57 protein-coding genes and 4 pseudogenes (1 of these 61 only partly in view) are annotated in these 55,638 nt (G+C 58.2%); 32 read left to right on the forward strand and 29 right to left on the reverse strand.

The window, feature by feature from the left end:
- The 4 genes and pseudogenes from KDX37_RS21410 to hopZ1a form a co-directional block, all read left to right on the forward strand.
- The coding region (locus KDX37_RS21410; protein ID WP_231655087.1) for a transposase domain-containing protein at positions 1 to 160 on the forward strand (160 nt) is incomplete at its 5' end.
- Positions 161 to 218: 58 nt separating this feature from the next.
- Positions 219 to 503, forward strand: coding sequence for a hypothetical protein (locus KDX37_RS21415; RefSeq protein WP_231655026.1), 285 nt, complete (start codon positions 219 to 221; stop codon positions 501 to 503).
- Positions 504 to 1,038: 535 nt separating this feature from the next.
- Positions 1,039 to 1,442, forward strand: a pseudogene (locus tag KDX37_RS21420) (IS66 family transposase); the annotation flags it as partial.
- A gap of 128 nt (positions 1,443 to 1,570) precedes the next feature.
- The gene (gene hopZ1a, locus KDX37_RS21425) at positions 1,571 to 2,674 is read left to right on the forward strand and encodes a YopJ family acetyltransferase (RefSeq protein WP_231655088.1); all 1,104 of its coding nucleotides are present in this window, start codon (positions 1,571 to 1,573) and stop codon (positions 2,672 to 2,674) included.
- A gap of 84 nt (positions 2,675 to 2,758) precedes the next feature.
- Here hopZ1a and tnpC read toward each other — a convergent pair.
- Together tnpC and tnpB are read right to left on the reverse strand one after the other, a co-directional pair.
- Positions 2,759 to 4,172 (reverse strand): annotated as a pseudogene (gene tnpC / locus KDX37_RS21430) (IS66 family transposase).
- A 61-nt stretch (positions 4,173 to 4,233) separates the two neighbouring features.
- Positions 4,234 to 4,569, reverse strand: coding sequence for an IS66 family insertion sequence element accessory protein TnpB (gene tnpB, locus KDX37_RS21435; protein ID WP_231655027.1), 336 nt, complete (start codon positions 4,567 to 4,569; stop codon positions 4,234 to 4,236).
- A gap of 439 nt (positions 4,570 to 5,008) precedes the next feature.
- On the opposite strand from tnpB, the pseudogene KDX37_RS21440 reads away from it, so the two are divergent.
- Positions 5,009 to 5,485: pseudogene (locus KDX37_RS21440) on the forward strand (NADAR family protein); the annotation flags it as partial.
- 116 nt (positions 5,486 to 5,601) lie between these two features.
- On the opposite strand, the gene KDX37_RS21445 reads toward KDX37_RS21440, so the two are convergent.
- The 4 genes from KDX37_RS21445 to KDX37_RS21460 all read right to left on the reverse strand — a co-directional run bounded on the left by KDX37_RS21445 (position 5,602) and on the right by KDX37_RS21460 (position 10,613).
- Entirely contained in the window at positions 5,602 to 6,654 is a 1,053-nt protein-coding gene (locus KDX37_RS21445) for a LacI family DNA-binding transcriptional regulator (protein WP_231655028.1), read from the reverse strand.
- Between the two features lie 201 nt (positions 6,655 to 6,855).
- The gene (locus KDX37_RS21450; protein ID WP_231655029.1) at positions 6,856 to 8,016 is read right to left on the reverse strand and encodes an L-talarate/galactarate dehydratase; all 1,161 of its coding nucleotides are present in this window, start codon (positions 8,014 to 8,016) and stop codon (positions 6,856 to 6,858) included.
- A gap of 419 nt (positions 8,017 to 8,435) precedes the next feature.
- Positions 8,436 to 9,713: a ShlB/FhaC/HecB family hemolysin secretion/activation protein gene (locus tag KDX37_RS21455; RefSeq protein ID WP_231655030.1), complete on the reverse strand. Its 1,278-nt coding sequence runs from the start codon at positions 9,711 to 9,713 to the stop codon at positions 8,436 to 8,438.
- A gap of 204 nt (positions 9,714 to 9,917) precedes the next feature.
- Positions 9,918 to 10,613, reverse strand: coding sequence for a tRNA (adenine(22)-N(1))-methyltransferase (locus tag KDX37_RS21460; RefSeq protein ID WP_231655031.1), 696 nt, complete (start codon positions 10,611 to 10,613; stop codon positions 9,918 to 9,920).
- Positions 10,614 to 10,809: 196 nt separating this feature from the next.
- Here KDX37_RS21460 and KDX37_RS21465 point away from each other — a divergent pair, with 196 nt between their 5' ends.
- Both KDX37_RS21465 and KDX37_RS21470 read left to right on the forward strand, forming a co-directional pair.
- Positions 10,810 to 11,037 (forward strand): hypothetical protein, encoded by a 228-nt coding sequence (locus KDX37_RS21465; protein WP_231655032.1) that lies wholly within the window; start codon positions 10,810 to 10,812, stop codon positions 11,035 to 11,037.
- A gap of 68 nt (positions 11,038 to 11,105) precedes the next feature.
- Entirely contained in the window at positions 11,106 to 12,077 is a 972-nt protein-coding gene (locus KDX37_RS21470) for an alpha/beta hydrolase (protein WP_231655033.1), read from the forward strand.
- 3 nt (positions 12,078 to 12,080) lie between these two features.
- Here KDX37_RS21470 and KDX37_RS21475 read toward each other — a convergent pair whose 3' ends face one another.
- On the reverse strand, positions 12,081 to 13,334 hold the full coding sequence (locus KDX37_RS21475) for an MFS transporter (protein ID WP_231655034.1): 1,254 nt from the start codon (positions 13,332 to 13,334) through the stop codon (positions 12,081 to 12,083).
- Between the two features lie 73 nt (positions 13,335 to 13,407).
- Here KDX37_RS21475 and KDX37_RS21480 point away from each other — a divergent pair, with 73 nt between their 5' ends.
- Entirely contained in the window at positions 13,408 to 14,097 is a 690-nt protein-coding gene (locus KDX37_RS21480) for an ArsR/SmtB family transcription factor (protein WP_231655035.1), read from the forward strand.
- Positions 14,098 to 14,213: 116 nt separating this feature from the next.
- Here KDX37_RS21480 and KDX37_RS21485 read toward each other — a convergent pair whose 3' ends face one another.
- On the reverse strand, positions 14,214 to 14,762 hold the full coding sequence (locus KDX37_RS21485) for an AAA family ATPase (RefSeq protein WP_231655036.1): 549 nt from the start codon (positions 14,760 to 14,762) through the stop codon (positions 14,214 to 14,216).
- A 120-nt stretch (positions 14,763 to 14,882) separates the two neighbouring features.
- Positions 14,883 to 15,782 (reverse strand): AraC family transcriptional regulator, encoded by a 900-nt coding sequence (locus KDX37_RS21490; RefSeq protein WP_231655037.1) that lies wholly within the window; start codon positions 15,780 to 15,782, stop codon positions 14,883 to 14,885.
- Between the two features lie 160 nt (positions 15,783 to 15,942).
- Here KDX37_RS21490 and KDX37_RS21495 point away from each other — a divergent pair, with 160 nt between their 5' ends.
- Both KDX37_RS21495 and KDX37_RS21500 read left to right on the forward strand, forming a co-directional pair.
- A complete protein-coding gene (locus KDX37_RS21495) occupies positions 15,943 to 17,013 on the forward strand; it encodes an aldo/keto reductase (protein WP_231655038.1) in 1,071 nt (356 codons plus the stop codon).
- A gap of 67 nt (positions 17,014 to 17,080) precedes the next feature.
- The gene (locus tag KDX37_RS21500; RefSeq protein ID WP_231655039.1) at positions 17,081 to 17,605 is read left to right on the forward strand and encodes a nuclear transport factor 2 family protein; all 525 of its coding nucleotides are present in this window, start codon (positions 17,081 to 17,083) and stop codon (positions 17,603 to 17,605) included.
- Between the two features lie 91 nt (positions 17,606 to 17,696).
- Here KDX37_RS21500 and KDX37_RS21505 read toward each other — a convergent pair whose 3' ends face one another.
- Positions 17,697 to 18,560 (reverse strand): LysR family transcriptional regulator, encoded by an 864-nt coding sequence (locus KDX37_RS21505; protein WP_231655040.1) that lies wholly within the window; start codon positions 18,558 to 18,560, stop codon positions 17,697 to 17,699.
- A 112-nt stretch (positions 18,561 to 18,672) separates the two neighbouring features.
- Here KDX37_RS21505 and KDX37_RS21510 point away from each other — a divergent pair, with 112 nt between their 5' ends.
- A complete protein-coding gene (locus KDX37_RS21510; protein WP_231655089.1) occupies positions 18,673 to 19,281 on the forward strand; it encodes a LysE family translocator in 609 nt (202 codons plus the stop codon).
- A 493-nt stretch (positions 19,282 to 19,774) separates the two neighbouring features.
- Positions 19,775 to 20,815, forward strand: coding sequence for an amino acid ABC transporter substrate-binding protein (locus KDX37_RS21515; protein ID WP_231655090.1), 1,041 nt, complete (start codon positions 19,775 to 19,777; stop codon positions 20,813 to 20,815).
- A gap of 73 nt (positions 20,816 to 20,888) precedes the next feature.
- On the opposite strand, the gene KDX37_RS21520 is transcribed toward KDX37_RS21515, so the two are convergent.
- Complete coding sequence (locus tag KDX37_RS21520) at positions 20,889 to 21,344, reverse strand: VOC family protein (RefSeq protein WP_231655041.1); 456 nt, start codon at positions 21,342 to 21,344, stop codon at positions 20,889 to 20,891.
- A 139-nt stretch (positions 21,345 to 21,483) separates the two neighbouring features.
- Here KDX37_RS21520 and KDX37_RS21525 point away from each other — a divergent pair, with 139 nt between their 5' ends.
- The gene (locus KDX37_RS21525; protein WP_231655042.1) at positions 21,484 to 22,281 is read left to right on the forward strand and encodes a phosphodiesterase; all 798 of its coding nucleotides are present in this window, start codon (positions 21,484 to 21,486) and stop codon (positions 22,279 to 22,281) included.
- A gap of 39 nt (positions 22,282 to 22,320) precedes the next feature.
- Here KDX37_RS21525 and KDX37_RS21530 read toward each other — a convergent pair whose 3' ends face one another.
- From KDX37_RS21530 to kaiC, 4 genes are read right to left on the reverse strand one after another with little or no spacing between them, the layout of a single operon-like run.
- Entirely contained in the window at positions 22,321 to 23,973 is a 1,653-nt protein-coding gene (locus KDX37_RS21530; protein ID WP_231655043.1) for a PAS domain-containing sensor histidine kinase, read from the reverse strand.
- Entirely contained in the window at positions 23,970 to 24,311 is a 342-nt protein-coding gene (locus tag KDX37_RS21535) for a circadian clock KaiB family protein (RefSeq protein ID WP_231655044.1), read from the reverse strand. The genes KDX37_RS21530 and KDX37_RS21535 overlap by 4 nt, the downstream gene beginning before the upstream one ends.
- Positions 24,308 to 24,640, reverse strand: coding sequence for a circadian clock KaiB family protein (locus KDX37_RS21540; RefSeq protein WP_231655045.1), 333 nt, complete (start codon positions 24,638 to 24,640; stop codon positions 24,308 to 24,310). Before KDX37_RS21540 ends, KDX37_RS21535 begins: the two co-directional genes overlap by 4 nt.
- Positions 24,637 to 26,316 carry a circadian clock protein KaiC gene (gene kaiC / locus KDX37_RS21545; RefSeq protein WP_231655046.1) on the reverse strand — a complete coding sequence of 560 codons (1,680 nt, stop codon included), beginning with the start codon at positions 26,314 to 26,316 and terminating at the stop codon, positions 24,637 to 24,639. Before kaiC ends, KDX37_RS21540 begins: the two co-directional genes overlap by 4 nt.
- Before the next feature lie 450 nt (positions 26,317 to 26,766).
- On the opposite strand from kaiC, the gene KDX37_RS21550 reads away from it, so the two are divergent.
- The 3 genes from KDX37_RS21550 (at position 26,767) to KDX37_RS21560 (ending at position 28,940) form a co-directional block, all read left to right on the forward strand.
- Entirely contained in the window at positions 26,767 to 27,588 is an 822-nt protein-coding gene (locus KDX37_RS21550) for a hypothetical protein (RefSeq protein ID WP_231655047.1), read from the forward strand.
- Positions 27,589 to 27,704: 116 nt separating this feature from the next.
- Positions 27,705 to 28,526 carry a suppressor of fused domain protein gene (locus KDX37_RS21555; protein WP_231655048.1) on the forward strand — a complete coding sequence of 274 codons (822 nt, stop codon included), beginning with the start codon at positions 27,705 to 27,707 and terminating at the stop codon, positions 28,524 to 28,526.
- A gap of 45 nt (positions 28,527 to 28,571) precedes the next feature.
- Positions 28,572 to 28,940, forward strand: coding sequence for an SMI1/KNR4 family protein (locus tag KDX37_RS21560; RefSeq protein WP_231655049.1), 369 nt, complete (start codon positions 28,572 to 28,574; stop codon positions 28,938 to 28,940).
- Between the two features lie 86 nt (positions 28,941 to 29,026).
- Here the strand turns inward: KDX37_RS21560 and KDX37_RS21565 are convergent, their stop codons facing one another.
- Positions 29,027 to 29,269 (reverse strand): hypothetical protein, encoded by a 243-nt coding sequence (locus KDX37_RS21565; protein WP_231655050.1) that lies wholly within the window; start codon positions 29,267 to 29,269, stop codon positions 29,027 to 29,029.
- Positions 29,270 to 29,972: 703 nt separating this feature from the next.
- On the opposite strand from KDX37_RS21565, the gene KDX37_RS21570 reads away from it, so the two are divergent.
- Positions 29,973 to 30,212: a hypothetical protein gene (locus KDX37_RS21570; RefSeq protein WP_231655051.1), complete on the forward strand. Its 240-nt coding sequence runs from the start codon at positions 29,973 to 29,975 to the stop codon at positions 30,210 to 30,212.
- A complete protein-coding gene (locus KDX37_RS21575) occupies positions 30,209 to 32,914 on the forward strand; it encodes a beta-glucosidase (protein WP_231655052.1) in 2,706 nt (901 codons plus the stop codon). Before KDX37_RS21570 ends, KDX37_RS21575 begins: the two co-directional genes overlap by 4 nt.
- A 15-nt stretch (positions 32,915 to 32,929) precedes the next feature.
- Here the strand turns inward: KDX37_RS21575 and KDX37_RS21580 are convergent, their stop codons facing one another.
- Positions 32,930 to 33,580, reverse strand: coding sequence for a TetR/AcrR family transcriptional regulator (locus KDX37_RS21580; protein WP_231655053.1), 651 nt, complete (start codon positions 33,578 to 33,580; stop codon positions 32,930 to 32,932).
- Between the two features lie 20 nt (positions 33,581 to 33,600).
- Entirely contained in the window at positions 33,601 to 34,962 is a 1,362-nt protein-coding gene (locus KDX37_RS21585) for an MATE family efflux transporter (RefSeq protein WP_231655091.1), read from the reverse strand.
- 380 nt (positions 34,963 to 35,342) lie between these two features.
- Here KDX37_RS21585 and KDX37_RS21590 point away from each other — a divergent pair, with 380 nt between their 5' ends.
- From KDX37_RS21590 to KDX37_RS21635, 10 genes are all read left to right on the forward strand, one after another.
- Positions 35,343 to 36,452, forward strand: coding sequence for a BMP family ABC transporter substrate-binding protein (locus tag KDX37_RS21590; protein WP_231655054.1), 1,110 nt, complete (start codon positions 35,343 to 35,345; stop codon positions 36,450 to 36,452).
- A 9-nt stretch (positions 36,453 to 36,461) separates the two neighbouring features.
- Positions 36,462 to 37,571: an ABC transporter permease gene (locus KDX37_RS21595; protein ID WP_231655055.1), complete on the forward strand. Its 1,110-nt coding sequence runs from the start codon at positions 36,462 to 36,464 to the stop codon at positions 37,569 to 37,571.
- On the forward strand, positions 37,564 to 38,484 hold the full coding sequence (locus KDX37_RS21600) for an ABC transporter permease (protein ID WP_231655056.1): 921 nt from the start codon (positions 37,564 to 37,566) through the stop codon (positions 38,482 to 38,484). The genes KDX37_RS21595 and KDX37_RS21600 overlap by 8 nt, the downstream gene beginning before the upstream one ends.
- Before the next feature lie 24 nt (positions 38,485 to 38,508).
- Complete coding sequence (locus tag KDX37_RS21605; RefSeq protein ID WP_231655057.1) at positions 38,509 to 39,525, forward strand: formamidase; 1,017 nt, start codon at positions 38,509 to 38,511, stop codon at positions 39,523 to 39,525.
- A 4-nt stretch (positions 39,526 to 39,529) separates the two neighbouring features.
- Complete coding sequence (gene biuH / locus KDX37_RS21610; RefSeq protein ID WP_231655058.1) at positions 39,530 to 40,216, forward strand: biuret amidohydrolase; 687 nt, start codon at positions 39,530 to 39,532, stop codon at positions 40,214 to 40,216.
- 2 nt (positions 40,217 to 40,218) lie between these two features.
- Positions 40,219 to 41,754: an ABC transporter ATP-binding protein gene (locus KDX37_RS21615; RefSeq protein WP_231655059.1), complete on the forward strand. Its 1,536-nt coding sequence runs from the start codon at positions 40,219 to 40,221 to the stop codon at positions 41,752 to 41,754.
- Complete coding sequence (locus KDX37_RS21620) at positions 41,751 to 42,428, forward strand: cysteine hydrolase family protein (protein WP_231655060.1); 678 nt, start codon at positions 41,751 to 41,753, stop codon at positions 42,426 to 42,428. Before KDX37_RS21615 ends, KDX37_RS21620 begins: the two co-directional genes overlap by 4 nt.
- Positions 42,428 to 42,823 (forward strand): oxalurate catabolism protein HpxZ, encoded by a 396-nt coding sequence (hpxZ, locus tag KDX37_RS21625; protein WP_231655061.1) that lies wholly within the window; start codon positions 42,428 to 42,430, stop codon positions 42,821 to 42,823. The genes KDX37_RS21620 and hpxZ overlap by 1 nt, the downstream gene beginning before the upstream one ends.
- A complete protein-coding gene (locus tag KDX37_RS21630; RefSeq protein WP_231655062.1) occupies positions 42,820 to 43,506 on the forward strand; it encodes a GntR family transcriptional regulator in 687 nt (228 codons plus the stop codon). The genes hpxZ and KDX37_RS21630 overlap by 4 nt, the downstream gene beginning before the upstream one ends.
- A 125-nt stretch (positions 43,507 to 43,631) precedes the next feature.
- The gene (locus tag KDX37_RS21635; protein ID WP_231655063.1) at positions 43,632 to 44,252 is read left to right on the forward strand and encodes a LysE family translocator; all 621 of its coding nucleotides are present in this window, start codon (positions 43,632 to 43,634) and stop codon (positions 44,250 to 44,252) included.
- Positions 44,253 to 44,277: 25 nt separating this feature from the next.
- On the opposite strand, the gene KDX37_RS21640 is transcribed toward KDX37_RS21635, so the two are convergent.
- The 4 genes from KDX37_RS21640 to KDX37_RS21655 form a co-directional block, all read right to left on the reverse strand.
- Entirely contained in the window at positions 44,278 to 44,643 is a 366-nt protein-coding gene (locus KDX37_RS21640) for a hypothetical protein (protein ID WP_231655064.1), read from the reverse strand.
- 100 nt (positions 44,644 to 44,743) lie between these two features.
- The gene (locus tag KDX37_RS21645) at positions 44,744 to 45,637 is read right to left on the reverse strand and encodes a hypothetical protein (RefSeq protein WP_231655065.1); all 894 of its coding nucleotides are present in this window, start codon (positions 45,635 to 45,637) and stop codon (positions 44,744 to 44,746) included.
- A 132-nt stretch (positions 45,638 to 45,769) separates the two neighbouring features.
- Entirely contained in the window at positions 45,770 to 46,216 is a 447-nt protein-coding gene (gene tspO, locus KDX37_RS21650; RefSeq protein WP_231655066.1) for a tryptophan-rich sensory protein TspO, read from the reverse strand.
- Between the two features lie 188 nt (positions 46,217 to 46,404).
- Entirely contained in the window at positions 46,405 to 47,577 is a 1,173-nt protein-coding gene (locus KDX37_RS21655) for a TDT family transporter (protein WP_231655067.1), read from the reverse strand.
- A gap of 108 nt (positions 47,578 to 47,685) precedes the next feature.
- Between KDX37_RS21655 and KDX37_RS21660 the strand changes: the two genes are divergently transcribed.
- Positions 47,686 to 48,597, forward strand: a complete 912-nt coding sequence (locus KDX37_RS21660) for a LysR family transcriptional regulator (RefSeq protein ID WP_231655068.1) — start codon at positions 47,686 to 47,688, stop codon at positions 48,595 to 48,597.
- Between the two features lie 92 nt (positions 48,598 to 48,689).
- Here the strand turns inward: KDX37_RS21660 and KDX37_RS21665 are convergent, their stop codons facing one another.
- Complete coding sequence (locus KDX37_RS21665) at positions 48,690 to 48,998, reverse strand: AzlD family protein (RefSeq protein ID WP_231655069.1); 309 nt, start codon at positions 48,996 to 48,998, stop codon at positions 48,690 to 48,692.
- Positions 48,995 to 49,705, reverse strand: coding sequence for an AzlC family ABC transporter permease (locus tag KDX37_RS21670; protein ID WP_231655070.1), 711 nt, complete (start codon positions 49,703 to 49,705; stop codon positions 48,995 to 48,997). Before KDX37_RS21670 ends, KDX37_RS21665 begins: the two co-directional genes overlap by 4 nt.
- Positions 49,706 to 49,986: 281 nt before the next feature.
- Between KDX37_RS21670 and KDX37_RS21675 the strand changes: the two genes are divergently transcribed.
- Entirely contained in the window at positions 49,987 to 51,168 is a 1,182-nt protein-coding gene (locus KDX37_RS21675) for an HPP family protein (protein ID WP_231655071.1), read from the forward strand.
- Between the two features lie 34 nt (positions 51,169 to 51,202).
- On the opposite strand, the gene KDX37_RS21680 is transcribed toward KDX37_RS21675, so the two are convergent.
- Positions 51,203 to 51,616 carry a YybH family protein gene (locus tag KDX37_RS21680; protein WP_231655072.1) on the reverse strand — a complete coding sequence of 138 codons (414 nt, stop codon included), beginning with the start codon at positions 51,614 to 51,616 and terminating at the stop codon, positions 51,203 to 51,205.
- Positions 51,617 to 51,852: 236 nt separating this feature from the next.
- Between KDX37_RS21680 and KDX37_RS21685 the strand changes: the two genes are divergently transcribed.
- On the forward strand, positions 51,853 to 52,299 hold the full coding sequence (locus tag KDX37_RS21685) for a thiol-disulfide oxidoreductase DCC family protein (RefSeq protein WP_231655073.1): 447 nt from the start codon (positions 51,853 to 51,855) through the stop codon (positions 52,297 to 52,299).
- 200 nt (positions 52,300 to 52,499) lie between these two features.
- On the opposite strand, the gene KDX37_RS21690 is transcribed toward KDX37_RS21685, so the two are convergent.
- Both KDX37_RS21690 and KDX37_RS21695 read right to left on the reverse strand, forming a co-directional pair.
- Positions 52,500 to 52,862 (reverse strand): response regulator, encoded by a 363-nt coding sequence (locus tag KDX37_RS21690; RefSeq protein WP_231655074.1) that lies wholly within the window; start codon positions 52,860 to 52,862, stop codon positions 52,500 to 52,502.
- Positions 52,863 to 52,885: 23 nt separating this feature from the next.
- Positions 52,886 to 54,325, reverse strand: a complete 1,440-nt coding sequence (locus tag KDX37_RS21695; protein ID WP_231655075.1) for an ATPase domain-containing protein — start codon at positions 54,323 to 54,325, stop codon at positions 52,886 to 52,888.
- Positions 54,326 to 54,564: 239 nt separating this feature from the next.
- Between KDX37_RS21695 and KDX37_RS21700 the strand changes: the two genes are divergently transcribed.
- Positions 54,565 to 54,759, forward strand: coding sequence for a hypothetical protein (locus tag KDX37_RS21700; RefSeq protein ID WP_231655076.1), 195 nt, complete (start codon positions 54,565 to 54,567; stop codon positions 54,757 to 54,759).
- A gap of 90 nt (positions 54,760 to 54,849) precedes the next feature.
- On the opposite strand, the gene KDX37_RS29825 is transcribed toward KDX37_RS21700, so the two are convergent.
- Positions 54,850 to 55,443 carry a methyl-accepting chemotaxis protein gene (locus tag KDX37_RS29825; protein WP_406646047.1) on the reverse strand — a complete coding sequence of 198 codons (594 nt, stop codon included), beginning with the start codon at positions 55,441 to 55,443 and terminating at the stop codon, positions 54,850 to 54,852.
- A pseudogene (locus KDX37_RS29830) lies at positions 55,417 to 55,638 on the reverse strand (PAS domain-containing protein); its annotated part runs 567 nt beyond the window's last position; the annotation flags it as partial. The pseudogene KDX37_RS29830 and the gene KDX37_RS29825, both read right to left, overlap by 27 nt.

Raw genomic sequence — 55,638 nt, forward strand, 5'->3', positions numbered from 1 at the left:
CAGCGGCAAGCGGGCGGCGGCGATCATGAGTTTGATCCAATCGGCGCGCATGAATGGGCACGATCCGTATGCCTATCTTAAAGATGTGCTGGCGCGGTTGCCGACGCAGCGAGCGAGTGAGATTGAGCAACTGCTGCCGCATCAGTGGGTATCTGCCTAAGTCGTGCAAGGTGACTTCGGCGGACGCTTACCATGCATCGACGTGGCAAGTTTGCAGGATGGAACTGCGCGTCACTGACGTGCTGAAACATCCTTATCTGCAACTGCAGGCTCAGGTTTTGAAGGTAAACCCGGCATCGCCCACTGTGGAATGTCCTGAAGAAGGCGCCAGCCTCACCTTCACACCGGAGACTGCTGACTATCAAAATCAGCTTCCGCGTCGAAAATGGCCCATAAAAGGCCAGTCTGTACGTGTCAAGTACCGGTATCTGGATGGCCTGTGCAAAGGCGACGGGAACAGTTACGAGTGCCGGATAAAGCACTACCCGGTGGTCAGTCCTTGATCGGCGTGCGTACGGATGTCTGTTGGTGTTCTGGTGCGACGTGTTGTAATCAGTGATCGAAAATCAAGTGACACCGGGTGCACCACTCTTCTGCGTCGCTCCTGTTCATCGGAAAGCGGAGGACGGGGTTTCTTTCATCAGCAACCGCCAGAACCAACGCGTATTTTATATATCGATGTTTGATGTCGAAGGGGGGAAAGCAGGTGCCTGAGGCATCGTATATGCGAGAAAAGCCGCCCGACACCCTCCTCACCTATAGCTGTACCCACTCAGTGTTCGTGGAAAACAGGTCCGCTCTTACGCTTTCACCGAGGACATATCATTGAACGACTCAATACACTTGGAAAACCTGCGCGGCCGCTTCAACTCTGGAGAACGATGGAGTTTGCTTTCTTCTGGGGTAAGCGTCTGCCAAACACATCTTGTTTGATCACCACTTTCTGCCTGGCTTCAGGGAATTTTCACCGCAGATACCCCGAGCCCTATGAATGGTTATTATGCCTGTGATTACGCTTCGCTGATCAACGTCCTTTTACGGCGCCGCATACGACAAGAAAAAGTCCCAGTGATGAATATGCTGCATGTCTGGATGATCGCCCAGCGTGACCTCGTGTCCGCAGGCTGGGCCATCAGCGGAGCACTCGACTATTTCCTGAAACGCTGGGCAGCCCTGTCGCGCTATCTTGATGACGGGGCCGTACCCATAGATAACAATTGGGCCGAAAACCAAATCAGACCATGGGCTCTTGGTCGCAAGAACTGGCTCCTTGCATGCTCGCTACGCAGTGGGAAACGGGCGGCGGCAATCATGAGTCTGATCCAGACTGCTCGGCTGAATGGCCATGATCCGTATGTTTATCTGAAGGAGATTCTCACGCGCCTGCCGACGCAGCGAGCTAGTGAGATCAGTTGCTACCGCATAATTGGCAACCGGTTTAATCACGCAAGGCGTGATGGCCGAATGCATACATTTCTGCAGCGCTTCCTTAAGGTTTTCACAATGGAACCAGTCAATGATGATGCGCCACACATTGCTTCGAAACGTTTACCTTTATGAGGAGTTCAAGATGGGAAATGTATGCGTCGGCGGATCTCGAATGTCGCACCAGGTCCATTCGCCTGACCGTGCGGACACACCTCCTCGAAGCGAGCGCAACACTCCGGATCGCAGGCAGAGAGCGGCAGGCGACGCAGAGAGAACTCAAAGCATGCGACTGCAGCAGAAAATAAACGATTTGAAACCTTACGTACGGCACGCACGAGGTCCAATTAAAGCTTATGGCCAAGCAGCCCTTGACCGTGCATCAGGAAAGAAGACAAGTGTAAGTTTTGCACAACTGGACGCGACCCATCTCGACGCAATGGTCGACATCGAGAATCAACGTAATCCGGGCCTTAACCTCAGTCACTTCAGAGACCACAAGGAGCTCATTAAGGCAATCCAAAGCGGTGGCCCCAACTCGTTTCGGGCAATATTCCCACAAACCAGCCCGGAAACAGGACAGACAGTCAAGCATCACGTCATGGCTGATGTACGCCTGCACCAAGGTGGCGCTCCAACCATAATAATTACAGAGCCAGCCGTTATTGTCGGTCCACGCTATCAACAACTTCAACGGCACAATCTGACCCTGGAAGATTTAAGCGAGAGCGGAGTACCCCTCTCGCAGGTCGCCATTATCGAGACACAGGCGCAAAAAACGAACGACGATTGCGTTATGTACTCACTGAATTACGCGATCAAAGCCCATAAAAATGCAGCTCAATTTGACGACATTCATCATGGTCTTCAGCACGGCACTTTATCGACCGAATCCGAGTCCAGGGCGCGGACCACTCTTGGCGCCCTTGAAGCAAAAAGCTCAATGATGCATGAAGGTGCTCATGCAGCATTTGGCGCTGATGTTCTGCCGGTGGATTTTTATAAGCATGGCGCTTCGCTGACGCAAGCAAAACAGCTGATGAAGCGGCCAGATGGACGTATGGCTGGAAGAGTCAACAGCGAAGGTCACAGTGAAGCTGAAAACCTAGTTCAACGCAACCAGGCATTCCGCGTGAAGCGCAGAGAGCTACTCGACGATAAGACGCCGTCGAATACCCAGTTCAGCGCGTCCATCGACGGCTTTAGACTACAGGAAATCAAACGAGTACTTGCCGAAGAACAGCGCTAACGACAAAAAATCGTGGGCCCGGGTCAATATAGAGAACGGCGTTAAGGGGTGGATAGAGATAACAGAAAAGTAAGCGAACTCGCATTACAGGTTGGGTAACGGCAACCAGTTATGCGGCAATAACTCGGAGATCTTACTGGCGCGCTGCGTCGGCAGCCGCGTCAGTACATCTTTGAGATACGCATAAGGATCGTGCCCATTCAGACGTGCAGACCGGATCAAACTCATGATAGCTGCCGCACGTTTTCCGCTGCGTAGCGACCCTGCGAAGAGCCAATTTTTACGTCCAAGAGCCCAAGGTCTGATTTGGTTCTCACACCAGTTGTTATCTATGGGTACCGCCCCGTCATCTAGGTAACGCGATAGCGCTGCCCAGCGTTTCAGGCTGTAATCAAGTGCTCTGCTGATGGCCGAGCGTTCGGGCACCAGGTCACCCTGGGCGATCATCCAAGCATGCAGCATCTTCATCACTGGGGCAGCTTTTTCTTGCTTTATTCGGCGCCGTAAATTCGGCTCTAGGTCGCGGACTTCTCTTTCAATTTCGTACAACAACTGGATATGGCGCAGGGCCTGCTCACCAGCGTGGCTGGGGCTGAAGTCAAAAACCACCGCTGTCACGTCCGAGAACTGGCTGGTGGCGTAGGCCCAGACATAGGAGCGGTGAGTTTTCTTTGTTCCCGGCATGAGCATCTGTACCGGTGTTTCATCGGCGTGGATAACCTGCTGCCCGAGTACAACTTCGCGTAGCGCATCGACCAGCGGCTGCAACTGCACGCCCGTCACGCCAACCCATTGAGCTAATGGTTGAGCGTGGAATCGCCAGGCCCGCTCGACCGAAGATCGATTCCTGACGGTAAAGCGGAAGATGGTCAGCAAACTTGGCAATCATGACCTGGGCCAGCAGCCCGGCGGTCGGGATACCTTTATCGATGGTCTGCGCCGGAATCGGTGCTTGGATGAGCGTTTCGCAGTCATTGCAGGCCCATTTGCCACGCACATGACGTTCAACGCTAAACACGCCGGGCACGTAGTCCAGCTTCTCGCTGACGTCCTCGCCGATGCGCTTAAGGGCTCAGCCGCATGGGCAGTGAGTGTTGTCTGGCTCGTGATTGATCAGGGTGCGTGGAAACTCAGCCGGTAATGCCGTGCGCTTGGGCTTCTGCTTTTTCTCGGTCGGCGTTATCACTGCCTGCAAGCTTTGAAGCTCTGCTTCAATTGCCGCGATATCGGTGTCAATCAGGTCATCGAGCAAACTGGCCTGCTCAGAATTCATTTGCTCGCTACGCTTGGCAAACTTCAAGCGCTTGAGCTGTGCGATCTCGAAGGTCAGCTTTTCGATCAACGTTTGGTCGCGGTGGAGCTTCTTTCCCAGGGTTTCGACTGTCTTGCCAAGAGTATCGACCTGACGGTCGAGCGTCTAGACACGCAGTATCAACTGCGCCGCCAAGGCGCGCAGCTGTTCAGGAGTCAGATGATCGATAATTGGGAGCGAAGTCATGGTGCCGATTTTGCCAGAGCCGACCATTCACAACGATAGACCGATAGGCTAATAGCCGGCATTAAAGCAGTATGATCGAGCCTCCAGAACCTGCGTGTTGCCATGGCAGACCAAGCACTAATGCCTGAAGTTGCTCAGTATCCAGTTCCATCTGAGAACCGTGGCGAATGCCAGGCCAGTGGAACTTGCCTTGGTTCAACCGACGTGCCGCCAGCCATATTCCGAAGCCGTCATGCACCAGCACTTTCATGCGATTGGCGCGGCAGTTGGCGAACAGATAAGTACAGTGCGGCTGCGCCGCACCGAACACCGCTATCAGCTTGGCCAATGCCGTCTCGGTACCGGCGCGCATATCCATCGGTTCGGTGGCGAGCCAGATGGCGTCGATGCGGATCATCGCAAACGGTCGCGAAGAAAGGTCACGCAGACAGCAGCACTTTCATTTGGCCAGTTCACTTTAACGGTGCCCCGAGGGTGCTGGATCTCAACATATATATTCGATGACGCTGCGTGCGAACTTGCTCCGGCCACCGGCATGGGCGATGGAATAAATGCATGTTGCAGCGCCGTGCTGTTCTGCGTTTGCAGGCGAATCCATTTGTGGACGAGGTTTGCATTGAGGCTATGGCTGAGCGCGATGCTTGCAATCGAAGCGCTGGGCTGGGCTGGGCACACTCTTGAATGACCTGGGCTTTGAAGGACTTGGAATAGGAACGGCGTGTTGGCTGCATGAAATACCCGCTTAAAAGGCTAGAACTGGTGCCCACTTAAAATTTAAGTGCACACCATGTCCTGGCTTTGCGGGGCTGGGCAGATGACTTGGCCGGACGGTTACTTTCTGGGGGCACCAGCGCAGCAAAGCCGCCGTCAAGGCCTCTTGCTTCAGCCAGTGGTACGAGGCCGGGTTCATTGTCGAGGGGCAGCATTATCCGACCGCCGAGCACTTCATGATGGCCGAGAAAGCGGCCTTGTTCGACGATCAGGACATCCGTGCGCAAGTACTCGAGGCACCTACGCCCAACGCCGCCAAAGCACTTGGCCGCAGCGTGCGCGGCTTCAACGACAAGATCTGGCTGCAACACCGATACGACATCGTCGTCCGGGCGAACCAGGCCAAGTTCTCTCAGAATCCAGAACTGAAGGAATATCTTCTGCAAACGGGCTCGTGCGTTATCGTCGAAGCCAGTCCGGTCGATACCATCTGGGGCATAGGGCTCGCGCAGGACAACGTGGATGCCAATGATCCAAACCTGTGGAAAGGGCTGAATCTACTGGGGTTTGCGCTGATGCAGGTGCGGGACGGAACGCACTGAATCCGTCCCCCTGAGGACGATCAATTCGACCCTGAGCCGGTCAGAAACGCTGATTGATAGCGCAGATGCAGGGCCTGCGAATGCCTGCTCTGCAGATTCCATCAGGATCAACCGCATCAAGTACTGGCGCGATCAACAAGAGTAAAACCGGTGTCGATACGAACTGGACTGATACCGGGCGTTTGCTCTAGAAACCGGTCAAGCAAGGCCTGGGCTACTTGCAGACCAATGCGATTGCCGTCGACGCGAACCGTGGACAGCGCTGGATAAACATGAGCCGCGCTGCTGAGATCGCCGAAACCCATGACCGCCAGGTCATCAGGGACTCGCAGCCCTCGACTGGCTGCCTCGGCCAGGACACCCTGCGCGACAGTGTCCGAACTGCAGACCACCACGTCGCTGCTGACGCCGCGGTCGAGCAGAGCCGCCAGCCCGTCGCGCCCCACTTGCAATGTCGCGGGAGGCGACAGCAGTTCTATTGGAACATCAGTGATGCCGTGCTTCTTGAGTTCGGCGATCAGACTGTCGCAACGGCGCAGCCCGCGAGGGTCACTGATAGCTACTACAGAGAAGCGCTTATAGCCTTTGCGCAGCAGATGCCGAGCGATTTCTTCACCCACGTGTTCATGGGAAAACCCTACCAGCATGTCGATAGGGTCTTCACTCAAATCCCACGCCTCGACAACCGGAATCCCCGCCTGGGCCAAACGGATACGACTGGATTCAGTGTGCAATGTGCCGGTCAGCACGATGCCATCCGGCCGTCGTCCCAATACCGCTTCCAGCAGTTTTTCTTCCTGCTCGGCGTCGTACCCGGTCAAGCCCAGAAGCGTTTGATACCCGGCCCGAGTCAAGCGATCCATCAGGGCCTGAACCGTATCCGCGAAAATGCTGTTGGCGATGGTTGGCAAAAAGATCGCTACCAGCCGACTTCTGTTACTCGCCAGCCCACCGGCCAGCATGTTGGAAACGTACCCGGTCTTGCGTACCGCTTCACGGACCTTTTCGCGGGTGTCCTCACTTACCAGGTCAGGCCGATGCAATGCGCGCGAAACGGTCATGGGCGACACGCCAGCCACTTTGGCGACATCGATCAGCGTGAGACTGGAGGCCTTTTTCGGCACGGACGACAGCGTCTGCCTGGCAGGCCTGACTGGTTTTTTCGGCATGACGGATTCCGGATTCGGCACTGAAGAGCTGATACAGCCCTGATGCGATTGCGCGAGAGGAATTTAACAAAGCCTGGGCAGACACGCACCCTGTTAAATCCCGAGGCGCTCAGGCAGCGAGCAGCACATGCGTCGTAATCGCATTGAGCGCCCTTGTAACCGGCGCTCCCTTTCATGCTTCAGACAAACTGGAAATGCCGATCAGGCACGCGACCCAACCTCCGCAACTTGAGCAGTCCAGGCCTGGACCTGCCCGCTCAGCGACAGCCCCAGCCCCGGACGGGTTGGCACCAGCATGCGACCGTCGCGGGTTTCCAGGCGTTCGTTGAACAGCGGTTCCAGCCACTCGAAATGTTCGACCCACGGCTCGGTCGGATATGCAGCGGCCAGGTGCACATGCAGTTCCATGGCAAAGTGCGGCGCAAGCATCACACCTGCGTGTTCGGCCATGGCGGCGACTTTCAGATACGGTGTGATGCCGCCAACCCGTGGTGCATCGGGCATGAGAAAATCGGCGCCACGCAGTCTGATGAACTCGGCATGTTCGGCCACACTGGTGAGCATTTCTCCGGTCGCGATCGGGGTATCGAATTGCTGCGCAAGGGCGGCGTGACCTTCGGCGTCGTAACAATCCAGCGGCTCTTCGATCCAGACCAGATTGAACTCCTCGAAGCGCCGGCACATGCGCTGCGCGGTCGGACGATCCCACTGTTGATTGGCGTCCACCATCAACGGAAAGTCGTCTCCCAGATGTTTGCGCACCGTCGCCACACGATGCAGATCCAGGGCGCAATCAGGCTGTCCGACCTTGAGTTTGATACCGCCAATACCCTTTTCCCGTGACAGGTCGGTGTTGCGCAGCAACTGATCCAGCGGCGTATGCAAAAAGCCGCCAGACGTGTTGTAGCAACGCACCGAGTCGCGATGCGCGCCCAAAAGACGAGCCAGTGACAGATTGGCGCGCTTGGCTTTCAGGTCCCACAGTGCCACGTCAAACGCGCCGATCGCCTGGGTCGACAATCCGCTGCGCCCCACTGAAGCCCCGGCCCAGCACAGCTTGGTCCACAGTTTGGAGATGTCGCTGGGGTTTTCGCCGATCAACGCTGGCGCAATTTCTCTGGCGTGAGCGAACTGACCCGGACCACCTGCGCGTTTGGAGTAACTGAAACCGAGGCCGCGATGACCATCGCGAGTTTCGATCTCGGCCACCAGAATGGCGATTTCGGTCATCGGTTTCTGCCGCCCGGTGAGAACCTTTGCGTCGCTGATCGGGTTAGCCAGTGGCAGGAAAACCGAAGACACTTTGACCCAGGCAATCTGGTCATTGTCAGAGGATGCGTGATTTTGTTGTTGTACGGACATAGTGCTCTCCTGAGGTTTGAATGAAAGAGTGGCGCATGCATCAGGCTCTGTAATCCGCCAGGTCAGATTTTGCAGACTTGTCAGTGGCAAGCATCTTCGGGCTGTCATCGAGATCGTCGACTTCAAGACGCTCCAGCACAAAGCAAAATGATTGCGCAATCATACGAGATCAAAAAAAGGGGATGCTAGTATTCAAGGCCCCGGGAATACTATACTGATTGCGCAATCATACAGCCAGCCGCTCATCGCTCAGTGAGGGTTTCCGATGGTTGAGGTTTAAAGGCTTCATGAGCACATAACGGAAAATACTGCTGACAGAACAGCACAAGGTTGACGCTATTCACACGGCTGCCCGCGGTGATCCAGCCTGCGAATACTTGAGCAGCAGGGGTACCTGGCCACTGTCAGTGGGCCGCGCATCAAGCTAGCCGTTGCACCGACATTGCACCGCCCGCGCCGAACTGCTCGCCCGGTATCAAGGCATCGTTGCTGTACTGACCGTTGACCACGCCGCGCAGCTGCCAGTCAGCCGGCAAGGCCTGGGTGATGCTGGCCGCCAGACGCAACGCGGTGTAGTCATCCCGGGCATCGCTGCGCGCCAGATTGAAATCGCTCTGCTTGCCGCGCGAGCCGCCGGGAATGTTATGCACCAGCGTGACCCCGAAGTTGGCGTCGCCATCGAGTCGCACCCACGTACCTTGATACCCGACGCTGAACGGATGCACCGTGATGTCGTTGCCGAGCTGAACATCCTCCATCTCGAGGTTGTTCTTGTAGGCCTTATAATCGAGGCCATACACGATCTTCGACTGGTAGTTACCGTCTGTTGCAAGATTATGGTTATACCGCCCGCCGAAAATCGTACCTTTGCCGCTGACCGCAAGATCAAAGATACCGGCCGTGACGAGGCCGTTGTCCACATCCGAATAACTGGTGAAAAAATCCAGCGAATCACCCAGTTCGTACAACGGCAGATGGTAGCCAAGCCCATAGACACTGACCCGCTCGGGTTTTTCGAGCGTGGTGGTGTATTGCAGACTCATGACCTGGTCACGCCCGAACAGGTTGGCGTTTTGCAGCACCGCACCCATGTATGTCTTGCCGGTTTCCTTGGTGCCGCTGTTGTCCATGTTGAGCGACGCACTCCACGCCGACTCATCGGTCACCTGCAGTTGCGCATCGACGGTGTCTTGCCCATCGCTGTTCTTGAGTTTCATCACGGTCTGTTTGGCAGGGTTTTCATTCGCCAGTTTCAGGCTTTTGGAAATCGCCGTCAGATCAGGCGTTTGCCCCTCTTGCAGTCCCGGCAAGGAATACCGGACGTTGTCATTGCTGAAGTGCTGGTTGCCAGCGATCTTTACCTGGCCCAGGCGAATTTCCACAACCTGAAAAACAACGACCCCGCCGTTCAATTCCTGCTCGGGAAGGTCGACACGTACCAGTTGATAGCCGTGCCGGTGGTAAGCGGCCTCCAAAGCTTCCTGAGCCTTGACCACATCACCGAAATCGCGCTGACCGCCCACAAAGGCCGCAACACTTTGATCGAGCTCTTTGGCTGGCAGCAACGTATTGCCGCGAACGTCAAACCTGTTGATATCGAATCGGGGGGAAGTGGGCGCGACTTCATTGGCAACGGCAACGCTGGCGAAGGCAGCCAGAGAAGCGGGCACCAGATATAGCAACGAGCGGTAAGTCATTGTGTGGCCCTTGGGCAGCAATTAGATACGCAAATACTCAAATACGCACTGCATGCCGAGCCTGCAGGGTTTTCGCCTGCTCAGTCTAGCTGTCGTGATATCAAAACGAAATCACTGGACCGATAGAATGTCGATTGACACGTAAAAGGGTCGTTTTTGGAGCAGTTGACCACAGTGGGGGGGAAGCTGGTACGCCTTCACAGCTTAAACCAGCAGTTCGGTAATCCACTGAATCTGTGTTTTCAGATCGCATACCGTAGGCTCGGGCATTGCCTGTTTTGCACGGGCGAAGTGAGCCAGGGTTTTCTGCTTGAGGCGCAGCCTGCGCTGCCATTTGGCTAAAAACGCCGGGCTACGGACCTGCATCTGCAAAGGGCCGAAATACAACTGCTGCGCTGTGTAGGTAACCGGGCCGGTTCGGTCGGCAACGATGATCTCGTAGTCGAAACGGTTTTCCCGCAGCACTTCTTCGTGACGGATGCAGTAGTCATGCTTCATCAACCATTCGCGCAAGGGTTGCTCGCCGCCGTTGGGTTGCATGATCAGGCGTTCCTGACCGCTGAGCCGTGACTTGCCGCCTTCAAGGATGTCTCGAATCGTCTCGCCGCCCATCCCACAAAGGCTGATGGCAGTGATCTCGTCTTGCGGCTCGATGGCATTCAAGCCTTCGGCATGGCGCACGGTGATCTGCGCCTCCAGACCGCTGTCTCTAACGCTGCGCTGCGCCGAGTGAAAAGGCGTCAATGCGACCTCACCTGCGACCGCTGCCGTAATCGCGCCCCGGCGCACCAACGCCACAGGCAAGTAGCCGTGGTCGGAGCCAATGTCAGCCAGGCGCGCCCGGGCTGGGACACAGGCCGCAACACGCTCCAGACGCTGTGACAATGTCTGTTCGTTCAACTGCTTTTCCTTTTCACCATGAATGCCCGACGCCCGCCGCAGGGTGACGGGCAGCACATGATGCGTGGTGAGCGATACAGGGTAAAGCGTCTGTGCGAGCAAGCACTCGTTGCGTGAAAGAAACCTATCCACCGCTGGTGATGTCTGGATTCATGTGGCTGCAGGTCGCGGCACATCGACGTTCACGAGGCCCACCATGCACACGTACACCCTGGAATACCTGTTCAACGACGAGCAGCGCTCACACGTCTTCGAACTCAAGCAGCCCACCCTGCCCGTTCATGAGGCCGCGATGCATCTGCTGCAACTACATTTTGGCGATGGCGAGAGCAGCTTGATGATGCCGACAGCGGACGCGACGCCAGAGGAGATTCTGATGCAGGCGCAACAGCTGGGTTTGACGCAAATATGTGTTATCGATTGAGCACGTCGGCCCAGGTCTGAACGCAACCGACTCAGCCTGAATGATCATCCATCCAAGAGAACATCGTATTGCACACCCAAGCCCCCTGGCCAACTGATGAACGTGAGCTGGCCGAAGTTCAGCGTTACAACCAAAAGCTCGCGGCATGGCCACGCTTCAAAATCCGCAATCGTTTCACGCCCCGGCTGATCCAGTCCCTGTTGCGCATGAGTCAACTTCGCGGCGCCGCCAAGCTGGTCAGGCAAGGGCTCAAGGCCGAACGAAGAGTCGTCAGCCATGAAGGTGCACGCGTTCCCGTGCGGATCATACGTCCCAAGGGCCAGGCAAGCGGCGTGGTGCTGGACATCCACGGCGGCGGCTGGGTGATTGGCAATGCGCAGATGAATGACGATCTGAACATCGGTATTGTCAATGCCTGCAACATGACGGTGGTCTCGGTCGACTATCGACTGGCAGTGTCGACACCGGTCGAGGGCGTGATGGATGACTGCCTGTGCGCCGCGCGCTGGCTGCTCACTGAAGCCGGCGAGTTCGCGGGCCTGCCGGTCATTGTGGTGGGCGAATCCGCTGGCGGGCACCTCGCCGCCGCCACCCTGTTGCGGCTCAAGCAATGGCCCGACCTGCTCAAGCGGGTCATCGGCACCGTGCTGTATTACGGCGTCTATGATCTGACAGGTACACCCAGCGTACGCAAGGCGGGTCCCGAAACGCTGGTGCTGGACGGACCAGGCATGGTTGAGGCTCTTCGCCTGCTAACGCCAGGCTTGACTGATCAGCAACGCCAGCAACCACCGCTGTCACCGCTGCACGGCGATTTCACCGATTTGCCACCCGCACTGATGTTAGCCGGCGAGCTGGACCCGTTGCTGGATGACACCGTCGAAATCGCCGATCGCTGGTCGAAATACGCGCCTGTCGACGTGCATGTCCTGCCGTTTACAGCGCACGGGTTCATCCACTTTCCGACGGCCATGACCGGCAGGGTTCTGGCGCACAGCCATGCCTGGATAAACCGTCGAATCGAGACTTTCAACGGCTGACGCTCATGGGCTTGCCGGGTGCGACTCAAGCCCCTGCCGCGCTTTTTTGCTGCCGGCCAGCAACGCAACAATCGCAAGCCCCTGAATGCCTCCCGCCAGACACAGGATGACCCACTCACCCTCCTCGCCCGCAAGCAATGACCTGGCTGCGCCGAATGCCAACGGCGCAAACGCATAACAGCCCTGTGCCGTTGCAACGATCAGGGTCACCACCCGTTGAATCTGCTGGCGCGAGAACTCTGACTGGGCGATCAACGGTGGCAAGGACGTTGCGTTACCAATGCCCAGGCCGAACAGGATCATGCCGACCCAAAGCATTTCGGGAATTGTACTGATGCCCATCAGGCAGAGGCACCCTGCAAGCTGACAGGCATAGCTAAGGCAGGCAAGCAGGCGGCGATCAGTACCAGGCGAAATCAACGCGCCGGACAACAGCCTGCCGACGATGGCGCTGGCGGTGGCCAACCCCATCGCCAGACCTGCCGTTGCTGCCGAGACATGACCAGCCAACAACAGAAACAGCTGGCTGATCAATCCAATCTGCGCAAACAACCCGAGCGACATGGCGGTCGCCAATGTGAGGAACTGCTTATTGCCGCGCAAAGATGTCATTGGCATATCAGGCAATTGGGTCGTTGCAGGCGGCGCGTCAGGCGCGCCATCCGCATGCTGACCGATCTGCCCAGGCTGGACCCTGCATACCTTGATACACAGGGCCGCGATAACTGCCGTCGAAACAATCCCTACTCCGATCGCAGTCGCTGAGAACCCGAACCGGCCAATCAGATAGACCCACGCCGACGAGAACACGACGCCGCCGATACTTGCGCCGTTGTAAGCCATGGCCAACGCAGCAGGACGCTTGTTCACGAACCAGGGCGCGATAATCGCATTGACCGCTGCGGCGCCCATCGTCACCCACCCGAAACCGCTGAGCATTGCAGCAATGAACAGATGATACGGCTGAGTTGCAATCGACCATCCATATACACCCAGAGAAAGAACCATCGCACCTGACAGGGTCGTCAGTGGCAGACCAATCCGCTGGTACAAAACCGGGAGTTTCACGACTACCAGCGTGCCTGCCAGAAAGTGCACCGTCACCGCCGCAGAGCACAGCGCCACAGACCATCCGGTCTTCTGAATCACGGCGTACATAAAGATAGGGGGACCATAAAAACCAATGCCCCAGCCGAAAACGGCCATCAAAAACGTCGCAGCAACGACCTTGCTGCCAAAAAAGCCCACAGACCTCATTACCGTATTCCTTCACCTGTTTTTGCGTCAGTATGACGAGGACTCACGCTGACACTTCGGGAATGGCTGAACCATGGATGCAGAATCTGCTGAGCTTTCTCTCGCTGCGGTGGCAGGTGCAATTGCGGATCCCGCACGGGCGCGCATGTTGTGCGCCTTGCTGGACGGCTGCGCGCGCACCGCGACTGAGCTGGCCGCGCTGGCCGATATCGGCGCATCGACGGCGAGCGCCCATTTTTCCCGCCTGCGTGAACAGGGTCTGGTGGTGATGCATGTTCAGGGCCGTCATCGCTATTACCGTCTGACCAATGCACAGGTGGCCACTGCTTTGGAAGCATTGCTGTCGATTACCGATCGCTCGCTGACTGCGTTCAAACCGAGCACACCTTCGGCCTTGAAACATGCCAGGACCTGCTACGACCACTGCGCTGGCGAAGTGGCCGTCAGGCTGCATGACGTGCTGATGAACGAGGGTTGGATTCAGTTGCGCGGCAACGACTATGTGCTTGGTGAATCCGGCGCAGAAAAGCTGGCGAAAACAGGTATTGACGTAAACACCCTCTCGAATCAACGCCGACGTCTGGCGTATCCCTGCATGGACTGGAGCGAGCGCTCTCCTCACATCGGTGGAGCGTTGGGCGCTGCGCTGCTTGAACTCATGCTCAAGCAAGGCTGGATGACGCGGCACCTTGACTCCAGAGCACTCAACGTGACAGCGAGAGGCACTGTCAGACTGAGCAAAACATTTGGCGTTGAAGGCTGAAGACACGGCCTCACAGCTGGCTTGTCGAACAGCCCGGCATTGGCGCTACCATCATGCCGGACCCTTCGGAGCACGCACTGAGAAGTCGCGCACGTCCCGATAACCAGACGGCAGGATCACCGCGTATCGGGTGCGTTCAACGCTGGCGGCGGCCGGTATTGCTTCATGCACGACAGGTGCCGGACGATCTTCTCGACGGCCTGCTCGGGGGACATCGAGGCAGTATCCAGCGGAAACGGGGCTTGCGCCCATACTTCAAAGTCATGATCCAGCACAGACTGCCAGGTCGGCGGCGTCAGGCCTGGGATGTCGCTCACTCTGGTTTCAACCCTCTTACGGTGTTCGAGCACATCGGAACAGACCACTAAAACGTTGAGCAAGGAAACACTGGCACGACTGGCGATATCAGCCCATGCATTGCGGCTCTCCGCGACAGGGTTCACACAATCAATGACGACGGTATTGCCGAAACAAAGGTTGCTCAACGCAATCTCGTTGGCGACGTCATAGCCGCTACGCCCTACCTCATTCGCCAGCACGCGAGCATTACGAATCGCCTGTTCGATCGTATCGATCCGCACATAAAACGCACGTGTACGGTCTGCCAGCGCCTTGGCGATAGTTGTTTTACCGGTGCCTGGAAGGCCACTGAAGACAATGAGCATGCTGGACCTTCAACAATAGAAGCAGTGGTATCAAGGTTAGCAGCCCTGCAACCGCCATTCGCACAGTCACCTGCCCCACCTGTTGAACGGGCCCGAAAAGTGCCGGCCAGCAAGGCCTGCTTACTGCGCCGACACCTCAGACTCCCGGCGCAATCGGCTGGCATCCTTCGCGGGTGACTGGCCGAACAGACGCGCGTAGTCACGGCTGAACTGCGAGGGGCTTTCGTAGCCTACCCGGTATCCGGCACCTGCCGCATCAAGCGCTTCGGCCACCATTAGCCGGCGGGCTTCCTGCAGTCGCAACTGGCTGCGAAATTCCAGCGGGCTCATGGCGGTGACAGCCTTGAAATGCGCGTGAAACGTGGACCGGCTCATCCCGGCAACATCAGCGATGTCGTCGATGCGGCAGGGTTCACGATAATGACTGCGCAACCAGACAATGGCCTTGGCGATCTGACTCAAGCGGCTGTCGACCTGAACCATTTGTCGAACTGCGCCGTGGCCGCTGCCCGTCAGCAGGCGGTAAAGCATTTCTCTGACCGTCAACGGCGCCAGCGCCTCAGTGTCGGCCGGGGTATCCAGCAGCCCGGCAAGCCTGACTGCTGCGTCCAGCAACTCGGGTGTAGTCTGGTTGAGTTCGATGCCTGCACCGGAGGTTTGTTTGCCGCCATCGGGAACCGGATATCGCAACGCGAGATCACTCAGCGCGGACATGTCCAGATCGAGCACAAGGCACAGATACGGTGCGTCTTCGCTCGCCTCTATCACTGACCCCATCACCGGAATGTCCACCGACGCAACCAGGTAGGTGGCTGCGTCATAAACATAGGTCATGGTTCCGGCCATGACTTTTTTGCGGCCTTGCACGATGAGGCACAGCGTCGGCTCGTACACCACTGGCATGGGCACCGTAGGCTCACCCGAACGAACCAGGCTGACCCCGGCAATCGCTGTGCGATACGTACCGTCAGCCGGTGCATGACGGCTGATGAGATCAACAAGTTTTTCCAGAGAACCCATATCTGCTCCGCTTCGGGTATTCACGACCGTGCCCTGGGGACTCAACTCCCTGACCGGATAATCGTGCAAGAACGCCGGACGATCCGGCTACAGGCAAGTGCCCTTCAAAGGCCAGAATCACCCTTACACATCTGGAATACATTTCTGTAAGGAGATCATCATGCCCGCTATGACCGCACTCGACAATTATCGCCTGCTCGGACGATCAGGTATGCGCGTTTCCCCCCTTGCTCTCGGCACCATGACGTTCGGCGCAGACTGGGGCTGGGGTTCGGAGGAGGATCAGGCACGCCAGATCTTCGATACCTATGTTGATAACGGCGGCAACTTCATCGACACCGCCGTCAACTACACCAATGGTGCGTCGGAACGTATTCTGGGGCAGTTCCTCAAGGGCAAACGCGAGCGCCTCGTGGTTTCAACCAAGTACACCATGGCCCGCGATCCTGGCGACCCCAATTCGGGCGGCAACCATCGCATGAACCTGATGCGCTCGGTGGAAACCAGTCTCCGGCAGCTCGACACTGATCGCATTGAACTGTTGTACCTGCATGCGTGGGACTTCACGACCTCGGCCGACGAGGTGATGCGTGCTCTGGACGATCTGGTGCGCTCGGGCAAGGTGCTTTATCTCGGCATCTGCAACACCCCGGCGTGGAAGGTCGCCGAACTGCAGACCCTCGCCCTGCTGCGCGGCTGGACGCCCTTTGTCGCCATGCAGATCGAATACAGCCTGGTCGAACGCAGCGTCGAGCACGAACTGATCCCGATGGCAGAAGCCATGGGGCTCGGCGTGCTGCCATGGTCACCTTTGGGCGGCGGCATTCTGACCGGCAAATACAACCGCGATGACCTGCAGCAGGCCAGCGAAACCAACGTCTCGGTAACACGCAAAGGGGTGATCAGCTCATCAGGCCATATGACCGAACGTTCATTGAACATCGCCAGCGTCGTCAGCGCCATCGCCGGGGAAATCGGCGCGACGCCCTCTCAGGTCGCCCTCGCCTGGACACTGCTCAACCCGGCGGTTGTCGCCCCCGTCATGGGCGCCCGAACCCTTGCCCAGGCCCAGGACAACCTGGGAGCACTCAGGCTGCCGCTGGAGGACGAGCACATCGTCCGCTTGAATCAGGCCAGTGCGCCAGAGGCGATCTTTCCACAACGTTTCGTCTCACGTCCGATGGTTCAGCAGTTGATCTTTGGCGGCGCTCGCCTGCAGCGTCCGGCCTGAATGCTCAACCGGAAAATAGTCACCGACCAACGATGGGGCAGCAGTCATACCCATTGAGGAGCTTTACATGGACCTATCTATCTTGCGTACCACCCGCTCTGCAATTCTGACAGTCGCGACTCTGATCGGTGTCGGGTTGTTCTCAGGCACAGTCGCTGCCGGAGCAGAGACGGATCTCGAAGCACACAACACACAACGAGTCACCGACGCGTTCGACCGCTGGGCGGCCGGTGGTACTGAATTTTTCAGCGACATGCTGACGTCAGACATTACCTGGACGATCAAGGGTTCAGGCCCAAGCGCAGGCGTCTACCGTGGTATGGACCCGTTCATCGAGCGCGCCATCAAGCCCTTCGTGTCTCGCCTGTCCAGCCCGGTAAGACCGCTCAGCAAGCATGTCTGGGCCGACGGCGATCACGTGATCGTTCAGTGGGAAGGCGCAGGTGTTGCGCGGGACGGGCGAGCCTACAACAACAGCTATGTCTGGATCTTTCACATGCGGGACGGCAAGGCCTTCGAGGTGACGGCCTACCTCGACCTTGTGCCCTACGATGATGTACTGCGGCGCATTCCAGCGCCTTCAGCGGAGTGAACCTGGTTGGCCGGTTGCGGCTCTGCGGGACCGCCATCGGCCACTGTCGACGTTCTATTCTTCATCCAGCGAGCGACCAGAACGAAGATGATTACGCCTGGAGTCTCAGCGCACTGATGATGAAAGCATGAAGGCTGTTGACCGCCCTGGACCCGCGAGAAGCTCGGCTGCGCAGAATCGACACTTCCATGGGTTCAATGTGTCCCAGGCCATGTTCGCCACTGAGTACCTGAAGCGATGCCGGTACACAGCACTGCGTGATTACGGCAACAGCCAGGCCGCCCTCGACGGCGGCCACTTGGCCCGCGAGACTCGAACTGTTGTAGACCACCTTGAACTGGCGCCCCTGTCGGGTCAGCGAGTTCACCGCGTTACGCCGTGCCAGGCTTTCACTTTCGTAAACAGCAATGGGCAGCGGATCTCGTCGCCACAGCTCAAACTGCGGTGAACCGACCCAGACCATCGGTTCCTTGAAAAGAAAGGTGCCGCCTTGCGGTGAATCTCTGGAAACCAGCGCAAGATCAAGATCGCCGCTTCGCAAACGCGGAATAAGCGTGGTCGACTGCTCACAGGTCAGTTCTATCTCCACACCTGCGTAACGCGGTGCAAAACGTTTCAGGACAGGCGTGAGGTAACTGGCCGCGTAGTCCTCTGCAACCCCAAGACGGATACGTCCGGTCAGTTCTTCGCCGTGAAAAGCCGCCTGTGTTTCGGCATGCAGGGCGACCATGCGACGGGCATAGCTCAACAACGTCTGGCCGTCAGCGGTCAGCTGCAAATGCCTGGGGCCCCGATTCATCAACTGGCGCCCCAGTGCGGCCTCCAGTTTCTTCATCTGCATGCTGACGGCGGACTGCGAGCGATTGACCTCGTGCGCAGCACCGGACAGCGAACCTGCATCCACCACCGCCACGAAACTCTTGAGCCAATCGATCTGTAAATCGCTCGCAGGCATCGCGGTCACCTCTATTCGTTATTCGAATGTCAACGAGGTGAATAATGCGCTTTTCATGACCATAGTTCACCCCCAGGATACTGGCTTGAATCCGTTCATACTGGATCTGATCATGCCATTCGAGACCTGGTTGCTTTACCTTTTCACATGCTGCGGCATCGCGGTAGTGCCAGGGCCCAATGCATTGTTGGTGCTGACCCACGGCGCCATTCATGGGAGCCGCAAGACGCTGTTCACGATCAGCGGCGGCGTGCTTGGTTTCGCCGTCGTGCTGACGCTGTGCGCGCTGGGCCTGGGCGCACTGATTCAGGCCTCGGCCTCTTGGTTCACAGCGTTGAAGGTTGCCGGTGGGCTCTACCTGATCTGGCTGGGCTTCGGGCTGTGGCGGTCTGCACCGGTCAGTCTTGATGCTACCGACACAACGCGCTTGCGAGCCTGGTCGATGTTCCGACAAGGCCTGATATCGGCCCTTTCAAACCCCAAGGCACTGCTGCTGTTTACCGCGTTTATCCCGCCCTTCCTTGACCCTCAGCAGAGCCTCATCGCGCAGACCATTGCCATCGCGCTGACCTACGCCGTCGTGGAGTTCATCGTTGAATACACCGTGGCCAGCGCAGCACACCAGGTAAGGCCCTGGCTGGCTCGAACCGGGCGCCGGTTCAATAAAGTCTGCGGCGGTTTTTTCATTATCTTCGGGCTGGCTTTACCGGCCCATGCCTGAGGGCGCCCCGCCCCTGCCAGCCTGACAGGCCCGCTTTGGAGATTGAACGGCGGGCATGCGCTCAACCATTAACAACGCGATGACCGTTGCCTTGAGCAACCTGACCTTTCCACGGCTGTACTGGCCTGCGTACTTTTCTGCGTTGCGATAAAGGCAACAGAGTTACGAATCTGGAAATATTGTTGAAGTCTCTGCCGCGTGCCCATACTCGACCCATCAGCAACAGGCGATACATACCGGCAACTTTTTTGATGCAGCGGCGCTAATAAATGAGCGCTCACTGATTGAAGTCTGGTATTCGAGCCAACATAAAAACAAGAAGACGACCATGCCAAATAATAAAAAACAGTACAGCTCCCGCTGGGTTCCCTGACAGCCCGTTCCTGTTTCTGCCCTCCCGTTTTTGATGTTGAACACGACGCCAGTAAATCCGGCAAAAGCCCGGCTGCGCGTTGATTTGTCTCCAACTCGCCACCCACAAGAGAGCAACGTAATGAAACGAGAAAGAAAGCTGTTGAAACTGGCTTCAACCGTAGCGTGCCTGACCCTCGGGGCTGCGTTCACACTCAGTGCCCACGCAGGCGCTACGCTTGATAACGTCAAAAAGAAAGGGTTCGTGCAATGCGGCATCAGCGACGGCCTTCCTGGTTTTTCGTACGCCGATGCCAAGGGGGAATTCCGTGGCTTTGATGTCGACGTTTGTCGTGCCGTGGCCGCTGCAGTGTTCGGTGACGCACAGAAGGTCAAGTACACGCAGCTGACGGCCAAGGAGCGTTTTACCGCTCTCCAGTCAGGTGAAGTCGACATGTTGTCGCGAAGCACGACGTGGACTTCGTCTCGAGACGGCGCCATGGGCATTCAATTCACGAATGTCGCTTACTACGATGGACAGGGTTTCCTGGTCAACAAAAAGCTAGGCGTGAAAAGTGCGAAAGAATTGGACGGCGCCACTTTTTGTATCCAGGCGGGCACGGTAACCGAACTCAATCTTTCGGATTACGCCCGCAGCAACAACATCAAATACACCCCTATTACGTTTGATACCTCTGATGAGAGTTTCAAGGCGCTTGAGTCGGGACGCTGTGATGTGCTGACCACCGATCAATCGCAGCTTTACGGCCAGCGCCTGAAACTTGCAACGCCTGATGACTTCGTTGTACTCCCTGACGTTATTTCGAAAGAACCCTTGAGCCCTGCTGTACGCAGAGGCGACGAGGATTGGTTCACAGTGGTGCGCTGGTCACTCTCCGCAATGCTCAATGCCGAAGAGCTTGGCATTACCTCCAGAAATGTCGCCGAACTGATCAAGTCATCAAAAAATCCCGACATCGCCCGGCTACTCGGAACGGAAGGGGCGCTCGGCAAAGACTTGAATCTCCCTGATGACTGGGCGTCCAGGATCATTGCCCAGGTTGGTAACTACGGCGAGTCCTTTGACCGCAACCTGGGCGCGGGCAGCGACATGAAGATAAAACGTGGCCTGAACGCGTTGTGGAATCAGGGCGGTCTTCAATACGGTCCACCCGTACGCTGAACCTGACTTGCCCAGCAGCCATCTGCCGGGCATTGTTTTTCGGCTGTTTGCGCAAGGCGCTTCATACAAACCCTCACGCAAACGCCGACGTAATAAATGCCTCCAGTGCCTGTTCTTCAAGGATTTCGATGGAAAAGTGCCCGAAACGCTTGGGCAACCAGATAATGCGTGCACCGGACGGCGATTGCAGGTTCTCGCGGGCCAGCGGCTGGCCGTTTTCATCTTCCGGCTGAACGCCTGATGCGATCAGTTCGTCATACGCCGTCTCGATGTCAGGCGTCGAGTAGCAGTGACGGTAAATCATCCCCTCGCCCGAGGTGTCCAGCAACTCTCTGAGGTTGCCGGCAAAAGGCTGGACCAGCATGAAGCGCTCCTGCCCCATCAGCACAACTGCATATTGCACATGCAAACCGCCGCGTTCCCAGACCAGTGTTCGGGAGATTTTTGCGTTCAATGTCTGCGCATAATACGCACAGGCTTCTTCGAGATTCTTGACCAGTATGTCGACGTGACTGAACTTCAATTCCATGGCGCGCACTCCCTTGAGCTTGCATGCATCGTACCTGCCGCGCGCTCGAAACTCGATGTTTCAGGGATGTTTTTCGAGGGTACTCACAGCGCGAAAATCATCTTAGACTCACCCGACAGCTCACCACGGAGGATGCGATGTGCTGATCGCTCATCTATCAGACCTGCACATCAGACCCAACGGCGTTCTGTATCAGGGGCTGGTCGATTCAAACGCCATGTGCCGCCAGGCCATCGCGCACCTGAACGCCATTCGTCCACGCCCTGATGTGGTGGTCATCACGGGGGACGTGGTGGATGAGGGGCTGCCTGCAGAATACGAGATGGCCAGTGCTCTGCTGGCGGATATCGAACAGCCGCTGTTGATGATCCCCGGCAACCATGATGACCGGACGCGGTTCAGGGCTGCGTTTGCTCAGGCTGGTCAGGAACACGGCGACGGACCGTTGCATTTCATTGCGTCGGGGCTTGGCCCGGTGCGGATCATCGGCCTGGACATCACTGTGCCTGGCGAGCACCACGGCGACATGACCGAAGCAGCGCAGACCTGGCTTGACGCAGCGCTGGCGCAAGAGCCCATGCGCCCTACGCTGATCATGCTGCACCAGCCGCCATTCCTGAGCGGGATTCCCTACATCGATCTGTATGCCTGCCACCATGCCGATCGGCTCGTTCAAGTGGTGGAACGATACCCGGCTATCGAACGGATCGTGTGTGGCCACATTCATCGTTCCATGCAATTGCGCTTTGGTGGCTCCTTGCTGTGTACCGCCCCGAGCACCACCACCGCCATCGCGCTGGCGCTGGATGAAGAGGCAACAGAGGCGTCGTATATCGAGCCACCCGCCTTGCTGCTCCATCACTGGAAGCCTGACACCGGCCTGATTACCCACTGGGTGCCCATTGGAGATTTTCCGGGGCCGATGCCTTTTGCCTGATGGAATACACGGGCTGAACATGCAGAAGCAAAAGCGTTTTCAGATGCCTGCAGCAGCGCCTGAGTGCCGACGCATAGCCTCGATGGCAGCATTCAGATCGGCAATGGTGAAGGGCTTTTGTAACAATGCCGTCTGAGCGTTCATCACTGCGCGCAGTTGGTCGGTGTTTGAGTAGCCGCTGACGAACACGATGGGCATCCGCCCGTTCACACGGTGTATCTCTCGGGCCACCTCGGCCCCGTTCATGACCGGCATGGCGTAGTCCAGGAGCACCATGTCAAACCGTTGCTGCCCAATGGCATCTATGCCTTCCGGACCATTCTGGGCTTCGACCGCTGCATGCCCCAGCGCCTCAAGCATGTCCACCAGTGTACGGCGTACTTCGACATCATCGTCAATCACCAGCACCTGCAGACCAGTCGCAAAGCCTTCACCTGTCACTTCCACGCTGTCCTCGCGTGAAACAGAGCCATGGACACAGGGGAACGTGAGGAAGATCGATGTGCCTTGCCCTAAAGCCGAGAGCAATCTCACCGCACCGTTTGACTGCTGAATGATGCTCTCGACCTGCGACAACCCCAACCCCGTTCCCTGCCCCACATCCTTGGTGGTAAAGAAGGGGTTGAACGCGTGCTGGCGAGTCTCCTCACTCATGCCTGCACCATTGTCAGATACCCGAACCTCCAGGAATCCGACTGGTGAACTGAGGTATTCGTGACGCTCGACAAACGAAGTTGCCAGCGTCAATCGCCCGGCTCCGCTCATCGCGTCCCGGCCGTTGATGGCAAGGTTCAGAATAGCCAGCTCAAGCTGGACGGGATCGGTCATGACTTTGCGGTCGTCCGGATCCAGTTGCACATCAAGCTGAACGTCCGCGCCCAGCGTAGCGTTGAGAAGGTCGGACATTCCGGTAATGACCTGGTTGACCGAACAGACCCGCAGCTCAAGTTTTTGCGAACGTGAAAACGCCAGCAACTGTGAAGTCAGTTTCGCCCCACGGTCGGCAACTCGCAGTCCGCTCTCGGCCCATCGGCCGATTTTCTCGGACGTGGGGCGGCGTATGATCAGGTCAAAACTGCCCTGAATCGCTTGTAGCAGGTTGTTGAAATCGTGCGCCAGACCGCCAGTCAACTGGCCCAGTGCTTCCATTTTTTCCGCCTGATGCAACCGTGACTCCAGTGACTTCTGCTGGGTCAGATCGGTGATCACACCGCAGTAGATCGGCTCTCCCGAGAAGTCTGCGGGCAGTTTGCTGAAAGACAGATAGCCCGGCAGCACTCGGTCGTTGGCAGAACGCAGCGTCGCCTCGATTCTCAGTGCCTCGGTCGAGTCACTGGCGAGGTAGGTTTCGAAGGTGTGCGCATCGGCGGGCATGATGTAGCGCTGGAACTGTTCGCCGAAGATCTGCTCCAGTGGATAGCCCACGATCTCGCCGAACCGCTGGTTCGCGTAGAGAACAATACCGTTTGCCGTGATGGTGACAGCGCCCTCTTGCATCTGCTCGACCAGCAGACGGTAGGGTTTGTCTGCATTGTCGAGCGTGTAGACGCTCTCGCCCTGCTCGTTCTGTATGAGCAGTGCATCGACGCTGCCGGTTCTGATGGCCTGTATGACGTCGTCTGCTTCCTGCAATTGACGCGACAGGTAATCGATAAACTGGGCGTCCGTCAGGCCAGGGGGGCGCGTATTCAAGACTGGGCCTCGGCGGCTGGATCAATGCCCAGAAACAGTTTCAGCTTGCTCAGGTCCGACAGGTCACCAATCAGCCTTCTGGTGAAGTCTGGCGCCACTTTCACGAGGGTCGGTACAGCCACGATACGGTCATCGCGCGCCTCGCGGGGGTTCTGGTAGATATCAATGATCTCCAGCAGATAAGCGCCTGGCAGATACGCTTCGCACACCGCTTTCAACTGCTGAACGGCGAGCGAAGAACGGGCTGTGTTGCCCGATATATAAAGTTTGAGGTGCGTCTGACTCACGTCGTCTGTCACCACTGGTTGCGCGGCGCTGGCCGCAACGACCTCTGTCACGCGACTGTCGCTCGCGGAAGAATGTCGAGACCTACCAGCACCTTCTCGGTGTTGGAAAGATCGCCAATGATCTTCACCAATGGCGTGGGCAGATGCCTGACCAGTGTTGGCAGCGCAAGAATCTGATCCCCCGCTGCCAATTGCGGATGCTCACGCAGGTCGATCACTTCAATGCTGTAGATACCTGCGAGATAGGTCTCGCAAATCTTTTTCAGGTTGTTCAGGGCAAGCATCGATTTGGGGGTATGACCGGCCACGTACAGGCGCAGCGAATAGTGTTCGGAGTCACCCACTTGGGTCGGGTCTACTGCTTGAGGAGTATCACTCATTCTGTCAGGCCCCTTGCACTTGCCAGCTCTTGTCGAGTAATGCTGACAGCCACATCCTGTTCTGCTTCATCGTAGGTCAGGAATTGCTCATCCAGCTGAAGACCGTCGAGCTCGGCACGCATTGACGCGATCTGTCGCTCGACTTCCAGCCTGCGTTTTTCCAGCTCCCGCTTCCTGCGCTCGACCAATTCCTTGCGAGTCTGCTCGCTGCGTCGCTCGCGGGCCTCCTGCATCAAACGCGAGGTGCCTGTCAGCACGCCATTCGGGCCAATGTAAGGCTGGATCAGCGTGATGCCCTGTTCACTCATGTGGTATTCGCGCACCTGGTTTGAATGCCCCATGCCACGCGATTTCAATACGAACAACAACCGATTGTGCTCACCATCCGCTTCGACGTTGGTCAGCGAAACCCAAGCGTCCATCAACGAGGAAATCTCGCGCTCAAGGCCCAACGAACGATCCGCAACATCTTCCAGGCTGCAAAATATCGCCGTAACGCCTCGGGACTTCAACAGGTCGATCAAGCGCAGAAGAATCGCGTGCACTTCAGAATCCGGGCCGCGAAACGCAGAGATCGGGTCTATGACCACAGCATCTGGCTGGAACAGCTCGATTTCGCGATGCATTCTCGCCAGGTGCACCTCCAGGCCATACAGGCTTGGCCGTGCCGACTCAACCTTCAGCAGGCCGGAGTCGCGGTACTTGCTGAGGTTGATGCCCACCGACTCCATGTTGCGCATCAACTGGTTTTCGGCCTCTTCAAACGAGAAAAACAGGCAGCGTTCGCCGCGTGAGCAGCATGCGTCAACGAAGCTCGCAGCAAAGGTCGTCTTGCCCGTACCCGCCAAGCCGGAAACCAGCACGCTCGAACCCTGGTAGTAGCCACCTTTGGAAAGCATGGCGTCAAGCCCGCGGATGCCAGTGGGCACGATTCGCATGGACGCCTGATGATTGAGGCCAGCCGCCGTAATAGGCAGAACACTGATGCCATGTTCGTCAATGAAAAACGGGTATTCGTTGGTGCCGTGAGACGAGCCCCGGTACTTGACCACTCGCAAACGGCGCGTGGTGATCTGTTCCACCACTCGGTTGTCGAGCAGAATCACGCAATCAGAGACGTACTCTTCGATGCCGTAGCGCGTCAGGCTTCCATCACCACGCTCGCCGGTGATGATAGTTGTCACGCCACGATCCTTCAGCCAGTAGAACAGGCGTCGCAGCTCTGAACGCAGGATGGCGGTGTCTTTGAAACTGGAGAACAACGCTTCAATGGTGTCGAGCACCACGCGCTTAGCACCGACCGTATCGATGGCGTATCCGAGTCTCACGAACAACCCTTCCAGGTCGTAGTCACCGGCCTCTTCGATCTCGCTTCGATCCACATGCACGTGATCGATCACAATCTTCTGCTCGTCGACCAGCCGTTGCAGGTCAAAACCCAGCGAACCAACGTTCTGCACCAAGTCCCCGGCACGCTCTTCAAAGCTCATGAACACGCCGGTTTCGCCATATTCCATTACACCCTTCACCAGAAACGTCATGCCAAACAGCGTCTTGCCGCAACCGGCAGACCCGCATACCAGAGACGGCCGTCCCTCAGGTAATCCCCCCAGAAGGATGTCATCCAGGCCATTTATGCCCGTTGGCGCTTTCTGCAGCTGAATTGCATGGGACATCGGCGAAGTCGGTTCTGTGGTCAAGAGCTACTACTCGTATTAACAGGTTCTGGAGAAACGGCTGATGCGCCGAAGAGTTCGCCACTCGAATGCTGGCAACGTTCAGTTTGTTCAGGTCGGTCAGACTGCCTGTGTTGCAGACTGATCATGTCAGTTATGCCCCACGCCAAGGCGCCCAGCGCGGTTGGAGTATGCACTGGAGCGTAACACACCGGCTGCATCGTCGATTTTATTAATGGTGGCACAATTTCCGGGAAGTGAGGCGTCAGTCTGACCGGTCTCTGCGATGCTGAAAGGCTTGACGCTGTAACTGTTTAAACGAGTAATCTCGTACGCCGGAAATCCCCGTCTTCTGGCGCACATCTGCACATGACCGAAAACCCTTACGCTTCATCCCCGCGTTTCCGAAAAACAGCGCCTCCTGAAAAGACCTTGCGGGAAACGGTACCCATGCTTGAAAACGAACGGGCATGGGCGGCACGTTACGCCGCAACCCACCGTTTCAGCTGGATGCCGGTGCTGTTTGCGCCACTTTGCATCAGTCCTTTTCTATTCCCTCTGCTGTATGTAACAGGGCTCGGGTCTTATCAAAAACTGTTCGACCCACGCCTGGATGTCGACCACTTGGTGGTCGAGTACGCTGACTGGGTGATGTTTTCTTCGTTGTTGCTCTTCGTGGTCTGGGCCGCACGCAATGTCTGGCGGGCCAAAAATGATCCGAACATACGCTATTGGCAGTCCATGCCGAGTGAAGGGCTGGTCGAGATTGAGCGCCACACCTTGGTTGCCGCTACCAGCCTCTGGTCTGATGATTACACCGATGACTGCATTACTCAGGATAACTGGGCCGACGGCAGCTTCAATCAAGTGCGCCTCAATGGCATGACTCAGTGGGTCGTTGCACGTACCGCTGCCGGTCACTGGTTGATGCTGAAAAAGAAATACGTGGGCGACCGCCACGTCAATCATTACAACCGTGAAAAACAGATGCGAGACGAGGAAAAACGGCTGAAACCTGCCGAAGAAATAGTCTTCGCCTTTGCCCCTGGCACCCATGTTCTTTTAGGACAGCGCGACAGCGGCGCGCCGGTGCCAGTGGTCCACACGCCATATTGGGTCACCGATGAGGAGTATCGACGCCTGCTCACAATTTCAAACCATTACGACTGCCTTCCCCCTGACCGCTACGCAGTGGTCAAAGAACAGGACGTCGAATGGCTGGAGCGACTGCTTGACAAGGCGACTGAGCTTTTGAAAGTGCCTGCGCGCTGAAAATATCAGACGAGTAAACGGGTTGTCGCCAGCGACAGCAACGGTTCTACTGTCGTCACATCGGTGAGTGAATACTGCTTACGGTCGTCGGGTCGGATTGTCCACAAGGAGTCGGCATGAGTTTTATAAAAAAGTTCTTCGGATCGTTCAAAAAACCGGAAAGCGAAACCGCTCACTCACGCGAACAGTCAGAACACGTCAGCACATCCGCTGACAACGCCCCTTCAGCAGAAGCTGAGGCGGCACGTCTGGCCAGCGCTGAATGCCTGGACCGTCACTGGGAATCTGTTGGCACCGTTGAGCGCGACGTTCTTTCGTACCTCATCAGCCCAAGCTTCACCGGAGGCCCTCACTGGCCTTCGACCCGCCAGGCCTACCGCGTGGTTCGTCGTGGCGACAGTATTATTCTCGCGACCGAGGGTCTGTCTGATCCGTTCGACGATGTCGATGCGTCGGGCAATGGGTTCGAGATGGAGCTGTTTCTGGAAACGCGCGACATCCCCGAGCATGCCAAGGGGCGTCTGGGCGAGGTGGCTCCATTCAAAGAGAGCTGGGCATTCGAGCTGATCGAGCACATCGCAAAAACCGTGGCCGACGCTGGCGGCATCACGCATCAGCTTGAACAATATGGCGTGCTCTCTCTGGACCTGCCTGGGTTCAGTCAGTCACATCACATGAGCGACCAACTGCCACAAATCTTTGTTACTGATGATGATTGCGTAGGCGTGCTGCTGGGCGGTCCTGCACCGGACTTCTCGACTCGCCTGGAAGACATGCCGCTCTCGCCGGTCATGCTGGTGCCCATCGTGCTCATTACCGCATCAGAGCTCGAATACGTCAGATCGGGCGGGCGGGCAGCGCGAGAAGACCTGGTCAGCCGGTTGCAAACGGCAGGCATCGGGCACACCAGCGACCTCGGTCGCGCCAGTGTAGCCTGAGTATCAAGACGCCAGTTCCCAATAACGGTCCTGAGGTTTTTCTCGATGATGACAGACCCTTTCCGTATCCCCACAGATGCCGAAATCAGCCACGCCCAGCGCAAGCTCAACTTCCCCTTCCCTTCGGCCTATGTCGAGTTCCTCAAGGGCGGAAGTGAAGTCGCGAATGCCAGCTTCGAACCGGCCGTAATTCTGCCCGGCTCAACCCATCTCGACCTGTTTGAAATCGCTGACAGTGCATGGAATCAATCCGGCGTACCACGGGTGTGGCTGCCTTTTATCGAAGACAACGGCGACTACTTCTGTGTGGCGCAAACGGGTGAGGTCAGGTACTGGTCGCACAATGGCCCGACACCCGAGCGATGGCCGACGTTTGCGGCGTGGTTTGAACAGGTGTGCGTGAACGGCGGTTAGTGCGCCGGCCTTGAGCCCGGCTGCTGAGGGGTTGATGCGCGCGAAGATGGCCACGGGCACAGGCAACACCTCCCGGCCGAAATCACTCACGCCAACGTTTCTCGAACCTTCTGCCATTCGTTCCAGCAGTCTTCCGCGACGATATCTGGATAACCGCGTTTTGACTCCATCTCAAAAGCGACGCTGACAGTAAGGGCGATACAGATAGCCTTATCCCGGATATCGGTGACCTCGGCCTCCGTGAGAGCAGATCCCTTGTTGCTTTCTGCAGCATGAAGAACGCAGACCAGGGCGGGAACAAACACGAGACAGAGTGGCTCGGCGGACATCAATCACCTCGTTGACATGGACCTGAAACGTTACAGGCGGCTGCATCAGCCAACTGCCCAGTGCAGTGTCATGGCAAATCGGTGCCGAGTAAACCTGCGTGACGGCAAACGCGAAGCTGTCCGTTCGGCCCGATCAAAGAGTATGGGTTTCAAGAACCGGCATCAGGCAATCAGTCTGTTCATGTGTTCTGAACACGCTCTACGACGCCACCTCAAAACCTATATAACCCGCCTTTTAAGCGCCGATAAAACAGTCTGTTCAAATACACTAAACTCGAACAATTTTTTCGAACTTGCGTATGTGAACATCAGAACACAACACCCTTTAACGCGCCCTCGGATCCGCTGGCGGTGAATCTTAACAGTATTCTAAACCTAACATCAATTAGGTTTAGTTAAATGCAATATATAGCCATATTTTTCCAATAAATTGAGATATATACGACTATTTTCCGATTTAAAAGCAATTTATCACTCAAAAACGCCCAAAAACCTCGCAGCACTCCATAAAAAATTCCTTTATGCCATCATGCTTTTCGCGCTGTTTTCGCTATTTTCAACGTCTTTTATAAATATATTTCTCAATGTTGAACTTACGCTCTTTTTGTCACACTTAAGCATCAGCCTGACTTGCCCACTGCCTGTTTGGGCGCACTCATTTCCTACACCGCTCCTGATCGAGATTCAATCGATGAACAGACCCATGCTGTCTTTTTTCTGCGCCTTATTGATGGGTGCTTACAGCGTATCGACGCTGGCAGCCGATTCCAGATCGGCCGACGCAACTCCCTATGGGCAGGAAGTCCGTACGCAGGTAGATGCAAAACGCGATCAGATTTCCGGTGCGGCTCAGATTGCAGCTCCGGCCAAAAAGGGCCCGTCCGCGATGCTTGATGCGCCTGTCGATACCGACGACGCCCCGGCCCAGGTGCAGAAGCCATGAGCACACGTACGCACGCTTCGTTCAAACACACCATGGCACTCAGCTTGCTGGCGATCAGCGTCTCGCAGGCCGGCCTTTCTCAGGCGGCAACGCCCATGACCGGCAATGATGTCGAAGCTCGCGTCGGCGCGGTGCTGGACAACATGAACACGTCGGAAAAGATCAACTTCACCCGCGTCGATGACGGCCGCATGATCCCCAGGCTCGCCAAATGGGGCATGGAGGGCGCCGTCGCCTACGATTCATCCATGGGCGTACACGTCAACGGTGCCACCTTCGGTGCTCAGTACCCGGCTCAGTCCGCTTTGGCGGCGACCTGGAGCGTCAACCGCGCCAAGGAGTTCGGGCTCGCCATCGGCTACGAAACCCGTATCTCGGGCGGACAGCAAATGCTGTCACCGGGCGTCAACCTGTACCGCACGCCTTTCGGTGGGCGCTCTGCTGAATACGTGAGCGGTGAAGACCCGTTTTTGGGCGCGGTTCTCGGTCCGGCCATCGCCAACGGTATCCAGGCCCAAGGCATTCAGGCAGCGGGCAAGCACTACCTGGCGAACGAACAGGAGGCCAACCGCCACAACCTCGACATACGCGTGGACGAACGCACGCTTCGCGAGCTGTATCTGCCGGGCTTCGAATCGCTGGTCAAGAACGCCAACGTTGCCTCGATCATGTGCGGCTACAATAAGATCAACGGCGATTACGCCTGTGAAAACCATCACCTGCTGACCGACGTCCTGAAAGGCGAATGGGGCTTTCAGGGCTTTGTGATGAGCGATTTCAACTCCGTTCAGGATGCCTTCAAGGGCGCGTGGGCGGGCACTGACATCGACATGCCTTCGGGCCTGCAATTCACCGAAGCCAAGCTGCTGCCCTATCTGTGGAGCGGACAGCTGACGCAAAACGTCATTGATGACAAGGTACGGCGCAACCTCCGTGGCCTTGTGAGCTACGGCTTCGACACCAGGATCAACAAGGCCCAGCCACTGGAGCACCCTGAGTACGGCATGCGCGCGTCGCTGAACATGGCCCGTGAATCAATCGTGCTGCTGCGTAACGAAAACGCCGCCAACGGCAAACCATTGCTGCCCCTGTCGCGGGACGCAAAAATCGCTGTGATCGGCGACATGGCCTACCAGCCGCCGACCTCGCCATTCGGTACCGCCAATTCGCCACCCAATACCTACGTGACCGAACTGAGCGGGCTTCAGCAACTGGCCTCGAAAAGCACCAACGTCGAGTTTCTGCACGAGATGAGCCTGAACCCGAGCGCCGCTGTGTGGTATCAGCCAGCGACCGGTCAGAGCAACGTGAGCAACAGTGGCGTCAAGGCTGAATACTTCAACAACACCGAGTTGTCTGGCTCACCTACCCTTACGCGCGTTGAGCCAGGGGTCAACCTGAACTGGGCCACCAGTACCAATGTCACAGATAACGGTGTCACGGCGGTGTCCGGTTTCAGCCCGACACCGGGTGCGTTCTCTGCCCGATTCACCTCCACCATCAAACCGACCATTTCCGGCGAGCAGGTGTTCAAGGTGCGTGCCGACGGCGCGTTCAAGCTCTGGGTCAATGACGAGCTGATACTGGAGAGCGACGGCACTCCAAAATCGTCCGACCTGGTCATTGCGTTGGTCGCTTCGGGTAAAACGGCACGCCTGCAGGCCGGCAAATCCTACAATGTCAAACTGGAATACCGCCGTCTGCAAGGCAACTTCATGCCGGTGCTCGGTGGCTTGACCGGCGTGCAGATGAGCTGGGCATCGTTGCGTCCGCCTGCCGATCTGGCCAAGTACGACGCTGTGGTGATTGCCGCAGGGGAAAACTTTGAAAACGAAGGTGAAGCAACGGATCACGACTTCAAGCTGCCTGAATATCAGTCGGACATGATCACTTACGCAGCCAAAGCCAACCCCAATACCGTCGTGGTCATGCACAGCGGTGGCGGCATGGACATGCAGCCCTGGGCCAACAAGGTCGCGGCCAGCCTGCACGCCTGGTATCCAGGGCAACAAGGCGGTCAGGCCATTGCCGAGATTCTCTTCGGCAAGGTCAATCCGTCAGGCAAATTGCCGATAACCCTCGACAAGAAGATCGAGGACAACCCGAGCTACCCGAGCTACTCCGATCCCAAGCAGTACCTGGGTAACAACGCGTTGACCGTGATGGACTACAGCGAAGGCCTGTACCTGGGCTACCGTGGGTACGACAAGAAGCATGCGAAGCCGCTTTACCCATTCGGGTTCGGTCTTTCGTACACCACGTTTGGCTACAGCGATCTGAAACTGTCGAGCAATGTGCTCGCGCCGGGCAGCACCATCGACGTCAAGTTCACGGTGACCAACACCGGCACCAAGGCGGGCTTTGAAGTCGCCCAGTTGTACGTTCACCCGGTGGCCGCTGCGGTTGATCGCCCGGAGAAAGAACTCAAGGGCTTCACCAAGGTGTATCTGCAACCTGGTGAAAGCAAGACTGTGAGCATTCCTGTCGACTCTCGCTCGCTGGCTTACTACGTGGACAAGACCGACAGTTGGGATGTGGACGCTGGCAAGTTCAAAATCCTGGTCGGCCCTGACTCGGAGAACCTGCCCCTTGATCGCACGCTGATCACATTGTTCCCCGAGCACCTTACGACTCGCGACAGCAACCCGTTACCTCTGCCACTGCGTAAAGCGGTGCAAGTGACTGCCGCACAGACCTACTGAGGCAAGGTTTCAAGCTCACGGACGAGCTTGAATATCGGTCCTCAAGCGGCGCACATAATTGCCAAACACGGCTTTGACGTCCACGTCCTCAGGGCTTCTCAGCCACTGAATCTGCAAACCGTCCATGACCGAGAAAATCTCCTGAGCCAGCGCTTTGACGTCGATGTCTGCCCGGATCTCCCCTACGTCTAACAGCGCCTTCAGATGCCCTTGCGCATGCCCATGGGTCAGGTGAAACCGCTCCTTGTGCCATAACCAGGCAGGATGCGCCGGCGAAAGGCTTTCGGTGTTGAGCAACATTGATGCCTGACATTCCGCCGCATTTTCCACGCTGAAGCCCATGCTCATCTCGAGAAACCTGATGAAACCATCAAGGGTCATCTCGGTGGTCAGGTCAGCGAATCTGGACGTGACCCGGCTGTCTCTGCGCTCCAGCAGCGCACTCAGCAGTGCGCCCTTGTTGGGGAAGTGATGCAACAAGCCCACGGTAGTGATACCCGCCAGAACCGCCACGTCCTTCATCGATGCGTTGGAAAAGCCATCGCGCGCGAAAACCAGCGTCGCAGCGTCCAGCAAGGCTGCTCTGCGCATTTCACCCTTGGGTGCCCGCCGACGCTTGGGCCCTGTTGCCTGGCCTGATTCATTCCCTTGTTCGTCGATCGACATAAACTCGTCCGTGCTCTGGTTCAAGGTGTCCTGCCGCTGTCCGGCCGAGCCCTGCGTTCGAAAAAGCGCCTCGCGGTCAACGCGGCGATGGAAATGGACGTCACGGCGATCAGCGCATTGCCAGCGAACATGCCCAGCGGAGCACCACTGCCGCCCAGCAGGTGCACACCCGCCATGACAAAAGGCACGGTGCCCAGCGTGGCCCTGAGCCAGGCGAAGACTGCGACCAGCCATGGCTGCTCCATCGTCACGAATACGGCGATGGACATGAAGTCCAGCCCGATCAGGACCCACAGACCGCCCCCAACTCTGCAGAAGTCGAGAAAAAGCTCGCGCCCCACGCCGTCCAGTTCGTACAGGTCAGCGATGGAGGTGGCCAACAGTATCAATAAAACCCAGATCACTGAACCGTAGACCACGATCAACCGGCGACCAAAAACGATAGCGGACCGGACCCGGTCGTCCAGCCGCGCACCGATGTTTTGCCCCAGCACCGGCGCCAGGGCCGTCGGCAAGGCAAAAAACGCGCAGTAGGCAAACTGCAACACCCGATCCAGCACCGCCATCGCTGCCAATGCCGAGGTGCCATAAACAGCAACCGAAGAAACAAAGTAGGCCAGCCCGACCGGCGTCGCCAGATTGCCCACTATCGCAGGCAGAGCCACCTTGAGTGTTCGTCGCGTCTGCAGGCGCAAGAGCCTGGGACGAAGCCGCAGCGCGAGCCCGACTCGCCTGCGCACCCCATACACACCGACAGCCAGAGACACGCACGCTGACAAGGCATACGCCAGCCCTGCCCCCCTGAGCCCCAGATCACACACAAAGATCAACAAGGGATCGGCGAGCGCCAGGGTGACCGCACCCGACAGCACCACGCTCAACGCCCTGCGGCTGTCGCCCGCCGTGCGCAGGATCTGCGCGGACATCTGCATGGCCGATTGCAGCACACAAAAAGGCAAGGTCAGCCAGATAAAGTCATGGGCCGCAACATAGATTGCCGCGTCAGCACCCAACCATTCGGTTATCTGCACCACCATCGCCAGTTGCAGGGCCGCCGTCACGCCGCACGCAATCATCACCATCAGCATCAGGTGGGTCGTCAAATGCGCGGTGACTGCGCTGGCCCGCTTACCCATGCGCTGCGAGAGCACCGTCGCGCCGGCAATGATGAAACCTGAGCCCACTGCACCGTTGAAAAAGATCAGGACTTTGGCGATACCAACTGCCGCCAGCAGCAGAGGCGTGTGGAGCATGGAGACATAGACCAGCGTCAGGATGTCCACCAGAAAAACCGCCAGAAGGCTCAATGCACTGGTACTGCTCATGACCAGCACATGGCGCACTACCGAACCTTCGGTAAACGTCGCGCGGGCATCTGCCATTTTGAATCCCCATACAACCGTGGCCGTGCCCGAATGGGTGACGAAGCGCTGGCAAGCGCGAGAGTCTAGCGTTGTCGCCAAGGCGAAACCATGAAGATCCTTCATTGATTGCCTCCGATGCGGCAATTCGCACCCCCCTCGTGCAAGACCCCATTGTCATGCGCAGCGACGGCGCGCAAAAGTCCACAGACCTGCACAAAAAATCCCGCGCAGAGCCTCTGGAACGGCTCTCTTACGTCTTCGGCACGGAATGTGCTGTCGCACAAATCATCTTGTATACATGAATGAACACTGCCGGCATCACCGATTCCAACAGCGGGTCTGCCCGCCGCGCCGTGCACACCACATCGTCCAGAAGTCATTGATCAGGGGTAGCAGCAATGTCGAATGTTGATCGTCGCAGTTTCATCAAGTTGGCGGGCATTATCGGCCTCAGCGCGGCGCTGCCGTTCAGCCGTGCCTACGCGGCTGACGCACCGCTGGTAGTCGGCTTCATCTATGTCGGCGCGCGGGATGACTTCGGCTATAACCAGGCCCATGCGCAGGCCGCCGCCATCATCAAAACGCTGCCTAACGTCAAAGTGATCGAAGAAGAGAATGTGCCGGAAACCGTGGCCGTGCAGAAAACCATGGAGGCCATGATTCGACAGGACGGCGCGACGCTGATCTTCCCGACCTCGTTCGGCTACTTCGACCCGCATGTGGTCAAGGTCGCCAAAAAATACCCTGACGTGCGTTTCGCGCATTGCGGCGGGCTGTGGCAGAAGGATCGTGATCCGGTCAACGCCGGCAGCTTTTTCGGTTACATCGACGAAGCCCAATACCTGAACGGTGTGGTCGCCGGGCACATGAGCAAGTCGAAGAAGCTGGGTTTCGTCGCAGCCAAGCCGGTGCCCCAGGTGCTGCGCAACCTGAATGCCTTTGCTCTGGGCGCGCGCTCGGTAGACCCCAGTATCGTCACTACAGTGATTTTCACCGGTGACTGGTCGCTGCCCGTCAAGGAGGCCGAAGCCGCCAACAGCCTGATCGACCAGGGCTGCGACGTGCTCACTTGCCACGTTGACGGGCCAAAGGTCATCGTCGAAACCGCTGAAAAACGTGGCGCCATGACCTGCGGCTACCATGCCAGCCAGGCGGCATTGGCGCCCAAAGGCTACCTGACCGGGGCCGAGTGGAACTGGGAAACGCCTTACCGAGCGCACGTCGCAGCCATCCAGAGCGGCGCGCCAATGATCAATTTCCTGCGCGGCGGCCTCAAGGAAGGTTTCGTCAAGACCTCCGCCTACGGCCCGGCCGTGAGCGCTGCGGCCAAACAACAGGCCGACGCGATCAAGGCGCAGATGATGGCGGGCAGTTTTGTCATTTTCAAAGGCCCGCTCAAGAACAACAAAGGCGCCGTGGTGATCGCCGACGGTGTCTCCCAGAACCAGACCGACATCGCGCTGGAAAGCATGAACTACCTCGTCGACGGTGTCTTGGGTCAGATCTGAGGAGCCCGCATGAACACCCCTTACGCGATACGCCGCCTGATCTGTGGGTTGTTGCCCGGACTGCCGACGCTGTTGGCGGTGCTGTCTTCCTGTGTGTTGTTTCTGTTGTTCCTGGCGGTACAGGGCAAGCCCGCCTGGCAGGCTTTACAGTTGGTGGGCGAAGGCGCATTCGGTTCATGGTTCGCGCTGGAAAACACCTTGCAACGTGCGGCGCCGTTGATGCTCACGGCACTGTGCGTGGCGCTGCCGGCACGGGCCGGACTGATCGTCATCGGCGGCGAAGGCGCGCTGGTGCTGGGCGGTCTGGCGGCTGCGGTGACGCCACTGTGGTTGCCGCCTGTAGCGCCTTGGCTGATGCTCGGCTGCATGGCGATAGCGGCGATGCTGGTCGGTGCGCTGTGGATCGGACTCAGCGGGCTGATGCGCCAGCGTCGGGGCGTCAATGAGACCATCAGCAGCCTGTTGCTGTCCTATATCGCCCTCGCGCTGTTCCGGCAGTTGGTGGAGGGGCCGCTGCGCGATCCGGCGAGCCTGAACAAACCCTCTACTCCACCCCTGGATGATGCCTATCTGGTGGGCACCATCAGCGACAGCCTCGAGGTGCATTGGGGCCTGGTGGCAGGCGTTGTCGCCTGCGTGCTCGCTTACGTGCTGGTTCGTCACAGCGTCAAAGGCTTTGCTCTGGCGGTGGTCGGCGGCAATGTCCGCACCGCATTGATGATCGGCCTGCCGGTGGACCGACTGATTTTGCTGAGCTGCCTGCTGGGCGGCGCTGCGGCGGGGCTGGCTGGTATGTTCGAAGTCACGGCGGTGCAAGGCAGTGCCAACGCCGCACTGATTGCAGGCTACGGCACCAGCGGAATTCTGGTCGCCTTCGCTGCACGGCACCATCCCATTGCGATCATTTTCTGCGCCATTCTGCTCGGTGGTCTGGAAGCCAGCGGCGGGCTGCTGCAACGGCGTCTGGGCTTGCCGGATGCGACCACACTGATCCTCGAAGGGCTGCTGTTCACCAACCTTTTGCTCTGGGAAGCCATGAACGGACGTCTTGCGGCGTATCGGACCAGGCTCGCGCAACCGCGTGTGAGCGCTGATACAGGAGCGCTGCAGCATGGCTGACATCGACATCGGCACCTTTCTGCTGGCCCTGTTGGCGGGCTCGATTCGGGTCGGCACCCCCTTTCTGTTCGTCAGCCTGGGCGAATGCCTGACGGAAAAAAGCGGCCGCATCAATCTGGGTCTGGAAGGCATTCTGGTCGCAGGCGCGATGTCCGGCTATGCCGTGGCATGCCTCAGTGGTTCAGCCTGGCTTGGGGTACTGTCTGCCGCAGGCGTCGGTCTGCTGCTGGGCCTGTTGCACGGTATCGCCTGCTCGCTGCCGAGGGTCAACGACATTGCCTTCGGCATTGCACTGATTCTGTTGGGCACCGGCCTGGCGTTCTTTCTCGGCAAGGCGTTCATCCAGCCGCAGGCACCGATGCTGCCGTCTCTCGCACTGGGCGCCTGGAGCAGCGAAGAACGCGTGCGTTCGGCGCTGAATATCAATGTGCTGTTTTTCATCGGCGTAGCGTTGGCGTGGGCGCTGCACTGGGGCCTGCGCAGTACGCGCTGGGGCCTGATGCTGCGTTTGGTGGGCGACCATGCCGAAACCGCGCAGGCCCTGAGCTACCGACCGATCAAGGTGCGGATCATTGCCACGGCAGTCGGCGGCGCGCTGGCCGGCATCGGCGGCGCTTACCTGTCGCTTTACTACCCCGGCAGCTGGAACGAAGGGCTGTCCAGCGGTCAGGGCCTGATGGCGGTGGCGCTGGTGATTTTCGCACGCTGGCGACCGCTGTCATGCCTGTGGGCGTCCCTGCTGTTCGGCGCCGCCGGTGCCATCGGCCCGGCGCTGCAGGCCGTGGGGATCAGCAGCGGTTATTACCTGTTTGCGGCAGCGCCTTATGCATTGACGCTGGTGGTGATGTACGCCACTTGCCGACGCGGCCGCACCTTGAACGGTGCTCCCGGCGAATTGAGCCTGACCCGTTGAACTCATTCTTGAAGGAGGCATGACATGGCCAGTGGTCTTGGTGGTTTGAACAAGTCGCCCAACGGCGTGGTGATCGGTCTGGCGCAACTGGCGCTGCCCGATCCGCATACCCGCGAAGCCTTGTGGGCGCAGACGCAAAAAGTCGTGTCGATGGTGGCAAAGGCGCGGCGCAGCAACCCCGGCATGGACCTGATTGTCTTTCCGGAATATTCGCTGCATGGTCTGTCGATGAGCACCGCGCCAGAGATCATGTGCAGCCTGGACGGTCCGGAAGTCGCCGCGTTGCGCCAGGCCTGCCGCGACCACCGCATCTGGGGCTGCTTTTCGATCATGGAAGCCAACGCACACGGCAACCCGTTCAATAGCGGCCTGATCGTCGATGACCTCGGCGAGATCCGTCTTTACTACCGCAAGCTGCACCCGTGGGTGCCTGTCGAGCCCTGGGAGCCGGGTGACCTGGGCATTCCGGTGTGCGAAGGCCCACGCGGCAGCACGCTGGCGCTGATCATCTGCCATGACGGCATGTTTCCGGAAATGGCCCGCGAGTGCGCCTACAAAGGTGCCGACATCATGTTGCGCACAGCAGGCTATACCGCGCCGATTCGGCACTCATGGAAGATCACCAACCAGAGCAACGCCTTTACCAACCTGATGCAGACCGCCAGCGTTTGCATGTGCGGCTCCGACGGCACGTTCGATTCGATGGGCGAAGCCATGTTCGTCGACTTCGACGGCACCGTGATGGCTGAGGGCGGGGGTCGCGCCGATGAAATCGTCTGCTGCGAACTGCGTCCGGACCTGGTCCGCGAAGCGCGCCTGCACTGGGGCGTGGAGAACAACCCCTATCAGTTCGGCCACCGCGGCTATGTCGCCGTCAAAGGCGGCGCGCAGGATTGCCCCTACACCTACATGCACGACCCGACGGCAGGTCAGTACCGTCTGCCGTGGGAAAACGAGGTGGTGCACACCGATGGCAGTGCCTGCGGTTTCGATGCACCCGAGCGCGTTTTCACGCCCACCCCGACCACCTGGAAGGAATGACGCCATGAGCCAACGCTACGTCGCATCGGCGCCCTACCCCTGGCCGTGGAATGGCCAGTTGCACGCGCACAACACCGCGCTGATCGTGATCGATATGCAGACCGATTTCTGCGGCGTCGGCGGCTACGTCGACAGCATGGGCTATGACCTGGCGCTGACACGGGCACCCATCGAGCCGCTGAAAGACCTGCTCGCACTGATGCGTCCGCTGGGTTTCACCATCATTCATACCCGCGAAGGCCATCGTCCGGACCTCAGCGACCTGCCCGCCAACAAACGCTGGCGCTCCCAACGCATCGGCGCAGGGATCGGTGATCCAGGCCCGTGCGGCAAGATTCTGGTGCGCGGCGAACCGGGTTGGGAAATCATTGATGAGCTGGCGCCCTTGCCGGGCGAAATCATCATCGACAAGCCAGGCAAAGGCTCGTTCTACGCCACCGATCTGGAGCTGGTGCTGCGCACGCGAGGTATCGAAAACCTGATCCTCACCGGCATTACCACCGACGTGTGCGTGCACACCACGATGCGCGACGCCAATGATCGCGGCTTTGAATGCCTGCTGCTCGAAGACTGCTGCGGTGCCACCGACCCGGCCAACCATGCCGCGGCGCTGAGCATGATCAAGATGCAGGGCGGCGTGTTCGGTGCAGTCGGACATTCCTCGATCCTCCGCGACCTGCTGGAGGCGTAACCATGCGCGCCCCGAGTCTGGAAACAATCGGTGCCAGCAAAAGCTTCGGCGCGTTCCGCGCACTGGACGAGGTCTCGTTCAAGGTGCGCGCTGGCACAGTACACGCGTTGCTGGGCGAGAACGGCGCCGGCAAAAGCACGCTGGTCAAAGGCATCATCGGTTACAGCCCGCTGCAGTCGGGCAGCATCCTGGTCGATAACCGCGAACACGCCATTCGCAACCCCCGTGACTCTCATCAGTTGCAGATCGGCATGGTGTACCAGCATTTCACGGTCGCTCCGGGCCTGAGCGTTGCAGAAAACCTGGTGCTGTCGCGCGGCGACCTGCCGTGGCGCATCAACTGGGCCGCCGAACATGAGCGCCTTGAGGCGTTCATGGCCCGCATGCCGTTTCGTCTGGATATTCGACGCCCTGTCAGCAGTCTGGCGGCGGGCGAAAAACAGAAGCTGGAAATCCTCAAGCAACTGTATCTGGAGCGGCGCCTGATCATCCTCGACGAGCCGACCTCGGTGCTGACGCCTCAGGAAGCCGACGAGGTGTTGGGGTTGATGCAGCAGATGGCGCATCGCGGCGAGCTGACCGTGCTGATGATCACCCACAAATTTCGCGAGGTGAGCACCTACGCCGACGACGTCACCGTGCTGCGCAAAGGCCGATGGGTGGCAAGCAGTACCGTGGCAGACACCACGACTCAGGAAATGGCCACATGGATGATGGGCCATGCTCAAAGCGGCACGCTCAGCAGCGAACGCCCGGTTTCAGCAGAGCATGCGCCGCATTTGCAGATTGAAGGGCTGGATGTACCGGGCGACAAAGGCACGCTGGCGGTAAAGGGCCTGAGCCTGAATGTGCGCCCTGGCGAAATCGTCGTCATTGCAGGCATTTCCGGCAACGGCCAACGCGAGTTGACCGAAGCGCTGTTGGGCCAGCGTCCATTCAGCGCCGGCAAGGTCCTGATCGACGGCCAGCCGTACCATGCACGGCGCGAACAGATGCAGCGCTTGAAGGTATTCAGCCTGCCCGAGGAGCCGTTGCGCAATGCGTGCATTGGCGGGCTGAGCGTTGCTGACAACCTGGCCTTGCGAAATTTTGACCGTCCACCGCTGTGTCGCCAGGGCTGGCGCATCGACCGTCGTGCGGTGACGGCTCAGGCACGCGTCCTGATCGAGCAGTTTCAGGTGACCCCCAATGACCCGAGTCGACCGATTGGCACGCTGTCCGGTGGCAACGTGCAACGCGCCGTTCTGGCCCGCGAACTGACCCACGACATCGCCGTGCTGATAGTCGCCAACCCGGTATTCGGACTGGACTTTGCTTCGGTGGCCTTGATCCATCAACGCCTGATCGACGCTCGCAACCGTGGCGCTGCCGTGCTCTTGCTGAGTGAAGACCTCGACGAACTGCTGACCCTTGCCGACCGCATCGCGGTGATCCACGACGGTGAGCTGGTCTTCGAAACCCCGGCCACCGCCGCCGACCGCACAGAACTGGGTCGACACATGGCTGGCGCCGAACAGTATCACCAGGAGCCTGCATGATCACTGTCAATGCCCGTCCCGACCGCTTTGCCTTCGTGCCGTCCAGCACCGCGCTGGTGATCATCGACATGCAGCGCGATTTTCTCGAACCCGGCGGGTTTGGCGCCAGCCTGGGTAACGATGTAGCGCCCCTGCAAGCGATCGTGCCCACCGTTCAGCGACTGTTGGCGCTGGCACGTGCGCAGAACATGACGGTGATCCACACCCGGGAATCCCACGGCAGCGACCTTGCCGACTGCCCGCCCGCCAAACTCGAACATGGCGTGCCCGGCCTGAGGATTGGCGACCCTGGCCCCATGGGGCGGATTCTGGTGCGCGGCGAACCGGGCAATCAGATTATCGATGCACTCGCGCCCCTCGCCAGTGAATGGGTGATCGACAAGCCGGGCAAGGGCATGTTCTTCGCCACCGGCCTGCACGCGCGATTGACCGGGGCCGGCATCACTCATCTGATCGTTGCTGGGGTGACCACGGAAGTCTGCGTGCAGACCAGCCTGCGCGAGGCCAATGATCGCGGCTATCGTTGCCTGCTGATCGAAGACGCCACCCAAAGCTACTTTCCTGCGTTCAAGCAGGCCACACTCGATATGATCATCGCCCAGGGCGGCATCGTCGGCCGCGTGGCGCCGTTGTCCGCTCTGGAACAGGCGATACACACAAGGAGTACGCGCTGATGGACATCAACCTTCCCCACGTGGTCGCGGCGGTGACCGAGGCCTTCGTCGATTACGAGCGCGCGCTGCTGGCCAACGAACTGGCGACACTGGATGCCTGGTTCTGGAACTCGGAGCACGCCGTGCGCTACGGCGTGGCGGAGAACCTGCACGGAGCAGAGGCCATCGCGCGTTATCGGCGCCATTGCCAGCCTATCGGCCCGGGTCGGCAATTGCTGCGCACCATCGTCAGTACCTTTGGCGAGGATTTTGCCACCGTCAGCACCGAGTTTCATGACGGAGTGACGCAACGGCTGGGCCGCCAGATGCAAACCTGGGCACGCCTCGACGGTGGCTGGAAAGTCGTCGCGGCGCATGTCAGCATCGACTTGAGCAGCCTGGAGCCCGCCCCTTGAATTCGCCGCATTCCACCAACGCCCTGGCCGAAGACGTTTACCGTCGGCTCAAACAGGAGATCTTCGATTTCTACCTGTTGCCGTATGACCGGTTTACCGAAACCCAATTGGCCGACCGCTATCAGGTTTCACGTACGCCCATCAGGGATGCCCTTTATCGCCTGCAGCGCGAGGGTTATCTGGACGTCGAGTTTCGGCGCGGCTGGTCAGTCAAGCCGCTGGACTTCGAGAGAATCGACCAGCTGTATGATTTACGCATTGTGCTTGAGTGTGCCGCAATAGAACGCATTTGCGCCTCTGCGCAGGTGCATCCGGAGCTGAGCGCGCTGCGCGAACACTGGCTGGTCGAACCCGGCTTGCGGCACAGCGACATGCAAGTGGTCGCCGACCTTGATGAGCAGTTCCACACGCAGTTGGTGGCAGCGTCAGGCAATCAGCAAATGACCCGCGTGCACCACGAGGTGACCGAGCGGATCCGTATCGTCAGGCGTCTGGATTTTTTCAAAAGCGCACGCATCGAACACACCTACCTCGAACACGCCGCCATCCTCAACGCCCTTCAGGCCCGCAAGCGCGACGAAGCGCTGTTGCTGCTGCGCTCTCATGTCGAGATCAGCAAACTTGAGGTGCGCAAACTGACCATCTCCATGCTGAGCGATGCACGACGTCAGCACAAAGCCTGAACCCGGGCAGCAAGCGTTGGGCTGAGATTATCCTGGCTGCTCGACTGCCAGCGATGCACCGCAAGGCGATGACACAGGCGATATTTCGACGTTAGGATTCAGACAAAATGGATCGGGATATCCTCATGAACCTTGCGACCCTGCTGCTGTTTCTTCCCGCCTGCTTTGCGCTGAACATGGCGCCGGGCCCCAACAACCTGCTCTCCATCAGCAATGCCACACGGTACGGCTACCGCGCTTCATGCCTGGCGGGCATGGGTCGCTTGCTGGCATTCGCGGGGATGATTGCGCTGGCCTCGGCAGGCCTTGCGATCGTGCTGCAGACCTCGGAGCGGGTGTTCTACGCCATCAAGATCGCAGGCGCTGCGTATCTGTTCTACCTGGCTTACCAGCTGTGGAACGCAAAGCCTGAGCCTGACGACGCGGCATACGCAGCCAAGGCCAGCCTGTTGGCACTGGCCCGACAGGAATTTCTGGTGGCTGCCGGCAACCCCAAGGCGATCCTGATCTTCACCGCTTTTCTGCCACAGTTTGTTGATCCAACGCTGGCGATTGCACCCCAGTTCGCGTTGCTTGGGCTGCTGTTTCTGATCCTCGAATGGATCGCCATCGGCCTTTACGCCTGCCTCGGCCTGCACATGCGGCGCTGGTTCACCGAGCCCGGCCGCAAACAGGTTTTCAACCGCTGCTGCGCGGGGCTGCTGTCAGCGTCTGCGTCGGTGTTGCTGATGTCGCGCCGGGCTTGAACAAGGTTGCCTGGCGTGGCGATTATTATTCCAGCAGCTCGACGTAACTGGACTCCCCGCCCCCGGTCGCGCCTGACAACCAGCCCCACACGAAGGCCAGCGTCGTGCGTCCTGCGTGATCAACGCCTACCGTGCCACGAGACCAGCCTGCGAGCATCTCGCCCTCAGTGGTCAGGCAGTGATAAAACAACTCGATGGTCTCGGGCCCGGTCACGCGCCCAACCTGTTGACCGATGCGGATCCGCCCGCCCTGATACGTGCCGGAAATCGCATCGCCTTCAACGTTGTAATGAAAGACCGTGCCTTTGCCGGAAAGCCCTTGGGCGTTGTCCGCTACCGTGAATCGGCGGTTGTCCAGAAGCTCGTTGATACGGGAATACGTGTTGTCCATAAATAGCGCGTCCTTGGCGATTAAGTCAGAAGGCAGGAGGCCGAAATTACCATGAAGCTTATTAGGGTTTCACATGGCCGTGCTGAGCAAGGGCGGTGTCTCATGACTCCGTTTGCGAGCCCTCGCTGGCCTGGGCCTTGTTCGCGAGGCACCGGACCCATTCGGCATCCTGCGGGTTGATCACGCCGTAACGGTCCGGAGGGAAAAAGCACCAATGATGCGCCACTTCGCCCAGACGCTTGAGTTCGTTAGCGTCCATCCAATAGGCAGTGTGCGTTGTAGGCACGCACTCCCCCTCGAAACGCAGCCCCAGCGAGAGCTGAGTGCCAGGGGCAAAGGCAACAGCCAGTTCACGCAAAGGTTGCAGCTGCCTGTCGAGCGGGGGCATGCGCCCGACCCGCCCATAGGTGAAGCTGCCGGGGTATTCCTCTTTGAACACCAACCAGTGGCCCGCAGCGGTCAAGGCCAGTATCCATTGCGAAACCCCGCTGCTCTGCACAGCGCGCAACTGGCCGTCGCGCCAATGCATGATGGTGTTGACGTCCGGGTCAAAAACCGACGCCCACAGACTGACGACGGACAGCAGAATGTGACGCTCAAGCTCGACCTGCCCCTGCTCAGGCATGCGCTGCCAGTAGGCTTTGGTGGGATCGCGGGTATCCCGCCAGTAATTGCGCAATGCCCAGGCCGCCGTGAATAACAGCGTCGCCAAAACCAGCCAGCCAAACGAGGCGCCAATAACGCGGTCAATGTTCAGCTCGTGATCGATCAGCCCTTGGTAGAGCAGAAGTGAAACGAGAAACGCGAGGCCCGGCAAGAGCGGGCCGAACACCAGCGGCGGCATCAGCACGAAGAGCCAATTGAAACCATGACCCAACGCACGCTCCTGCGCCCAGGCCTTCTCCTGCGCAAGCATCGGCGCACGCTCCCGAGACGCGATGTCAGAGTTGGGGGTCTGGAAGCGCATCCACAGCGTGTGGGGATCGTCGGTCATGTGGGCATGAGTCTCAAGGGATCATTGGCTGGCGATGGCGGTCAGGGCTGGGCTGGGCTGGGCTGGGCGTCCAGCATCGGCCATAGTAGCCGAATTCCGTGGCACACCTGACTCAGCTCACCCCTCAGCGCCTCAGGCCTGCCGATTGTTGCGCAAGATAGAGAAATTCAACGCACCAGCCACGCAAAGCCACAGCAGATACGGCAACAGGATCAGCCCGGTGATGACATCCAGGCGCAGCGCCAGAACGACCATGGCAGCCACAACCAGCCAGAGCACGGTGATGATTACCATGCCGGCGAGAACCTTGTGTGCGCCAAAAAATACCGGTGTCCACAGGGTGTTCAGCGCAATCTGCGCAGCCCACAACGCCAGCACTTCCTGACTGCCCGGCATCTGGCTCAAGCGGTAACCGGCCCAGGCGAGCAGCAAGTAGATAACTGTCCAGGCGACAGGAAACAACCAATTGGGTGGCGTGAAGCCTGGCTTGGCAAGCGACTCGTACCACTGGCCGGGTTTGAAAATGATGCCGGTACTGGCCGCTGCCGCACAGGCTATGAGGAAAATAAAGAAGGTCATCGTCAGTCCTTGGTAAAAGTCCGCACCTGACAACGGTACGGTACATCTGAGTCTGCAAGCGTAGCGCCGCAGGCTGCAACGCACGCTACTTTCAAAGACTCAAACCACGGCCTGTTAATTCAATGCAAACCAGGCCTTGCGCCAGCTGCCAGCCAGGAGTCGACGCATGTGAACGCTGAATGCCCTGATCAGTGACAGGTTTTAGCGGCGCTCAGCGACGCAATACAAGGCGATACAAACAGATTGCCTCGATAAGCGCCCGCTGCGGTTCTGGCGGCGACCACCAGCCACATGGCGGCCAGTACAACGACGAGAACACTGCCCAGCCCGTCAAAGAAGGACAATTGCAGCATGGCGCCCAGTTTGAGCGTGGTCACGGCGTAAACACCCAAAGGAAAGGTAAAGGCCCACCAGCCCAGATTGAACGGAATGCCGGTCCTGAAATAGCGCGCAGTGATCAAGACAGCCAACAGCATCCACCACAAGCCCAGCCCCCAGAACAGAATCCCGGCGATCAGTCCAATGCCGGCTGCGACTTCGCCGACGCTGGCCAGACCATGGCTGGCAAAGATCGCAGGAGCATCAGAGCCCAGTACCAGCATGCCCAACGCGCCAGTGCCAATGGGGCCCAGCGACAACCAACTGGATGCGGCCATGTTTTCGTGGGGCAGTTTATGCAGCGCCAGGCGCAGTATCAGAATCACCAGAATGCTGAACGCAACAGGCACCGAATAGGCCCACAGCACGTAACTGGTGATCAGCATATTGAATTGCTCACCGGCGTCGCTCAGATGCGGAGCAATGACGCCTCCACTGACGGCAGCCACTTCAGCGGCCACTACCGGCAATAGCCAGACCGCCGTCATCTGATCGATGCTGTGTTGCTGGCGGGTAAACATCATGAACGGAATGAGCACGCCGCAGGCTAGCGCCATCGCCACGTCCACCCACCACAGCGCATGCGCCCAACCGATGACGGACTCTCCCCACGACGGTAAACCGTACTGCACCAGCCCATTGATGATCGTGGCAAGCCCCATCGGGATCGTGCCGAAAAACATCGACACCGTAGAGTGGCCGAAAATCTGCTTCGCTTCGTTGAAAAACATAATCCAGCGGGCGGCGTACATGGCAGAGAACACCGTGAACAGCGCGCAGTTGAAGAGCCAGAGCGCATGGCCAAGTTGTTTCAAAACAGCTATGTCGCCCGGCAACTGACCCAGCGCCAAAGCCAGAATGCCGGTGCCCATCGTCGCAGCGAACCAATTGGGGGTGAACTGCCGGATCGCTTCTTTGGGGTCACTGAGCGCCGCAAGCGGTTGGCCGCGCCCCGGGAATCTGACACAACGTGCGTCGCGCATGGCGTTTCCTGCCCTTGATGCCTATCGAATGACTGAAGAATAACGAGGTGAAACTAACGATTAAAACGGGTAGTTTCGCTATGACTTAGCCATTTCATAGGTAAACCGATGAGACTTACGCTTCGTCAGTTGGATATCTTCAGGGCCATCGCCCAACACGGTTCGACAACGAGCGCGAGTGTGGCGCTGGCGTTGTCACAGTCGGCAACCAGTGCAGCCCTTCAGGAACTTGAAGCTGCGCTGGACGTCAGGCTGTTTGATCGAGTTGGGAAACGTCTGGTCATAAACGATAACGGTCGGACGCTTCTGCCTCAGGCAATTCGGCTTCTGGAAGCCGCCGCGCAGATAGAACAAGGATTTCAACGCACCGATACTCTCAGGCGTTTACGGGTGGGGTGCAGCACTACAATCGGCAACTACATCATGCCGCTGCTGGTCGAGCTGCTGAGCAGACAGGCACCAGGTGTACAGATCGACGTATCCATGGGCAACAGCGCCGATATTGCCCGTCAAGCCGCGCAGCTTTCCATCGACATCGGCCTCATCGAAGGCCCCTGCCACTTGCCTGACCTGACCGTACGACCATGGTTCGAGGATGAACTGGTAATCGTTGCCGGTGCCGCTGATCCGCTGGCCTGCAAAGACAGCGTCACGCTCGACGAACTGCGCGACGCGCCCTGGCTGATTCGCGAGAGCGGCTCCGGGACGGCCGAGGAAGTCCTCCGACTGCTGCTGCCACATCTCGGGCGGTGGGGGAACACACGTCAGGTCGGCAGCTCAGAAGCCATCAAACGCATGGTTGCTGCGGGTGTCGGCATCAGTTGCCTGTCTTACTGGGTGGTTGGCGATCTTATTGCCCAAGGCCATCTGACCGTCCTCAAGCACGATATCCCACCCCATAGGCGACAGCTCTATACCGTGCATCATCGCGACAAATTCATTTCACAGACACTGATCGAGTTTCAGAAGGTGCTCGAGGGTTTCGCCTTGAATCAATCCGTACAGCAACCTCGCCGTTAAGCGGCCTGCCTGCGGCCGCCAGAATCGCGCCGCCGAAAAAGATGCAGCGCGATCGACTGGTCAGTGAATGCAACCGAGTCATTGCGCAACGTTCAGAGATGCCTGAAAACAGCGGCCATGGCGATTCCCGCAGCAATGGCCGGCAGCGGTTTTTTCAGCAGCAGCATCATCACGGCAGTGGTCAGCAAAGCCATCCGTGCGCCGATGTCTCCGGTGATTGCCAGCGGTGTGAGAACAGCGACGAGCACCGAACCGGACATCGCACTGATGAACTGCTGTACGCGATAGTTGATAGGGACGAAGGACATGATAAAGACACCGCCCCACCGGGTGGCCAGCGTGACCACCGCCATGATCAGGATGATGAGAAACGTGCCGTAGCCTGCGCTGTCGATGTTCATTTCTTTTTCTCCATCCACACCGCACCCAGTAAACCACCGGCCAGGGCGCCGACGACCACATGACTGTTTTCGGGCAGGTACCAGTACGCAAGCAGCGCCGAGCCGGCCGCCACCGCCCAGATGACCAGCATTCGTAGATTCTTCTGCCCGCCGACCACCATCGCCAGCAGAAAGCAGCCCATCACCATGTCCAGACCGAAGCTCACCGGGTCCTGAATAGCGCTGCCAAAATACAAGCCCAACCAACTGCCCAAACCCCAGGCCGCCCACAGGGCAATGCCACCGCCCAATATCAGTCCCATACCCGGCTTGCCGTTGTTGAGCGCCTGCATCGACATCGCCCAGTTGGCGTCCGACACCACCAGCATCACGCCATAGCGTTTGGCACGTGGCAGCTCGCGCAACCACGGGTACAAGGTCGCGCCCATCAACAGGTGTCGGGCATTGATGGCAAAGACAGTGATGATCAACGGGACCAGCGGAACCTGTGCGCCCCACAGATCGAGCACTGCAAACTGCGACGCACCGGCAAATACCAGAACGCTCATGAGCAGGGCCGATGTGCCGTCAAGACCGGTCTGGGTGGCGGCAAGACCGAACGCACCGCCGAACACCACCACGAACAAGGAAATCGGCAGCAGTTGCTTGAAACCCTGCCACACCTCATCAACACTCAGCTCGACTGAGCCTTTATCCGTACTCGACACCACGCTTGCTCCCGTTATGGCTCTGGCTTGCAGCCGTCCTGACAGTATTCTGCACGTCGATACCAAATCCGCAAAAGCGAATAAGTATGATGGGAGCCATTCGATTCATGAATGGATGAAGCTCGCATGCCTTGACCCGCGCATCGTGTCGATTCGATGAGGTGATGTGCAGTTCGTTTATGCCCATCAAGTGCTGAGTTACCATGGCCTGCTTCGCGCAGGCACTGGTCCGTCCAAAGAAGACTTCGCCTGCACCGCCCTTCTCTGCCCAATGACTGAATATGTCCAATTCTGCTGACCACCAGAAACCGTCCAGAACCTCACGCGTCAATCGACTGCGGGCATTTCTGCGCGCGCTGTGGCCTGCGCAGCAACCTATCAACCATCGAGAGAAACTGCGCGCCAGCATCGGCGCGGCACTGGGCATTCTGTTGGTATCAGTGCTAGCCGCTGGCTGGATAGAAGGCTCGCTGGCTCATCAGCACACCTTGCTGGCGTTGGCGCTGGTTGCGCCGCTGGGCGCCAGTGCGGTATTGATCTTTGCTGTGCCGTCCAGTCCCTTGGCGCAGCCCTGGTCGGTGGTGGGCGGCAATACGCTGTCAGCACTGGTCGGCATAGCCTGTGTGAAATGGATACCGGACGCGTCGGTCGCTGCCGGATTGGCCGTGGGCTTGTCGATTGCCGTGATGCTGGCGATGCGCTGCCTTCATCCGCCAGGCGGTGCCTCGGCATTGCTCATGGTACTGATGGGCTGTGATCGCTTTGGATTCGCCTTGTCGCCGGTACTGCTCGATTCGGTCCTGTTGGTCGCTGCCGGGCTGCTCTACAACAACCTCACCCGGCGCCCCTGGCCGCATCTGAACCGCGCACCAGTGCAAGGTCCGATAAAACGGGAAGCCGAGACGCACCTGCATCGCAGTGATCTCGACGCGGTACTGGCGCGCTACAACGAAGTGTTCGACATCAGCCGGGATGACCTGGAAACCCTGCTTGAGCAAGTGGAGGCGCTGGCCTATCAGCGCACAATCGGCGAGGTGCGCTGTGCCGACGTCATGACCCACGACCCCAAAACTGCACGTGTGGAAACATCGCTGAAAGACGCGTGGGAGCTGATGCGCAAACACAAAATCAAGGCCCTGCCAGTGGTGGACGACAGGCATCATCTGTTGGGCATCATCACTGTCGCAGACTTTATGGACCAGATTGATCTGGAAGTGCACGAAACCATGGCGTGGCGCTTGCGCGCACTCGTGCGGCCAAAAGAGCAGGCACGCAACGTGGGCACAATCATGACCCGCACGGTGCGTGTCGCCAGTTATGACCGGTTGCTGATCGATCTGGTCCCGGTGTTTTCCGAGAACGGCCATCGACACATTCCGATCATCAACGAACATCAACGCCTGGTGGGCATCATTACCCAGTCCGACCTGGTGAAGACGCTGTACAGGGCCGTGCATGGCTGACCTGCATCACGCCACTGCGCCGGATTCAAGAACGCTATTCAAGCTCTTCCACATGATCGAGCAGCGTTGTGCCGTATGAGTTATCCACAACGCATAGCCACCGCTCTGACAATTGCCGAAAGACATAAGTCGCTCGACGCTCAATGTCGGTTTTTACACCTGCCGCGCTGGTCACCTGAAGCAAGGTTTCCATGACCACCAAAGCGACGTCACCGCCAGGTATCACCTGCATCCTGCCCTGCGTGACGACCATGCTGTGATTGAAGTGCTCGGCGATCGCCACAAACGCCCGACGAATATTTTCCTTGCCTGTGACGTTCAGGCCCGGCTTGACCACAAGGGTTGCGTCTTCAGCGTAAAAATCCATCAGTGCATCGTAGTCTTGCGCCGTGATTGCACGATCCGCTGCTTCGATAGTGCTTTTTAGTGCAGTGGCAAGTGCGTCCATTCGTGTACTCCTGGTTCCAGTGCTCCTGAATGCGTTCAGCGCATGTTTTGCAAATCTGCGAAAAACGCATCGGCGTGCGCGACTGCTTCTTCAGACAAGCTCATGACTGCGGATTATGTCCGGTTTTATCAGACCACTACAGACCAGTCCAGAAAATGGATGATCCGGGATGACGGCCCATTGTCAGGCTGCTTTTTTGCGCCTATGGTGTTCAAAACCTATACAGGTCATAAAACATGTACAAGAAAGAGCAGTGGCCACTGACCCTTTATTTTGACGGTGAGTGCCCACTCTGTGCCCGGGAAATCAAGCTCCTGCGCTCGCGGGCTGCGCCGAGTCGGCTGCTTTTTATCGACATCAGTGACGAAGGGTTTGACGCCACATCACTGGGTCTGAGTTTTGAGCACATGCAGTCCTCGCTGCATGCCAGATTCAGCGATGGAACCTGGGTTACCGGGCTTGACGCGACACTCTGGAGCTGGAGAGCAGCCGGTCTGGGTGTGTGGGCGGCACCGCTGTCATGGCGCGTGCTGAGGCCTGCCCTAAATATCGCTTACCGGCTTTTTTGCCGCTGGCGCCCTCACCTTTCGTGGTTACCCCATCCTGACGGAAGTCGTCGCTGCGGCGATGACAACTGCAGCGTTGCACCAGGCAAACAGCCCTCTGGCAATCGTCGTCCGTGAGTCGTCGCAGCCGGGGCTGCGCCTGACCGCGTCATACGCAACGGTACAAATCAGACGGGCTTGAGCCAGAAGGACAGGAGTTGTCGGCACATGTCGTGATGTTTTCTGTGGTTGACCCAGTGTTCAAGGCGCAGGAAGAAGGGCCTGGAAAAGGCCCTTTCGACTGAGTGGAGGGTCCTGGAAAAACACTCTCTCGCTGGTCAGAATTGTCCGAGCAGCTTGCGGACTTCGGCAACGATCAATGCTATGTCGAACGGCTTTGCCAGCACGACATCAAACAGATCAGACCGCTGCATGCCGATGTGCGCTTGCGCGCCGCTCATCAGGATGATCGGCAAATGACTGATGGAAGGCAGCGCTCGCACAGCCTTGGCGAACTCAAGCCCGTCCATGACCGGCATCATGAAGTCGGTGATGATCAGAGCCGGCCGCTCTCTGTCGAGTACTTCGAGCCCTTTGCGACCATTGCTTGCCTTCACGACCATGAACCCCTCGTCCTCGAGCGCGTAGCTCAGGATGTCAGCGATCAAGTATTCGTCGTCGACGACCAGGATGGTGGTCATGTCAATTCAACCCGCACAAAGACTTAGGAGAGTGAACCGGACGATGACCCAGTGGATACTGACGGTTCATTTCTTGAAGCCTTTTTCAGGAAAACATCGTGGTCACGTATAACCACCTCGAATCGCGAGGGGTCATAGGAACTGTCTCGTACCTTAAGAATGGAAAGTGTCCTGCTTAGTTCAGCGTGATTCTCGACGAAACGCATAAGCATCAAATTATCGACGATGCTGGAGAGGTCCGAATTGGGCGAATTGAGTTGCGTGCCAAATACATCGTGCATCTCCCAGGACGCAAAAACCGTCACGCCTCTGGCGCGCAACTCGTTCATCAACGCGCTGTAAAAATCAGTCACCCGCGCAGGATTTGTCGAAACCCGAGTCATACCACTCAGGCTGTCGATGAAAAGCCGCTTGATGCCCTTCTCCTCGACGATGTTCAACAGCCTGGCGCCCAGGCCATCCAACAAGCCCTCGGTGGTTGGCTGCCAGACAATGTTCAACGCCCCGCTTGCCTCCATGCGCTCAATATCGATGCCCAGAGACTGCCCTTTCAGGCGAAGGCGCTGCGGGCTTTCATAAAAGCCGAAATGCAGCCCAGGGGCGTCAACGGTCGATTCGCTGAGAAACTTGAGCCCCAGGGTGGTCTTGCCAATGCCTGATGGCCCCATGACCAACGTCACGCTTGAGCCGTAGAGACCGCCACCCAGCAGACCATCCAGCGAATCGATGCCACTGGCGATACGGGTCATGTTCGCGCTGTCACATGACGATGGGCGACTGTAAAGACTTTCGATGCGCGGATAGACAACCAGACCGTTGTCGGTGATTTCGCACTCGTGAAGGCCAGTCAGTGCACCGCTGCCTCGGGTTTTACGCAACTGGATACGCCTGACCGAACGAGAGCCAAACAGCTCCTCTCCCATTTCGATCACGCCATCGACCATCGTGTGTTCGGGACTGCCATCGTCAAGCCGCGAACTGGTGAGAAACAGAACCGTGCAGCCAGCGAACGCTGCATGGCCCTGCAGCTCAGAGATGAATTTCTTGGTGTCGATCGGAGAGTCTGCCTTGGAGCGGGCATTGAGCAAGCCGTCGACTACCATCACCGTGGCCTTCTGCCGGCTGATCTCGCGCCTGAGCAACTTGACAACTTCACCCAGACCCTCGTTTTCCAGGGTATCGAATGCGCTGACAAACTGGATTTCTGCGCCGACTCGTGACGAGTCGAAGAAGGTCATTGTGGAAAGAAACTGAAAAAGACGGTCGTGGGATTCAGCCAGTAGCGTAGCGACCAGTACCCGACCTCCATGGCTCGCATGATGGAAGCCAAGTTGGTTGGCAAGAATGGTTTTACCGGACCCTGGACGGCCTTGAATAATGTATGAGGCACCCGCAACCAGGCCGCCCTTCAACAGAGCGTCCAGTCCTTCGATTCCGCTTTGAAGGCGTTTTAGCTTTTCCACAATGTAACCCTGACTTGAAAATAAGGCTGTCTAAGCCAAATGGATGTAATGCTATCGCCATTCCAGCTCTAGAGCCATTCACACTCAAAGCAAAGTTAAGACGGGCAATATGGATTCTGGTTCAACGCTTTCCGCTGTGGGATGACCAACATGCTCTTCGATCAAAAGTCGAACGGTTTTGCGAAACAGGTGGCTGTCCGCTGCGCCACGCGCGTGCGCAGGCTCGGAAGAAGAAAACCATGAAAGGAGTGGCAGTCGTTGCTGCAAGCCTTATCGCCAACGGCAGCTTCCAGAACGCACCGGGAGATGTCCCGGCACCGGAACCTGGCACCATTGTCATCAGGGCACTGCTGGAACAGACCGGCCTGGGTTTTGCCAGGCGCGGTTGTCAATTCTACGTGGGTACCTCGTGCGACAGGCGCTCGAACCCTTGACTTAACAGGCCCTGGACAGGCCCTTGATGGGTGAAAACGGGCAGGCAGGCAATCAGACTGTGATCGCCTGCCTGCCCGGTTTCTTGAAGGTCAAGCCGTAACGGCTGACTTATCCAGCCTGGACGCAAACACACTGACAGCCTCGACCGCATTGCTGGTTCCGCTGCGAATCTGAACAATGACCTGCCCTGCCTGGTCAGCCAAATCCACACCTCGCTGCGCACCCTCACGTGTGGAATTCATGCTGACGACTGCGTTGCGGGTTTCGGACAGAATTTTGCCGATCATGTCAGCGATTTCAGCCGTGGAGCGACTGGTACGCCCAGCCAGTTGCCTGACTTCGTCCGCAACTACTGCAAATCCGCGGCCTTGGTCGCCAGCACGAGCGGCTTCAATCGCAGCATTCAACGCGAGCAGGTTAGTCTGCTCCGCAATCCCCCTGATCGTGTTGACGATGGTCGTTATCTGTTCCGAGCGGTCTCCCAGCTGTGCCACAAGTTGCGCAGAGGCCTGAATACTGTCGGCAATTGACTTCATCTCAGTCGCGGTGTCACGGATAACACTGGCGCCCTGCTCCGCCAGCTTTTCTGTTTCAGCCGAAATATGGTAAGCACGAGAAGCCCCCAGTGAGTCGCTTTCGAACTTCTCTACACGCTCCGTGATATCACTGGCAAATTTTATTATCTTGCTCAGCCTTCCTTCCGCATCGTAAACAGGGTTGTAACTGGCTTCGAGCCAGATAACGCGTCCGTTCTTCCCTATCCGCTTGAACTGATCACTGAACGCCTGTCCTTCGTTGAGTCGACGCCAGAAATCCTTGTAATCATTGCTTGCGACCAGCCCAGGCTCACAAAAGAGACGGTGATGTTTGCCCTTCAA

Origin of the sequence: Pseudomonas californiensis (genome assembly GCF_021147775.1) — a bacterium.
Taxonomy (GTDB): domain Bacteria; phylum Pseudomonadota; class Gammaproteobacteria; order Pseudomonadales; family Pseudomonadaceae; genus Aquipseudomonas; species Aquipseudomonas californiensis.

Excerpts from the sequence above, each read along its gene's own strand:
- KDX37_RS21415 (WP_231655026.1), top strand. The coding sequence starts at position 219 with ATGGAACTGCGCGTCACTGACGTGCTGAAACATCCTTATCTGCAACTG.
- hopZ1a (WP_231655088.1), top strand. The coding sequence starts at position 1,571 with ATGGGAAATGTATGCGTCGGCGGATCTCGAATGTCGCACCAGGTCCAT.
- tnpB (WP_231655027.1), bottom strand. The coding sequence starts at position 4,569 with ATGATCCGCATCGACGCCATCTGGCTCGCCACCGAACCGATGGATATG.
- KDX37_RS21445 (WP_231655028.1), bottom strand. The coding sequence starts at position 6,654 with ATGCCGAAAAAACCAGTCAGGCCTGCCAGGCAGACGCTGTCGTCCGTG.
- KDX37_RS21450 (WP_231655029.1), bottom strand. The coding sequence starts at position 8,016 with ATGTCCGTACAACAACAAAATCACGCATCCTCTGACAATGACCAGATT.
- KDX37_RS21455 (WP_231655030.1), bottom strand. The coding sequence starts at position 9,713 with ATGACTTACCGCTCGTTGCTATATCTGGTGCCCGCTTCTCTGGCTGCC.
- KDX37_RS21465 (WP_231655032.1), top strand. The coding sequence starts at position 10,810 with ATGCACACGTACACCCTGGAATACCTGTTCAACGACGAGCAGCGCTCA.
- KDX37_RS21475 (WP_231655034.1), bottom strand. The coding sequence starts at position 13,334 with ATGAGGTCTGTGGGCTTTTTTGGCAGCAAGGTCGTTGCTGCGACGTTT.
- KDX37_RS21480 (WP_231655035.1), top strand. The coding sequence starts at position 13,408 with ATGGATGCAGAATCTGCTGAGCTTTCTCTCGCTGCGGTGGCAGGTGCA.
- KDX37_RS21485 (WP_231655036.1), bottom strand. The coding sequence starts at position 14,762 with ATGCTCATTGTCTTCAGTGGCCTTCCAGGCACCGGTAAAACAACTATC.
- KDX37_RS21490 (WP_231655037.1), bottom strand. The coding sequence starts at position 15,782 with ATGGGTTCTCTGGAAAAACTTGTTGATCTCATCAGCCGTCATGCACCG.
- KDX37_RS21495 (WP_231655038.1), top strand. The coding sequence starts at position 15,943 with ATGCCCGCTATGACCGCACTCGACAATTATCGCCTGCTCGGACGATCA.
- KDX37_RS21500 (WP_231655039.1), top strand. The coding sequence starts at position 17,081 with ATGGACCTATCTATCTTGCGTACCACCCGCTCTGCAATTCTGACAGTC.
- KDX37_RS21505 (WP_231655040.1), bottom strand. The coding sequence starts at position 18,560 with ATGCCTGCGAGCGATTTACAGATCGATTGGCTCAAGAGTTTCGTGGCG.
- KDX37_RS21510 (WP_231655089.1), top strand. The coding sequence starts at position 18,673 with ATGCCATTCGAGACCTGGTTGCTTTACCTTTTCACATGCTGCGGCATC.
- KDX37_RS21515 (WP_231655090.1), top strand. The coding sequence starts at position 19,775 with ATGAAACGAGAAAGAAAGCTGTTGAAACTGGCTTCAACCGTAGCGTGC.
- KDX37_RS21520 (WP_231655041.1), bottom strand. The coding sequence starts at position 21,344 with ATGGAATTGAAGTTCAGTCACGTCGACATACTGGTCAAGAATCTCGAA.
- KDX37_RS21540 (WP_231655045.1), bottom strand. The coding sequence starts at position 24,640 with ATGAGTGATACTCCTCAAGCAGTAGACCCGACCCAAGTGGGTGACTCC.
- kaiC (WP_231655046.1), bottom strand. The coding sequence starts at position 26,316 with ATGTCCCATGCAATTCAGCTGCAGAAAGCGCCAACGGGCATAAATGGC.
- KDX37_RS21550 (WP_231655047.1), top strand. The coding sequence starts at position 26,767 with ATGCTTGAAAACGAACGGGCATGGGCGGCACGTTACGCCGCAACCCAC.
- KDX37_RS21555 (WP_231655048.1), top strand. The coding sequence starts at position 27,705 with ATGAGTTTTATAAAAAAGTTCTTCGGATCGTTCAAAAAACCGGAAAGC.
- KDX37_RS21560 (WP_231655049.1), top strand. The coding sequence starts at position 28,572 with ATGATGACAGACCCTTTCCGTATCCCCACAGATGCCGAAATCAGCCAC.
- KDX37_RS21565 (WP_231655050.1), bottom strand. The coding sequence starts at position 29,269 with ATGTCCGCCGAGCCACTCTGTCTCGTGTTTGTTCCCGCCCTGGTCTGC.
- KDX37_RS21570 (WP_231655051.1), top strand. The coding sequence starts at position 29,973 with ATGCTGTCTTTTTTCTGCGCCTTATTGATGGGTGCTTACAGCGTATCG.
- KDX37_RS21575 (WP_231655052.1), top strand. The coding sequence starts at position 30,209 with ATGAGCACACGTACGCACGCTTCGTTCAAACACACCATGGCACTCAGC.
- KDX37_RS21580 (WP_231655053.1), bottom strand. The coding sequence starts at position 33,580 with ATGTCGATCGACGAACAAGGGAATGAATCAGGCCAGGCAACAGGGCCC.
- KDX37_RS21585 (WP_231655091.1), bottom strand. The coding sequence starts at position 34,962 with ATGGCAGATGCCCGCGCGACGTTTACCGAAGGTTCGGTAGTGCGCCAT.
- KDX37_RS21590 (WP_231655054.1), top strand. The coding sequence starts at position 35,343 with ATGTCGAATGTTGATCGTCGCAGTTTCATCAAGTTGGCGGGCATTATC.
- KDX37_RS21595 (WP_231655055.1), top strand. The coding sequence starts at position 36,462 with ATGAACACCCCTTACGCGATACGCCGCCTGATCTGTGGGTTGTTGCCC.
- KDX37_RS21600 (WP_231655056.1), top strand. The coding sequence starts at position 37,564 with ATGGCTGACATCGACATCGGCACCTTTCTGCTGGCCCTGTTGGCGGGC.
- KDX37_RS21605 (WP_231655057.1), top strand. The coding sequence starts at position 38,509 with ATGGCCAGTGGTCTTGGTGGTTTGAACAAGTCGCCCAACGGCGTGGTG.
- biuH (WP_231655058.1), top strand. The coding sequence starts at position 39,530 with ATGAGCCAACGCTACGTCGCATCGGCGCCCTACCCCTGGCCGTGGAAT.
- KDX37_RS21615 (WP_231655059.1), top strand. The coding sequence starts at position 40,219 with ATGCGCGCCCCGAGTCTGGAAACAATCGGTGCCAGCAAAAGCTTCGGC.
- KDX37_RS21620 (WP_231655060.1), top strand. The coding sequence starts at position 41,751 with ATGATCACTGTCAATGCCCGTCCCGACCGCTTTGCCTTCGTGCCGTCC.
- hpxZ (WP_231655061.1), top strand. The coding sequence starts at position 42,428 with ATGGACATCAACCTTCCCCACGTGGTCGCGGCGGTGACCGAGGCCTTC.
- KDX37_RS21635 (WP_231655063.1), top strand. The coding sequence starts at position 43,632 with ATGAACCTTGCGACCCTGCTGCTGTTTCTTCCCGCCTGCTTTGCGCTG.
- KDX37_RS21640 (WP_231655064.1), bottom strand. The coding sequence starts at position 44,643 with ATGGACAACACGTATTCCCGTATCAACGAGCTTCTGGACAACCGCCGA.
- KDX37_RS21645 (WP_231655065.1), bottom strand. The coding sequence starts at position 45,637 with ATGACCGACGATCCCCACACGCTGTGGATGCGCTTCCAGACCCCCAAC.
- tspO (WP_231655066.1), bottom strand. The coding sequence starts at position 46,216 with ATGACCTTCTTTATTTTCCTCATAGCCTGTGCGGCAGCGGCCAGTACC.
- KDX37_RS21655 (WP_231655067.1), bottom strand. The coding sequence starts at position 47,577 with ATGCGCGACGCACGTTGTGTCAGATTCCCGGGGCGCGGCCAACCGCTT.
- KDX37_RS21660 (WP_231655068.1), top strand. The coding sequence starts at position 47,686 with ATGAGACTTACGCTTCGTCAGTTGGATATCTTCAGGGCCATCGCCCAA.
- KDX37_RS21665 (WP_231655069.1), bottom strand. The coding sequence starts at position 48,998 with ATGAACATCGACAGCGCAGGCTACGGCACGTTTCTCATCATCCTGATC.
- KDX37_RS21675 (WP_231655071.1), top strand. The coding sequence starts at position 49,987 with ATGTCCAATTCTGCTGACCACCAGAAACCGTCCAGAACCTCACGCGTC.
- KDX37_RS21680 (WP_231655072.1), bottom strand. The coding sequence starts at position 51,616 with ATGGACGCACTTGCCACTGCACTAAAAAGCACTATCGAAGCAGCGGAT.
- KDX37_RS21685 (WP_231655073.1), top strand. The coding sequence starts at position 51,853 with ATGTACAAGAAAGAGCAGTGGCCACTGACCCTTTATTTTGACGGTGAG.
- KDX37_RS21690 (WP_231655074.1), bottom strand. The coding sequence starts at position 52,862 with ATGACCACCATCCTGGTCGTCGACGACGAATACTTGATCGCTGACATC.
- KDX37_RS21700 (WP_231655076.1), top strand. The coding sequence starts at position 54,565 with ATGAAAGGAGTGGCAGTCGTTGCTGCAAGCCTTATCGCCAACGGCAGC.